Source organism: Cupriavidus sp. GW821-FHT07C08 (assembly GCF_059419025.1).
This window is the reverse complement of record NZ_JBWKQZ010000026.1, coordinates 1-57671: the sequence shown is the minus strand read 5'-3', so window position 1 is coordinate 57671 and position 57671 is coordinate 1. Positions and strand designations below refer to the sequence as shown.

45 protein-coding genes (1 of these 45 running past the window's edge) are annotated in these 57671 nt (G+C 60.2%); 15 read left to right on the top strand and 30 right to left on the bottom strand.

Annotation, left to right across the window (positions count from 1 at the left end):
* The 3 genes from AC07UK_RS27445 to AC07UK_RS27435 all read left to right on the top strand — a co-directional run.
* A protein-coding gene (locus AC07UK_RS27445; RefSeq protein ID WP_436224331.1) for a hydrolase crosses the window boundary here: on the top strand, positions 1 to 412 show its 3' portion. 287 nt of this gene lie to the left of the window's left edge; 412 of the gene's 699 nt are visible here — the last part of the coding sequence; its start codon lies off the left edge, out of view; it ends in the stop codon at positions 410 to 412.
* An 85-nt stretch (positions 413 to 497) separates the two neighbouring features.
* On the top strand, positions 498 to 692 hold the full coding sequence (locus AC07UK_RS27440; RefSeq protein ID WP_436224332.1) for a hypothetical protein: 195 nt from the start codon (positions 498 to 500) through the stop codon (positions 690 to 692).
* Between the two features lie 66 nt (positions 693 to 758).
* Complete coding sequence (locus tag AC07UK_RS27435; protein WP_436224333.1) at positions 759 to 998, top strand: DUF2789 domain-containing protein; 240 nt, start codon at positions 759 to 761, stop codon at positions 996 to 998.
* Between the two features lie 169 nt (positions 999 to 1167).
* Here the strand turns inward: AC07UK_RS27435 and AC07UK_RS27430 are convergent, their stop codons facing one another.
* Positions 1168 to 1380: a hypothetical protein gene (locus AC07UK_RS27430; protein WP_436224334.1), complete on the bottom strand. Its 213-nt coding sequence runs from the start codon at positions 1378 to 1380 to the stop codon at positions 1168 to 1170.
* A 717-nt stretch (positions 1381 to 2097) separates the two neighbouring features.
* Between AC07UK_RS27430 and AC07UK_RS27425 the strand changes: the two genes are divergently transcribed.
* A complete protein-coding gene (locus AC07UK_RS27425) occupies positions 2098 to 2400 on the top strand; it encodes a hypothetical protein (protein WP_436224335.1) in 303 nt (100 codons plus the stop codon).
* 1148 nt (positions 2401 to 3548) lie between these two features.
* On the opposite strand, the gene AC07UK_RS27420 is transcribed toward AC07UK_RS27425, so the two are convergent.
* The 12 genes from AC07UK_RS27420 to AC07UK_RS27365 form a co-directional block, all read right to left on the bottom strand.
* Positions 3549 to 3992, bottom strand: coding sequence for a GNAT family N-acetyltransferase (locus AC07UK_RS27420; RefSeq protein WP_436224336.1), 444 nt, complete (start codon positions 3990 to 3992; stop codon positions 3549 to 3551).
* Between the two features lie 1354 nt (positions 3993 to 5346).
* The gene (locus AC07UK_RS27415) at positions 5347 to 7785 is read right to left on the bottom strand and encodes a TnsB C-terminal domain-containing protein (RefSeq protein WP_494686921.1); all 2439 of its coding nucleotides are present in this window, start codon (positions 7783 to 7785) and stop codon (positions 5347 to 5349) included.
* A complete protein-coding gene (locus AC07UK_RS27410; RefSeq protein ID WP_494686920.1) occupies positions 7782 to 8570 on the bottom strand; it encodes a PDDEXK family nuclease in 789 nt (262 codons plus the stop codon). Before AC07UK_RS27410 ends, AC07UK_RS27415 begins: the two co-directional genes overlap by 4 nt.
* The gene (locus AC07UK_RS27405; protein WP_494686919.1) at positions 8567 to 10087 is read right to left on the bottom strand and encodes a TnsD family Tn7-like transposition protein; all 1521 of its coding nucleotides are present in this window, start codon (positions 10085 to 10087) and stop codon (positions 8567 to 8569) included. The genes AC07UK_RS27410 and AC07UK_RS27405 overlap by 4 nt, the downstream gene beginning before the upstream one ends.
* A gap of 80 nt (positions 10088 to 10167) precedes the next feature.
* Entirely contained in the window at positions 10168 to 11676 is a 1509-nt protein-coding gene (locus AC07UK_RS27400; protein ID WP_494686918.1) for a hypothetical protein, read from the bottom strand.
* The gene (locus AC07UK_RS27395; protein ID WP_494686917.1) at positions 11673 to 12980 is read right to left on the bottom strand and encodes a hypothetical protein; all 1308 of its coding nucleotides are present in this window, start codon (positions 12978 to 12980) and stop codon (positions 11673 to 11675) included. The genes AC07UK_RS27400 and AC07UK_RS27395 overlap by 4 nt, the downstream gene beginning before the upstream one ends.
* A 1157-nt stretch (positions 12981 to 14137) precedes the next feature.
* The gene (locus AC07UK_RS27390) at positions 14138 to 16027 is read right to left on the bottom strand and encodes a site-specific integrase (protein ID WP_494693899.1); all 1890 of its coding nucleotides are present in this window, start codon (positions 16025 to 16027) and stop codon (positions 14138 to 14140) included.
* A 956-nt stretch (positions 16028 to 16983) separates the two neighbouring features.
* On the bottom strand, positions 16984 to 17610 hold the full coding sequence (locus AC07UK_RS27385) for a LysR substrate-binding domain-containing protein (RefSeq protein ID WP_494686915.1): 627 nt from the start codon (positions 17608 to 17610) through the stop codon (positions 16984 to 16986).
* A gap of 6 nt (positions 17611 to 17616) precedes the next feature.
* Positions 17617 to 18015, bottom strand: coding sequence for a LysR family transcriptional regulator (locus AC07UK_RS27380; protein WP_494686914.1), 399 nt, complete (start codon positions 18013 to 18015; stop codon positions 17617 to 17619).
* A 94-nt stretch (positions 18016 to 18109) separates the two neighbouring features.
* Entirely contained in the window at positions 18110 to 19204 is a 1095-nt protein-coding gene (locus tag AC07UK_RS27375) for a porin (protein WP_494686913.1), read from the bottom strand.
* Positions 19205 to 19398: 194 nt separating this feature from the next.
* Positions 19399 to 21234: a tannase/feruloyl esterase family alpha/beta hydrolase gene (locus tag AC07UK_RS27370; RefSeq protein ID WP_494686912.1), complete on the bottom strand. Its 1836-nt coding sequence runs from the start codon at positions 21232 to 21234 to the stop codon at positions 19399 to 19401.
* A gap of 151 nt (positions 21235 to 21385) precedes the next feature.
* On the bottom strand, positions 21386 to 22573 hold the full coding sequence (locus tag AC07UK_RS27365; RefSeq protein WP_494686911.1) for a 4-hydroxybenzoate 3-monooxygenase: 1188 nt from the start codon (positions 22571 to 22573) through the stop codon (positions 21386 to 21388).
* 532 nt (positions 22574 to 23105) lie between these two features.
* Between AC07UK_RS27365 and AC07UK_RS27360 the strand changes: the two genes are divergently transcribed.
* Positions 23106 to 23993, top strand: a complete 888-nt coding sequence (locus tag AC07UK_RS27360; protein ID WP_494686910.1) for a helix-turn-helix domain-containing protein — start codon at positions 23106 to 23108, stop codon at positions 23991 to 23993.
* A 185-nt stretch (positions 23994 to 24178) separates the two neighbouring features.
* Here AC07UK_RS27360 and AC07UK_RS27355 read toward each other — a convergent pair whose 3' ends face one another.
* From AC07UK_RS27355 to AC07UK_RS27325, 7 genes are all read right to left on the bottom strand, one after another.
* Complete coding sequence (locus AC07UK_RS27355; protein WP_494686909.1) at positions 24179 to 25537, bottom strand: MFS transporter; 1359 nt, start codon at positions 25535 to 25537, stop codon at positions 24179 to 24181.
* A gap of 855 nt (positions 25538 to 26392) precedes the next feature.
* The gene (locus tag AC07UK_RS27350; protein ID WP_494686908.1) at positions 26393 to 28165 is read right to left on the bottom strand and encodes a class I adenylate-forming enzyme family protein; all 1773 of its coding nucleotides are present in this window, start codon (positions 28163 to 28165) and stop codon (positions 26393 to 26395) included.
* A gap of 218 nt (positions 28166 to 28383) precedes the next feature.
* The gene (locus AC07UK_RS27345; RefSeq protein ID WP_494686907.1) at positions 28384 to 30210 is read right to left on the bottom strand and encodes an acyclic terpene utilization AtuA family protein; all 1827 of its coding nucleotides are present in this window, start codon (positions 30208 to 30210) and stop codon (positions 28384 to 28386) included.
* Positions 30207 to 30989, bottom strand: a complete 783-nt coding sequence (locus tag AC07UK_RS27340) for an enoyl-CoA hydratase-related protein (RefSeq protein ID WP_494686906.1) — start codon at positions 30987 to 30989, stop codon at positions 30207 to 30209. The genes AC07UK_RS27345 and AC07UK_RS27340 overlap by 4 nt, the downstream gene beginning before the upstream one ends.
* 37 nt (positions 30990 to 31026) lie before the next feature.
* Complete coding sequence (locus AC07UK_RS27335; protein ID WP_494686905.1) at positions 31027 to 32640, bottom strand: acyl-CoA carboxylase subunit beta; 1614 nt, start codon at positions 32638 to 32640, stop codon at positions 31027 to 31029.
* Entirely contained in the window at positions 32637 to 33134 is a 498-nt protein-coding gene (locus AC07UK_RS27330; RefSeq protein WP_494686904.1) for a biotin/lipoyl-containing protein, read from the bottom strand. Before AC07UK_RS27330 ends, AC07UK_RS27335 begins: the two co-directional genes overlap by 4 nt.
* A 12-nt stretch (positions 33135 to 33146) precedes the next feature.
* Complete coding sequence (locus AC07UK_RS27325) at positions 33147 to 34601, bottom strand: acetyl-CoA carboxylase biotin carboxylase subunit (RefSeq protein WP_494686903.1); 1455 nt, start codon at positions 34599 to 34601, stop codon at positions 33147 to 33149.
* A 333-nt stretch (positions 34602 to 34934) separates the two neighbouring features.
* Here AC07UK_RS27325 and AC07UK_RS27320 point away from each other — a divergent pair, with 333 nt between their 5' ends.
* The 6 genes from AC07UK_RS27320 (at position 34935) to AC07UK_RS27295 (ending at position 42571) form a co-directional block, all read left to right on the top strand.
* Positions 34935 to 36122: an acyl-CoA dehydrogenase family protein gene (locus AC07UK_RS27320; RefSeq protein ID WP_494686902.1), complete on the top strand. Its 1188-nt coding sequence runs from the start codon at positions 34935 to 34937 to the stop codon at positions 36120 to 36122.
* Positions 36123 to 36157: 35 nt separating this feature from the next.
* Complete coding sequence (locus AC07UK_RS27315) at positions 36158 to 37033, top strand: SDR family oxidoreductase (protein WP_494686901.1); 876 nt, start codon at positions 36158 to 36160, stop codon at positions 37031 to 37033.
* 110 nt (positions 37034 to 37143) lie between these two features.
* Positions 37144 to 38724: a class I adenylate-forming enzyme family protein gene (locus AC07UK_RS27310; protein WP_494686900.1), complete on the top strand. Its 1581-nt coding sequence runs from the start codon at positions 37144 to 37146 to the stop codon at positions 38722 to 38724.
* An 88-nt stretch (positions 38725 to 38812) separates the two neighbouring features.
* Positions 38813 to 40417 carry an AMP-binding protein gene (locus tag AC07UK_RS27305; protein WP_494686899.1) on the top strand — a complete coding sequence of 535 codons (1605 nt, stop codon included), beginning with the start codon at positions 38813 to 38815 and terminating at the stop codon, positions 40415 to 40417.
* A 55-nt stretch (positions 40418 to 40472) separates the two neighbouring features.
* The gene (locus AC07UK_RS27300; RefSeq protein ID WP_494686932.1) at positions 40473 to 41657 is read left to right on the top strand and encodes an acetyl-CoA C-acyltransferase family protein; all 1185 of its coding nucleotides are present in this window, start codon (positions 40473 to 40475) and stop codon (positions 41655 to 41657) included.
* Positions 41658 to 41788: 131 nt separating this feature from the next.
* The gene (locus tag AC07UK_RS27295; protein WP_494686898.1) at positions 41789 to 42571 is read left to right on the top strand and encodes an enoyl-CoA hydratase/isomerase family protein; all 783 of its coding nucleotides are present in this window, start codon (positions 41789 to 41791) and stop codon (positions 42569 to 42571) included.
* Between the two features lie 40 nt (positions 42572 to 42611).
* Here the strand turns inward: AC07UK_RS27295 and AC07UK_RS27290 are convergent, their stop codons facing one another.
* The 7 genes from AC07UK_RS27290 to AC07UK_RS27260 all read right to left on the bottom strand — a co-directional run bounded on the left by AC07UK_RS27290 (position 42612) and on the right by AC07UK_RS27260 (position 50312).
* The gene (locus tag AC07UK_RS27290) at positions 42612 to 42764 is read right to left on the bottom strand and encodes an alpha/beta fold hydrolase (protein ID WP_494686897.1); all 153 of its coding nucleotides are present in this window, start codon (positions 42762 to 42764) and stop codon (positions 42612 to 42614) included.
* Positions 42755 to 43411 (bottom strand): alpha/beta fold hydrolase, encoded by a 657-nt coding sequence (locus tag AC07UK_RS27285; RefSeq protein WP_494686896.1) that lies wholly within the window; start codon positions 43409 to 43411, stop codon positions 42755 to 42757. The genes AC07UK_RS27290 and AC07UK_RS27285 overlap by 10 nt, the downstream gene beginning before the upstream one ends.
* A gap of 285 nt (positions 43412 to 43696) precedes the next feature.
* On the bottom strand, positions 43697 to 44719 hold the full coding sequence (locus AC07UK_RS27280) for a lipase family protein (protein ID WP_494686895.1): 1023 nt from the start codon (positions 44717 to 44719) through the stop codon (positions 43697 to 43699).
* Between the two features lie 493 nt (positions 44720 to 45212).
* A complete protein-coding gene (locus tag AC07UK_RS27275) occupies positions 45213 to 46343 on the bottom strand; it encodes a porin (RefSeq protein ID WP_494686894.1) in 1131 nt (376 codons plus the stop codon).
* Between the two features lie 256 nt (positions 46344 to 46599).
* Positions 46600 to 48294 (bottom strand): tannase/feruloyl esterase family alpha/beta hydrolase, encoded by a 1695-nt coding sequence (locus AC07UK_RS27270; RefSeq protein ID WP_494686893.1) that lies wholly within the window; start codon positions 48292 to 48294, stop codon positions 46600 to 46602.
* Entirely contained in the window at positions 48291 to 49313 is a 1023-nt protein-coding gene (locus tag AC07UK_RS27265) for an alpha/beta fold hydrolase (RefSeq protein WP_494686892.1), read from the bottom strand. Before AC07UK_RS27265 ends, AC07UK_RS27270 begins: the two co-directional genes overlap by 4 nt.
* A 3-nt stretch (positions 49314 to 49316) precedes the next feature.
* Positions 49317 to 50312: a Bug family tripartite tricarboxylate transporter substrate binding protein gene (locus AC07UK_RS27260; RefSeq protein ID WP_494686891.1), complete on the bottom strand. Its 996-nt coding sequence runs from the start codon at positions 50310 to 50312 to the stop codon at positions 49317 to 49319.
* A gap of 95 nt (positions 50313 to 50407) precedes the next feature.
* Here AC07UK_RS27260 and AC07UK_RS27255 point away from each other — a divergent pair, with 95 nt between their 5' ends.
* Positions 50408 to 51394, top strand: a complete 987-nt coding sequence (locus tag AC07UK_RS27255) for a LysR family transcriptional regulator (RefSeq protein ID WP_494686890.1) — start codon at positions 50408 to 50410, stop codon at positions 51392 to 51394.
* A gap of 213 nt (positions 51395 to 51607) precedes the next feature.
* On the opposite strand, the gene AC07UK_RS27250 is transcribed toward AC07UK_RS27255, so the two are convergent.
* Positions 51608 to 52069: a MaoC/PaaZ C-terminal domain-containing protein gene (locus tag AC07UK_RS27250; RefSeq protein WP_494686889.1), complete on the bottom strand. Its 462-nt coding sequence runs from the start codon at positions 52067 to 52069 to the stop codon at positions 51608 to 51610.
* Positions 52070 to 52125: 56 nt separating this feature from the next.
* Entirely contained in the window at positions 52126 to 53745 is a 1620-nt protein-coding gene (locus AC07UK_RS27245) for an AMP-binding protein (protein WP_494686888.1), read from the bottom strand.
* Between the two features lie 232 nt (positions 53746 to 53977).
* Between AC07UK_RS27245 and AC07UK_RS27240 the strand changes: the two genes are divergently transcribed.
* Both AC07UK_RS27240 and AC07UK_RS27235 read left to right on the top strand, forming a co-directional pair.
* Positions 53978 to 55177, top strand: a complete 1200-nt coding sequence (locus AC07UK_RS27240) for an ABC transporter substrate-binding protein (protein WP_494686887.1) — start codon at positions 53978 to 53980, stop codon at positions 55175 to 55177.
* A 255-nt stretch (positions 55178 to 55432) separates the two neighbouring features.
* Positions 55433 to 56074 carry a TetR/AcrR family transcriptional regulator gene (locus AC07UK_RS27235; protein WP_494686886.1) on the top strand — a complete coding sequence of 214 codons (642 nt, stop codon included), beginning with the start codon at positions 55433 to 55435 and terminating at the stop codon, positions 56072 to 56074.
* A gap of 246 nt (positions 56075 to 56320) precedes the next feature.
* On the opposite strand, the gene AC07UK_RS27230 is transcribed toward AC07UK_RS27235, so the two are convergent.
* A complete protein-coding gene (locus tag AC07UK_RS27230; protein ID WP_494686885.1) occupies positions 56321 to 56875 on the bottom strand; it encodes a hypothetical protein in 555 nt (184 codons plus the stop codon).
* A 300-nt stretch (positions 56876 to 57175) separates the two neighbouring features.
* On the opposite strand from AC07UK_RS27230, the gene AC07UK_RS27225 reads away from it, so the two are divergent.
* A complete protein-coding gene (locus AC07UK_RS27225; RefSeq protein WP_494686884.1) occupies positions 57176 to 57598 on the top strand; it encodes an NUDIX domain-containing protein in 423 nt (140 codons plus the stop codon).
* Positions 57599 to 57671: the final 73 nt, after the last annotated feature.

The window sequence follows — 57671 nt, the reverse complement described above, 5'->3', positions numbered from 1 at the left end:
GCGCGACGCGTTGGCCGCTAATGGCCGCAAGAAGATCGTCGTGGCAGGCCTGTGGACCGAAGTCTGCAATACCACCTTCGCCCTGAGTGCGATGCTCGAAGGCGACTATGAAATCTACATGGTGGCCGATGCCTCGGGCGGCACGACCAAAGAAGCCCACGACTACGCGATGCAGCGCATGATCCAGGCCGGCGTGGTACCGGTGACTTGGCAGCAGGTGCTGCTCGAATGGCAGCGTGACTGGGCACACCGCGATACCTATGACGCCGTGATGAAGCTCGTCAAGGAACACTCTGGCGCCTACGGCATGGGCGTGGACTACGCCTACACGATGGTCCACAAGGCCGCGCAACGTACTGCAACCACGCACGAGTCGATCGCGCCCGTGCATGCGCCGGTGATCGAGAACTAAACAACTCCAGTCTGCGCCGAAGGCTCCGTGTAGTTTTCGGCGCCATACGACCTTCGACTGCAACGCCGCCACGGCTCACTGAAAAATGACACACGACAAGAAGATCGCCACAAAGTGGGAAATGGCGGCGTTTGCATTCCTTACCGGCTTTAATGCACACGCCCACACGTCTTCGTCACTGGGCGTTGTCTCAGGCACGCTCGCCGTTTGCGCGCTGATCGCGCGGGCCATGTATAGCTGGGCAGAACAGCCCATTAACGCGAGCGCCGCTCCCTTGTAAAAAGGCGCAGTCCTACGGCCACACTTTCATTTCATCCGCCAAAACCCTGCTTCCCAGACGTTTCCCATGGACACCCCATTTCACCAGTTTTCTGACCTGTTCGCCCAGCTCGGCTTGCCATCGAGCAATGCGGACATCCTTGCGTTCGTTGCGGAGCATTCGCCGCTGCCGCAAGACATCAATCTTTGGGAAGCACCATTCTGGACGCCGGCCCAGGCAGCCTTGCTGCGCGACGAATTTGACGAGGATGCAGACTGGGCACAGGCCGTGGACCAATTGAATCTTGCATTGCGCACAACTGCTTGACGGAACGCTGCTGGAGACCTGCTCCAATTCCTGACTGAGGCCAATGCTGTTGCTGCACGGAACCGGTGTATTGACATCGAATGCCGCTCCGGTCGCCGCAGGACCCAGCGGCGGTCGAACAGTCGGCGCGCTGTTTGTTTCAGTCTTGTAGCGTTACTTTCTTGTAGCGTTACTCAATGGGCGAAGCGCTGGCTGGGTTGGTTCCGAGACCTGCTTCCTTGAAACATACCCGCGCATCGCCGTCGCTTTCCAGCGTCGCCGTGGCCGTGATCTCGAAGAGGAAACCGGCGATGTGGCCTCGCGAAAACTGTGCCCCGCGTGATAGGTGCTTGATTCCGTTGAAATTTGTTTGGGCATCGAAGTGGCCGGTTTGCTCCGCCAAATAACTTGCGTTTCACCGCTGGAACTTCAGCAGTTCAGAACCAACCGAAGCGAGCGCGCGTTTTCGCGCCAGTTCACTGAAACCGGAACGCTGTTCACCCGGCAAAGTCGAGGCGAAGTCCAGTGAATCGTTGTTTGCGAGGCACCTTGTGATGAGGACCCTCGTTATGCCTGGAGTCCGGACACGCGAGCAACGGCCGAGCCAATTTCTTCCCCTTTCGGCTTGCGTTCGCCCCATTGACTTCCAATTGGCAAATTGAAATATCCTTAAGACTGATATGCGAAACTCTTGTCACATGTATGCAACTGATTGCTCGGCAAAGCAAATTACGCTGCGCATTTCGCGTTTGATGAATTCTCTTTTCCTTCCTTCTTTCGCCTTGACAGGAATCAGAGATGAAACAGAACGCGTGGCCGGTCTCAGCTAAGCCAGTCACCCTTTCCGCGTTCGCTCCGGACGTCAAAATTCGAACCAGAGGCTGTAGTTAGACGCCGATGAATATCTTTAAATCCGGGGCGCTACTGTTAGCAAGCGCTACTGGTTCGGGATATAACTTTAGTGATGCCTTTATTATTTCAGGCATGAAACCTTATAGGCCTTCAGCCAATTTAATCGATTCCTCCAGACCTACTTGACGCCCGTAGTCGTTGTCCTCCATGGGCGTGGCATGACTCTCGCTAGGCTATGTCGTTACCCGGGATGGATATGGAGGCGTTAATGAATCACGAACTCTTCGTGCCCCTAACATGGCAACACGTCGTTGCCATTGGGACTATCGCGCTTTGTGCCGGCAATACAGTGTGGGCGGAACCCGGTGTAACACCCGAACAGAAGTTTCCGACTGGTTACCTGGAATCTGTTGCGACCGGTTACGAGAACGGTCAAGCAACCCAGGCCCAGGCCACCGACAAGACACGCGCAACAGCAACGCCTGGTACGGTGGCCCCGACTTCCTTCGTTTCCGAACCCGAAGCCCCATCTGTTTTGCCAAAGGAGAAAGTCAAGAAGACCAGCAAGTAGTAAAGCGCGTCCTTTACCGCAAATGCCATGGCCGGGGGGAAAAATCAGTCGTATCTGTACCCAGGGACTTCTCAGACTGCGGCAACGCTCCGTATCAGTACCTTGCCCTGATTCAGCACGTTGCCGACTGCCACGCCTACTTCCCACCACCCGCTCGAGTACTACGGCACACGTGCATTGAGCCATGCAGCTTCCGTCATTAAACGCTGGCCTAGTGCCCGGATTCGTCCACGCGCTCGCCGCGCGCACTGCGGTGCGCTGTGAAGCGTCGGCATCCGTTGGATGCCTCGACGAACTCGCCGAAAAATGAAGTCAATCTCATTCTCAGTGAAGTCGCCATAGTTGCGGTAGGCGGTGCGCATTTCTCTTAGATACGCCTCCAGCTCGACCTCCGCCGCCAATGCCAGCGAGTTAGCTAGCAGCGACCGCGAATGCAAGCGCAACCAGCGACGCCGCCAAGGCTTGTAGCCCTCGTCGTCCATTTGACCCCCGATACCCGAGCGCCACCTTCGTATGCGACCAAGGCGACAGTAGCCATGACCAGATACCTGTGTGGCGCAATATTTGCAATCCATCATAGGCCGCTGCGGCGTGAGCAGCAATCGACAATGCCCGAAAATGGGTCCCACTAACGAGGGGGGGAATCTAAAATGTCCACTGAGATGTCGCATGAACCCGACAACCTCGGTCGCTCCATTCAAATCAACTCATTGTTAGGGCGTGCAAGCAATGAGGCCAATCAGGTCCTGATTTCGCAGAACCAGCGGCGCACGTTCGGTAATTGTTCCCGGCAACTCTCAACTATCTCGTTCGACGGCCTGTTCACTCGGCGGTTGTATAAGACGACAGCAGAAATGTAAGTCGACTTTCAGTCGTGGCTGCATCTAAACGTTCCTCAGAACCATATTGCTGCGAGCGTCATGGCGAAGTTCGGGCTGCGTTTCAAGATTGAACGGTCCGCATGCCTAGCAATTTGCTTCGGCTTGCCCTACTCTTAAACAGCTTGGTTGGGTATCTCCGCAACAGCTGCAATCTCCTTCTCTGCGTGGTCGAAAGACCGATTGATAGTGCCCGCTGAGGCTCGCGCCTCACGGGCCTTCTTTTTGCCAGGCTGATTGAGCTCGATGCAAGCTCTACCAATGAATTCGTCAATCGAGTCGCCGGCACATGCAATGCGTTCTCGCGCCGAAGCGTCGAACGAACTCCTTCGATAGCTGCATTTCTTGCGGCATCTCGCCGACGGCGGTGAGTGTGAACCCAAAGCGGGCAAAGAATGCGGGATATTCAGACGTGAGCACCGCAGCCTTGGTGCAGCCATGGGCGCGGGCACGCATCAAGACAGCCCCGACAAGATGAGTGGCAACCTGGTGGCCCCGACACTCTGCTAGAACCGCAACGGATTGGATGATGACCGTCTCGCCACATATTTCACCGCAGGCGCAACCGATTACCTTTCCCCCCAGGACCGCCAGACTGAAGAGGCGGGACAAGTGGTCCATATCGCTGATGGGCAAACCGCAGGAGTGGAGCACCTGCGAGACGGCCTGCATATCTGCAGGCTCGGCTGCCCGGATTCGCATGTCTTTTATCATTCTTTTTATCCTGGCCTCCCGACGTGCGTACGACCGATTGAGAGCGTATCACCTCACAAAGGTGCGCCGTTCATCCGCGCGTCGTCCCGATTTGCTATATCGGCCAGTGTCATACGTCAACGACTGAGGAATAAACTGTCACATTTTCTGCCTCTTCATCAAAAGGCGGTCCTGCTAACCACAATAAAAATCCCCCGAAAGCGCGGCGTGCTAAAAGCACGCTCTTCTAGACAGTATGTCCTAGTGGAGATAAATTCTTTCACCCGACTGAGTCATCAATGTTCTTCAACGCACATTGCAACCCTTAACTCTGATATAAGTCAAATTAATTTCACGTCATAATATCGACGAAGGGCCACATAACAGTTTGCAAGCACTCACTGCGATAAAGAAATAGGAATCTACATTGAGCGCTGCGGAGCCGCGGGTGATGCTCCGGAACGTCTAGTGCGCATCATCGCAAAAATATAGCTGCCAGCCTTACTGGACAAGGGATGCAGCCTGATTGAGATGTGCTGAGCAGCTATTTATTTGTGGTTTTCGCAGTTATGTATTTTTCATTGCCACTTCTGTCACAACCTAATAAAGTCTGAAATCGTACCAAGATCTTTCCGCTATCAGTAAAATTTTCCTTATATATCATATAGTTAGGTCAAAAAACGGCAAACCATGATGGTTCGACCAGAAGGCAAAGATGGAAGATCGGGAAAATTGTTACGACTTTCCTATCTAGAAATAAAGTCGCAAAAATGTTGTATTGCTTGCCGAAAAGGTGTGTGACCAGTTGATGTCTGCCGGCCAGCAGCCAATCGCAAGTTGGAAAACTGCCAATGAATGGCTCTCAGCCTTCAGTCTGGAGAAGGTATCGAACCGCAGCGATCTCCGCGCGCAATGGAAACTGCAGGTGACCGTCGCACTTGCTCGCACCCAAGACATAGTCTCAACTCGTAAATCTTTCAGCGGAGCAATATCGCCGTGCCGCACACCAGAAGTTGTCGAGTGTAGGACGGTGGCCGGCGGTCATAATCGGCTGACGTCGCGTTCCTCTGTGCAAGCGCTGACATGCTGCGAGTGTGAAGATGGTGGCGGCGTATCGCGCCGGGCGTGGAGCGAATATTGGTTCGACGCGACGACCAGGCTGAGGGCTAGACCGATCGCGCGCCGCCCTCATCATAGGTACTTACATCACGATGCCCTGTGATCGGACTAAGCGAGTAGACAAATCGGGGAGTTCCATCTCGTGCAAGACCGTCGAAACTTAGCCGAGTAGGTCTCGAGCGATAGCTCTGCAAGGGCCGAGTTACCAAGGGGAGATTTCTCCTTCTGGAAGATGGCTTGCTGTATCAGGGCCTTGTTACGAAGCCGTAGAACTCGCGCCCACTCCGTCGACCGAATCGCCGCGTGTTTCTGTGTTGGCAAACAGTTCGGCAAGGGAAGTCGGATCTGCCCATGGGTCTTCCCCCGCTGGGCTTGGCGTCGCCTTGGTCGGTGGCGCTTTTGTAGACGGTCGCAGCCCTACTTCTGCAGCGGATTCGTTATAACGCTCTGCTTGCTGAGTCTTCTGTGCCTCTTTGCGAGCTGCCTTATTGACATTCCCCTTAGCTTTGTCAATCCCCTCGCGGTGGGCTTCAATGTCGCCAATCGCTTTGCTCTGGGCAGCGGTGACCGCCTTCAGCTTCTTCGCCACAACGTTTGCCCCTACTTTGGCATTTTCAATGGCCAGGTGCGCCTCCAATCCCGCCCGCTCGATAAAATCCCGATGGACTCCCCACGTTTTTTCAGATTCGATGTCAGGTGCCAGCAATACCCAATCGCCCGGCCCTCGGAGCCACCAAGCATAGTTGCCATATGGTTCAACCGCTACCGTGATCTTGATTGTGCCGCCCGTCGGATTCTCAGGGACCAGTAGACGTACGTGCGCCAGCAACGCTTGGGCGCCTTGCTCACCTTCAGGAGTACTTGAAGGACTACCATAGCGGAATTGACCCACCCTTATCTTTCCTCCAGCAACCGTGCATAGCCGCTTCGGCAGCAACGATGCTCGCAAATCCGCATCCGATCGAGGATATGCTGCGTTGCCTCTCCGGAGGCCTTGAAAATAGCGGTGCATGCTTAGCGGAGTCGGCGCAACGCCAGCTAGCAACATTTCCTCCGTCATGCCAGCGATACTCGTTCTGCGCTTCAGGTTCAATTCGTTGATCGTTTCGACGATCAACCTTTCGAACGCCTTTGGCGTGGCGATCAATTTGATGTTAGCTTTGCGAATCCGTCGCGCTTTTCGCGCCTCGTTAAGCCGCCTGAGCGTGAGCACGCCGACCGGAAGAGCCCGAAAGCGTTGAAGGACCGTACGACGAACCAGCCTGGACAGTATTCCGTTGCGGCGGAGGTGCGTCTTGAAACGCCCGATGCCCCCTTCGACCGAGCCCTTATCCTCCGGGACGCCCGCACGGGCCATCCGCAGATCCAATCTGATCCCTTCCACGGTCCATTCCATCACCTTTGCGGATGCACCGGCCCCACGGTCCACGACCACCTGATCAAAGGCACCTGAGCAAATTCCTGGATAATCCTCCGGATTCAGTCCCAATGCCATGAGACGTGGCGCCTTGTCCATCAAGGTGTTGTAAATACAGTGCTGATAGCTTTCGCCGCGCTCTCCGAGCGTCAAGTACCATCCAACGTATGCAGAGGATTTACGGGCAATGGCGAACATGACGACAGGCTCGCCGATTTGCACATACTCTTTCAAAGGGACATTGGGGGCGTCGTCATCGGCCAGCACCAAACTGACTTCAGGAAACCTCGCGCCGTCGAGGTCTGCAATATCGAGCACATCATAGGTAAGATCTCGTGCCGAGCCGCCCGCGACACGACGCCCGGCGTCCCCGACTATGCTTAAGTCCGGCCGATCACGAAGAATCCGATCGCGGTGGTACAGCAATGAACCGGCCGACGGAACACGACGCGGATCAATCGTGCGCCGCATGCCCTCTTCTGGATAGCTGGGATCCCAGCAATGATTGGCATAGAAGTACTCCAGAAAATCCTGGTTCTTCTTGATGACAAGGATCGCCCACGGTCCATCCCTATCTATCAGCGCATCGAACGCTTCATTCATGCGTTGATTCCAGAAGGCCGTGAATCGGTTTCTGGCCTTCGGGACGTTGTCTCGGCCTTTCTTCGCGCGTTGGCGGCGTTGCTGAGTGGTCAGTCGACCTGACTTGTTGGCATGTGCCTTCATGCATTTCGGCTTTCCCCTTGCTCCGCAAAGGTCCGTGAGAGGAATCAGCGCCTGCATGGTTCCACCATGCCGAATGAACGTTGCCAACTTGTCCCTGATGTACCACTTGGAGCAGCCCATCCGCTTTGCCTGCTTTTCGATGACCCGGTCGCGCCAGCCCTCATCTGTGTAGATGTCGGCAATGCCATGGCCCTCCAGCAAATCCTCGTCCGCAAACTGCGTATCAACCAGGCTTCTGAGTCGCCTCCATCTGGTCATCCATTGGTCTCGTACCCCTGCACTCATGACGGGTTGGCACGAACGCATTCGGTCCGAGATATATCGATCTTCGACGACACGGATATCCTGCTCTGTCATCTCAACGATTTCGCTGATCCTCTTCGTCACGAACATCTCGCCCATGGACGCGCCCGAGTACGAGAGATCAAAGAAGATAAGGTGTCCTTTCCTGGCATCGAAGTGCACGAATCGATAGTCACGTGCTTTTCCGCCCTTGAAGGCGCATTGGACAACGGTGACAAACGGAACAAACGGGCATGGCTCCACCATCATGATGCACTCCCTTCGCGTAGTTTGAGCGGCCGCGGCATCCAGAGAATATCCGTATGGTCCAGTTCGACGAATCCATAGACAATGGCGGTACCCAGCAGGCGGTAGCCGTGGTCTCGGTCGCAACGCATGACTGACGCCAGTTTGCCGATAAATGCATCCAGCGAAATGGCACGCGCTCTCTTCCGGTTGTATAGTGCCTGCAATTCCGTCGCGAAATGCTGGGCCTCTTCTTTCAGTTCCCGGATGTCGAGTCCAAGGAGCCATTGATAACATTGAGCAGCGTTCCTGACTTCAACGCGACAAAGATCCGAAATGGAGATGAGCTCGAAGGAGACGGCGCCGAAGCCGCTGAGGAATTCCTCCGCGAGTCTCAGTTTCTTCTCTTGCACAAACAGCGCGTGCAGATGCCACCGATCAGGTCGAGACTTGAGCACCACGGTCAGCATGCGGTCGATCAGCACCATCTTTGGCCGTGAGGATCGCCCTCCTCGTCTTGTCGGCGGACGCGGGAGGACGAGTGGGTAGTTGCATCGCACTTCCCGCACGCACGGGTGGACCTTCAGCAGTAGGTCCAGAGCGGAAATCTCGTTGCCGATGAAAGTGTATGCGAGACCTCCACGCAGATCATTCGTCTTGCCGGCGCTGCCCGCTCTTCGCTTGTGTAATCGCACGAAAACATCCGGAAAGTTGGCGCCATGAGGAACGTCCAGAGCATCATGGGATGGCAACGGTAGCATTGGGTCTGGCACGCATAGCGTACGGAACGATGCGAGGCGCAGCGTCATGTGTCTCTCCAAAAAAAGCGTGCTTGGATTGGCTGGTCCATCTCATCCGCCAGAAGCGCGGCGACCTCCGCAGACGCCTGCGCCCATGTCAAGAGCATATATCGGGTGATGGACAACGCTCGACAAAGCGCGGAAATGCTGCAGCGTCCTGCCGGATGTTGGCTGCGAACGAGTTCGATGGCGTTACAAAGCCTCGAGACGAGCAAGACGGAGGCCTCCGCCGTCGGGATTGCGCTTCGGCTCCAGCCGGCAGGAGGAAGATATTCACTCGGTTGCGTCTCCATCCATTCTCGATCATGCTTCTGCAGCCATTTGTATGCGCGAGACTCCTGCTTGCGCAGGTGGTTTCGCGACGCAGCAGGGAAGCGCTTACGTGCCCTGGTCCAGGCATCTCTGGCCTCCTTTCGACAACGCTCCAATTGCAGCGCACGAATGCATTGGCGCAGATTCCGCTCCTTCACCACGCGCCACACCGTACTCGTGCTCACTTTGCAAAACTCCGCCACCTGCGCGCATGGCACACCGCGGCGAAGCAGCCGCTCGATATCGTCTTTGTCGAAAGTCCTCTGATCGTTGATCACCAACCTCGGGTTGCGGTATCGCCCTTGCCATCCCTCCCGATCTCGACGATGCGGATGCGTACTCTGGCTCGCAAGCCCAACAGGTAAGGCGTCTGATTGAAGAAAACCGAGCACCACGACCATCATGGCCGGATGCACGGTGGCGTTGCCTTCCGCCCGGATCCAGCGCAGTATTGCGCGCGTGGACGACAACGCTGCCATTGCCTTGCAGATCGGATGGCCACCAAATTGCGCTTGCGCATACCGCTGCAGGCTTTGCGAGAAACGGCCGACACGATACTCACCGTTCGCATGGCAATACCCTGCCTCGTTCAAGTGCTGGGCAAAGTGGTGCGCCGCGTCACGCATGTCCCGTGCCAACTCGCGCAATAGAAGCACATTTTGCGCGTAATGGACTTGCGCGTCACTCGCAATGTTCGGCCGACTCTCCCGGACTTCGCCTTGAACTAGCCGTCTGTCAACGAGTGCGACACCATGTCGCCAGCATGCGCTGACAAGCGGAGCCATATGCGGCCAATAGTCGGCCACCAGCCCGCGGAGGATCCAGGCCTCCATGTCGCAAAGGGGGCATGCCGACGGCTTTCGCAGTTCCGCCACCAACCACGGCATCATTGGTGAGGGTCGATAGAAGCCGGTTCCGTCGAGTGCGTAGGCATCTAGCCATGGCCTGTGCTCCGGCGCGATTTGGAACTTACAATAGTCCACCAGCGTTCGTTCACGCAGCATCGCCTCAGCCGTTCCATAGAAACCGCCGGCATAAGCCACAATGACATTCAGTGGCCAATTCGCTGTGCCATAGGCCAATTCTCGCGCGCACGATCGGCCGCCACGTCGAATCAACGGTGGGGGTCCCAACAGACTGCGTCCCAGGCTGGCCGCGTGCTCGAAGGAATCCCGGGGAACGCAGGGTTGTGCAGACGCGTTGCGAGTCATCATTGAACCCTCCATCTGTCGCGAACAGCCAGGAATGGCTCACTGGCTTTGGTGAGTTTGCCCAGTAGCCGGGCGCGTTTGGCCTATTTGCTCTGACCGGCGGCGCGAGCCCGGCCCCCTCGCCGGGGAAAGGGCTCCGCAGTGGCCCGAACGATCGCGTCGTAAAGCTCCTGGATTCGCTCCTCGCTGGCGAGCCATTGTCGGAGGTGCCACACTGGTATCCCTGATTCGTTGGCCATGGCACGAATCGACAAAACTTTTCGATGCCCGCGAGCCACGAGCGCATCCGCTGCGATACGTAGCGATTCCGTCAAGCGCGCCAGGCCTTGTTCAGTCTCCGGGACCTTGACCAGGAATTTCAGCTTTTTCGTCTGGCGCTGCAAGTATGTCGTGCGCCAAGCCTTATCATGCTTATTCAACCAATTGTCCAATCGCTTGCGATCCGCTCTCAGCGCAGGTCTTATGTCGGTTCGCATCGCTTCGCGGATGGCAATCCAGCGCTCCCTCGCAAGGGGTATCAAAAATCGCTCTCTAGCATCGATGACCTTCTCGCGCAGCCCTCGTTTTCGCATCGTCTGCTGCAGGCTCTCAAGCGGCCATCCGGTTAGCGATGCCACGGTCTGATAGGAGCAGCCCAGCAACAGAAGGCCCATGGCATCGCCGCGCTCGTAGGGACCTGGCGGAATTTCCGGCTCAACCGATGACTTCCATGAAGATCGGTTGGGCGGCTTGGTCCGATTGGCCGCGATCACTGCAGCGCCGGCGCTTGTGAATTCGTCAATGAAACCAAGCAGCAAAGTCAGATGCAGGGGATGGATACGCTTTTCCCCCCGGGAACGCAAGAACGTCGACACATGCTTGCTGGCGTGGTAAGAACTCACGATCATTTTGTGAAGCGAATTGCTCACGTTACGGTCGACGTAAGCTACGAATTTCTCCGTGAACGCACTGCGGCTGAGATCGCCGTCCGCGGAGGCAAATCCGAGTCCCTGTAGACAGTCCGCAAGGAAGGCGCATGTCCCCATGACGTCGTTGCCCATGTCGCACAGCCGCACCATATTGCGTGCGTAGCGCACCTGGGCGGCCGATGCGCGACAGGCGGATGACCCATGAATCCAAGTCATAGTATCGAGCGTCCATGGACCGAGAAGACAGCCATGGCGCCAGCACGCCTCGACCATCGGCCCCAAATGCGGCCACAGAACACCTATTGCACCGAACTCTTTCCAGCCCTCGCGCGCGCAATGTGGGCACAACATTTTCGCCACGTGAATTTGGAAATTCTGCCTCGATGCTCTGCGCGTGGCACAGGCCGACACGATCTTGCCCATCTGAAGGAGGCGTTCTAAGGATGGCCGTTTATCTTGGTCATACATGAAGCGACACACACCCACCAGAGTGCGTGTACGGCTCAAGGATTCGACATTGCCGTAGTACCCCTTCCCAATTTGCGCAATCATTGTAAGTGGCCAGGTAATGCTGCGGAAAGCCAACTCGTAGCCTTTGGGCATGTTGGGATACGGTCCGAGCAATGACTCGCCCAAACTACTGGCGGCTTCGAAGGGATCGCGAGGGCCAGCGAACAGATTCATGATGCGTCTCCGGTCTTCTCGGGCGCGCACAGCGGCAGGAGCTTGCCGTCCTTGCTCTTCCGATTTTTCGACCACTCCAGCGGTATCCAGTCTCGCAGGCGGGCTGCCGTCGCTGAGTCGATCTCGAGCCCGTTCCATAGCCCGCGCTGTTTGGCCACTCCCGCGCACGCGCGGTCAACAAGCCTAGTGAAAAGTTCGTCGGGAAGCTTTCGCCGCCCGGTCAGCCTGCGGTTCAACTCGCGCAAAACAAGTTTGATCCATTGTCGTTGGCCGTAGGTGCTTCGGATGGCGGCGACCATAGCATCGGGCATTGGTTCTGGACGTCCGAGAAGCGCCCAGCAATGCCGGGCTAGCGCGTCACAGTCTGACGCCGCATACCCATTGATCTGAATCGGTGGTGTCGGGCAGAGCAAATCCAGTTCAGTCTCTGCAATACCGTGGTACAACGCCGGCGACATGGAGAGCGCGAGACCACCTGTCGTATCGACGATTTCGTTCAGTCCCGCCAAAAACTCAGGAAAGCCGTTTGCTTTCGCATGCGTAGAGTTCATGCCCACGATCGCGACCGTACCGATGTTTAAGCCGGAGAGCCAGCGTCGCAGGTTGATGACCCATGCCGCCGTACTGCGCTGGCGCCGGACCTCTTCGTAAAACACGTTGGACCCCGTGGCTTCGTCAATGGCATCAAGGACAGAGAAACATAGCGCGCGCAGCCCGGGCCGGACCGGCATCCGTACGATCAGTAGCGGAATCTGCGTGATGTTGACGGGTGTACTAATAAGGTCGCCGCGCTCATTGAATTCGATCACTTCCTCATGTGGTATGGCCTTCCGGTAGAGGCTGCGCGTGGCATAGAACAGCCGATAGCCCTCCATGGACCAAGGGGCGCACACTGTCATGACGCGCCGATGGGCCGCATCTGGGTTCGCCGGCCTCACGTCATATGTGCCAAACAACGAATTGCGCGTGACAAGGGCATGGGTCTGACTGACCTCGATGAGTGACTTGCCTTTGGCGCGCGTCACATGCTCGATGTTAGTCACCAGCTCCCGCGCGGCTAGGATTTCGTGCGCAGTGGGGAAGAACGCCTCTTCAATGGCGATGTCCACCTTAATCTTTTCCGACTGAACGCATTGCTCCTTTCCCACGTCGGGAACGCTCCTTCCGCGGCTGAGCGTCTCGGCAAAAGCCTGTGGAGCAGCAGGTAACGCAGGCAGCTTCTGCATCAGGAAGCTTCCTTTGCTGGGATCAGCGCGAATGTATCCGACATCGGGAGCGCTTTTGCGCTGTCTGATTGCGGTCATGCTTTTCTCCTGTCCCAAATTGCATATCGGGCGAACCACACAGTCATTTGCCGCGTGGTTGGGAAGTCGTAGTCGCACGCCGGTCGATGCCAGCCGCATCGGGCCATGCAGTGAACCGTGCTGGCCAGTGGTTGCCAGTTGCGCTTGTCTTGCCGACACACGGCGAGCCCACGGCGTGCGTGGTCAGCTAGTGCTAACAACGTACCTGCATGCCCAGAGGCACATCCAACGCCGCGCAGTCTATGCGCGTCCCGACTAATGCGCTCCCGGGGCTGCTGGCGACCGCGGTCATGGCGCACCTCCGTGCTGCAGGTTCGTCAACTGCTTGCGTGGGTGCTCCTACCGGCAAGCTCAGCGCGCGATCGTCCCTGCTTCCCGTCTCATACACGCGCAGACCGATGACGATGTGCCGCAGCCGATAATGAATGGGTATGCCCGCAAGGCCGCTCCTCCTGCCGGAGGCATGACGGGCGCGCAAATTCGAGGAGGGGTCGCATGCAGGTGTATCCTGCGTTTCAGCCCAGGTCTGCGCGAAGCGACGGGGAACACGGGCAATGCGTGAGAGGCGAAGTAGTCGGGTATTCGGCATGGCGGAAATGCCCACTCGTCAGCATTCCGCAAAATCCCGGAGCAGAGGGCTCCCCCCGCCTTGACGATTTCCGAACCATCTTCCATACTGTCAGCGCCAACCAGCAGTATTGAAAGATTCCCGGAAACAGCGTCGGCATGCGGAACATGCGGAATTGTTAAGGGATAATGCGCCGAAAGGCGCATTTAGGTACCAGGCATCGTCGGTTCTCCGGCAGACAGAGATACCCGATTCTAGGAATAAACCCGCCCCTTCCCCAAGAACGGGCGGGTTTCTTTTTTGGAAAATTCGTTCCTTTTCAGGGCATTTTCTTGCCTATACTTAGGCTATGCTTAAGCCGTTCGCTATAGCAGCAGGCGTGTAATTAATTTTCAATTTCTCACCATTAGAAAATAATATTTATTTTTCGCTCGTTCGCAGAGACATTCATCTTTCAACATCGAATCGATGCTGCATTGAGCAACGCCCCCAAACATCGGCCCACCCCACGCCATTGGGCGATAAGTACAGGCCACCTAGAATGGTAGGCCTAAGATCCCTACTCTGCCGCTCTCGCGGCTACTGTTTTTTACCGACTCCACAATTTCTGCATCATCACCTGGCGTCGCGCCTGCTCGGTGCGCACGTAGCGCGTGGTGGTATCGAGCGAAGCGTGGCCGACGTTCTGCTGCACGACTTCGACTGGCACGCCCGCGTCGAGCGCATGGGAGATGTGGGTATGCCGCAACCAGTGCGTGCTGGCGCGTCGCAGCCGCTGCGCTGCCACCGGCTCGGTCGCTTCAAGATCGCTAGCGCAGGCGGCCAGAAAGCGCTTTAACTGTCGGTGAAAGACGCTGGCAGACACACCGGGTTCGGCGTTGCTCGCCCGCGCCCGACCCAGTAGCCGCACGCCCGCCAGTTGCGCGAGGCCGCCGACGTAGCCGCGCGCCGCCAGATAGTCCGTGAGCCCGTCGATCCACGCGGCCGGGACCGGCACCTCGCGCAGCTTGCCGCCCTTGCCGTGCACCGTGAGCCACCAGCCCTCGACCCGCTCTGCCGCCTCACCGGTCCAGGATGCCCAGCGCAGATCATCGGTGCTCGCGGCAAGCAGTTCGGCCAGACGCAGCCCGGTATCGTGCAGCAGCGGCAAGGCGACCTGCAGCCGCTGCGACGCCAGCCCGGCGGGCAAGCGACCGAGCGCTTCGCGCACGCAGGCCCATTGGGCGGCGGTGAACCCCCGGCCGATGTCGGGGCCGCGTGGTAGCCGCCTGGGTACCGTCACCGCGCGCCAGGGGTTACCGACCAGGTAGCCCTGGCCAACCAGGAAACCAAATAGATTGCTCAGGACGGATAGCGCGTAGCCGCAGGAGCGCGCCGACAGCGGCCCTTCCAACGGGCGCCACCCCGCCTGCCAGCGCGGGATTGCGCGCGGACCGCACCAGTGCGCGGGCGGGTCGAGCAGAAAATCCCGGTACGCCACGCAGTCTTCGACCGTCGCCGACGACAAGGCGCAACGGCGCTCCAGCGTGATCCACAACAGAAACCGTTCCGCCTCCTTGCGATACGCCAGCTGGGTGTGTGTCAGGCGCTCCTGCGCGCCCGGCGCCGGACCCTTGGCCGCGAGCCAGGCCAGGATCGCCGCGCGATCATCGTCGGCCGCCAGGTGGCACCGCGCGCGGTCGGCGCGGAAGCGGCCGTCTCGGCCGCTGAGCGTGTGCGGCAGCACCAGGCGCTCCAGCGGCATCAGCGGCGACACCGTCACGACAGCCGGGAGCGTTTCGGGCGCAGGGTTGCCGTCGCGATGCTCTGCTTCCGGCGCCGGCAGCGGACCAAGGGTCTTCGCGTGGGCCTCGACAAAGCGCCGCAGCGCCCGCGCCTTGCCCGCGCCGATGCCCGGCACGTCCCGCCACCAGACCGGACTGGCGCCCATGCGGGCATGCAGGTCCGCCAGCGTCGCTACCCCGTGGCTGGCCAAGCGCGTCGCCAGGGAGTCCACCAGCCAGGCCTCGCAGCCATCCTGCAAGCCAACCGGCAGCGCCGCCTGCGCCTCCAAAGTATGGATCGCAAACAACTGGCGGCGCAACAACTGCACCCGCCGCTGGTCCTGGGCGAGTGCCGTGCCATAGCGCGCCGCGTAAGCCGCCTGCTGCTCCGCCTCGCTAAAGCCATCGAGCCCCGCGGCAGCCACAAAGGTGTCCAGCGCGGGCAATTCCGCCGACGCGCGCGGCGACAGATCCAGACGCAGCAGGTGCGCGCGGCCAAAGTTGCCGCCGCGCGCCGCGGTGGCCGCCAGTTCGCCGCGGATCCAGCCGGTCATCCGATGCACGACCGGGCCGTCGAACTCGCCCTGATCGCTCAGATAGCGATCCCAAAGCCCTTTGGGCGACAAGCCCTGAATGACCCCACGCAGGAAGGCGAAATGGCCCCGGTGCAGGCGGGGACGCGTAATGCGGGGCAACGGAGCATCGGCAGACGGCATCGCGAAGGCTTGGCCGGACAGTGGCCGGCCTCAGCGCTTTTCTCACTGTAGTCACCGCGCCGGTCCGCTGCGCAGGCAATCGCCGGATAGCCGCCATGCAACAGCATGGGGCATGGCATCTGACCGTCGCTAGGCGGCGCGCGCGTCGCGCCGCGCCGCCGCTGCGTCAGGTAGAGGCCTCACGGCCCGCCACCAGTTCGGATGCGTCGCCACTTTTGTTGCGCAACATAAGCCGGGTTATCTTGCGCAGCGAAATTACGAAAATTTGCGACGCGAATCGAGGCGATATGCTGTGCGTTGCCTTATGCCAGCCGCCATCGCTCCTACGACGACGCTTAGCAGCGCGCGGCATGTCGTGCCGACTGCAAACGGCAGGTTTCTGCCGGTTGGAACCGAAGGCTTTGCAACACCCTGGCTGCACAAGCCAGCCCACAGACAGAGTCGTCGCTTCTTTTCCGCCGGAGCTTTCCAAGCGAGTGGCGGGCACTACCAAGGACTTCAAGCCGTCCAGTAGGCACCCGACGCCAGTGGAGCTGGAATTCGCGCTTGGGGACCCCACAAGAGGTATCGCATACATCGCAACCTGGGACGAGGCTACGCTTTCAGAACATGCAAGCGTTAGCGTTCGCGCCCTGCAGAATCTTGAGTCTGGCAATGCGTCGACATTGCGGACACTGATTCAGGTGCTTCGAGCGCTGAGCCGGGAGAAGTGGCTGGCCACCATCGCTCCATACCGACCATCAACAGCTGATGCTGACGAGAGGGGCCAAGCCTCGACAGCGCGTCAGCAAACCTCGAAGCAGGAAACCAGCCTGAGAGGTGAACCGATTTTGGCGCGATGGCTAATTCATGGAAAGGCTGTTGCGCTCCTCCGAACCGCACCTTCACGTTGTCCTGTCGTAGAAGAGGATCCAACTCCGTCGAACGCGCCTACGTCAGAAGGGGTCGACTTCTTGTCAGGCAAGAGATAGGCCCGGGTTCGAGTGGTGTGTGCCGACCTTCCGCGCTTTGGTCAACTCGGCAGGAATCAGCAGGCTGCCGTTGGACTCAGCGTCGTCGATTCGGAACCATTTCTGAGCGGCCGCTCGTATTTGGCTAGTCAACGCGTCAACGACGGGGGCCAATGCACGGTCCCTGTGCCGCAGGATACCAAGAGGCTCCTCAACGCCCACGGTACTAATTGGCAGCAGGCTCAACATGTCTGCTCCAGCTGCTCGCCGGATGGCGGACATTGGGGCAATCCACACGGCATCACTTTCCCTCGTCAGCAAGCGACCCAAGTAAGCGTCCGAGGTTTCGATGCAATTGGAGGGGATGCAGTGCCCGTTTCTCGACAGTAAGCTTTCCAAGTTGTGTCGCGGTATCGACGCAGTGGCAGGAACGATCATTGGCCAACGTAGGCACTCTCTGAGGACCGACTTCCTCACGCCGACAAGTGGATGACCTTGACGCACAGCAAAGGCGAGAGTGTCAGTACCAAGCGACTCAAACCAAAGCCCTTCCATCACCGGCGGGTCATCCATCCGCCCGACAACAAGGTCAACGACATTTGACTTAAGCTGGTCAATCAATTGCCGGTTCATACCAGTTTAAACTGCCAAGCCAACATTCTGATGCTCGACTCGAAACGAGGTGAGAGCGTCAGCGAGGAAAGCAGGAACGACACTGGGAAGCGCACCGAGCCGCACGCTTTGGACAGCACTACACTCTGTTCCGCAAATATTCCCAGCTACCGCCTCGACCTCCTCGACGATCCGAAGCGCGTGACGCAAGAGTCTTGCACCGCTTGCAGTGAGCTCGATGCCGGTACGATGGCGCACCAATAGTTGGCACCCTACTAACTCTTCCAATTCCCGCAACGTCTTGGATACCGCGGGTTGCGTCAAGCCCATACGCTCACCGGCACTGCCGAGATGCTTTGCCTGCGCCACGGCAACAAGGCAATGGAGATGCCTCAGCCGAATTCTATTCTTAAAGCTACTCAACATCGGAAGCTTCCATAGCCGCTCCTTTCATGAAATAGGCGCCACAACTGGGGTCGCGGTGGTTCTTAAGACTCCTATACCGCGCCCAAAAGACGACTTAGAAAATGTGCTTCACTCCGAGCATCCCGCCAAGCTGGTTGCCACCAGGCGTAGTATTTGTACCCACCGATCCGCTATTGACTGACAAGGTCAAGTTCCCACCGTTCGAAATGAAACCAGCTGTCCCGTAGACGGAAGTTCGTTTCGAAAATGCATACGTTGTACGCGCTGCGGCCATCCAAGCCTTGTTCGGGCTGTTATGGAAGCGCTGGTGGAAGCCTTCGAAGTCCCCGCTCCAGGCAGGCGTAAATGCATAGGACACGCCTGCATAGTACAAGTCGCTGACCGGCGTAGCGCTGCCTTCGTTGTCGCGCCGGAGCCATCCGGCACCGAGTTTCGCCTTACCGAAAACGAAATAGCCGTTCAGCGATAATCTGTCGTCTTTCAGCGAACTGCTTGTCAGGCCCGCAAACGCACCGGGGCCTCCGCGTTGTGAGTCATATGCGGCGGCGACACCCCACGCAGACGCATCGTACTTGAGCATTACCGACCATTCGCGGCACTGCTTCTTGTCTGTCGGGTTCTCACCTGCGCAGTTGGTGCCCGATGGGCTCGGTCCAGCATTCACTGCATCGCGACCGAAGCTATATGTCGCGCCCACAGTGAAACCGCCGAATGTGCCCTTATAGGCGATGGAGTTGTCGGCGCGCGCGTTGGGAAGATAAGTGTCAAATGATCCCGAGCCAAACACGTTCGGGCCGAGCATGTCAGGGTCGAGCATGGCCCAAAACAACATCGTGTACTGGCGCCCCACGGAGAGTTGACCCCAGGTGCCGGTAACGCCAACCAGCGCTTGGCGACCAAACATTCGACCACCTTGGCCCGCCGTACCCGAGTCCGATGCAAACCCGGATTCCAAGGTAAAGATGGCCTTGTTGCCGCCACCAAGCTCTTCGCTACCACGCAGACCCCATCGCGATGGCACGGTGCCAGACAGGTTTGGCATGTAGGTCAACGAATCTCGGTTTGCCCCAACGCCGTTGACGTAGGCGATGCCTGTGTCCACAACGCCGTAGACAAGGACGCTACTTTGGGCAAAAGCCAACGCCGGACCGGCGAGCGCGAGCGCACCCGCAAGGTTGCGAATCTTCACTCTTCTCCTCTGCTTCGCTATTCTTGAGGGTTCCGTCGCCTCGACTCGACGGAACACCATGTCGAAAATGCTCTTCATGCGCCTGCCCAATGAGACGGGGAAATCATTGCTAGGCTGACGCTTTCCTTCCCATCTACGCAACTTGCGCCCACTTATGTTCGTTGCTCGAGCACGCGTGGGACAAATGGCCGCGCTTAAGAGCAGGTGTAGCTGGCAGCCACGTTTGGATCGCCGCTGGTGTACGTAGCCTTTTGCGGGTACATACATAGCGGACGGCTCTTCTGTACGGGGAATGATGCAGAAACGGTCGTCTGAGCCGGAATCACCCCCGGAGCCTTACCGTTTTCAACCCAATCGGTAAGCAGCTTGTAGAGCTGATCGTTCGTGGGCAGCGGAGGATTTGCGCTGGCGTTCGGTGTGCCGTTCGAGAATCCATGATTCATCCCAGGAATCAGATAGAGGCGGTAGAAGTTCTGTACTGCGGCTGTACCCCCCATCTGCGCGAGAACTCGCTCGTAGTAGTTGACAGTACCCATCGCGAAGATGAGCGGATCAGCGAGGCCGTGGTACGACAGGAGCTTTCCGCCGCGGTCGCGGAATTTCGAAAGATCCGGATTATCGGTATTGATATGACCGAACAACGGGTCAAGGCTCACCCCACGATCGAACGCGTTCGACAGTTGCGCGTAGCTAAGCGTTTTCCATCCATCAGAACCATTCCCGCTGGCGTTGATGAAGGTCGGCTGAGCCAGGGTCGGATTCTGGAGCGCAATCGCAACTTGGTCCGTGGAGTTCGCGAACGGCGGCGTTCCACCAAGTCTGGTCATAATGGTCCCTCGCGTCAGCCCGTACCATTTCTGGTTGGCCGCCAACGTGGGCGAAAAACCGATATCAACAGCTGGTGCCGGAACGCTTCCGTCAGACGTCTGACCGTACCACATCTTGTTTGCGGAGTTGGCCTGTGCAACGGAAACGCAGTTGGCAGTTGAATTGTTTCCGCCGTCACTCGGGCACAGAACGCTCACATCAGTGGTCGGGTCATACCGGCACTGTGTCGGATCGGGGATATACCCCAAATGTTGGCCGCCAACGACATCACAGGCACTGATTGCGGCATTGGAGAGCAAATCCAGCTGACCAGTCGTCAGGTTGGAGCCCAGGTCTCGCAGCTGTGCCAGCTGCATGAAGAGCTGAGAAGTCTGAAACTTCGACCAGTTTATGGCGGGTGCGCCTGCCAATATGCCGTCGAAATCCTCGGGGTGTGCCTGGGCTTCTTTCATACCTTGTCGGCCACCGGTCGAGAAGCCGTTCCAGTACGAATACTTCGCGTCCTTTCCGTAGTACGCCTTCGTCAGCGCTTTGGTTTTGACAGCCATCTCGTGGAGGCTGCGATCTGCGAAGTCTTTCCACAGTGCTTCATTGATGGTTCCATCTGGATTCATCGTGAACGAAGCATTCGCCGCTGCAACGTGTCCCGTGTCTGTAGACGCAGACACAGCACCCTCTACCATGGCGGTAGTCGCCGCGCTGCCGGCGCTCCCAGAGGAAATTCCCGCCAGCGCGGTAAGAGAGGACTGCGTGCCGCCGGCCCAACCTCCGCCACCCTTTACGTGGATTCGATTGTTCCAGTTCGCCGGCGAGGGCAGCCAAATCTCAATGCCGATCCCCGCCGACGTGGAAGGAGCATCAGCCGGCCCCGGATTGCCTGGGCCCACGTTCAGCTTCACCACGCACACATCGTTAGCTGCGGTCAGCGTAGTCGAAGTCGAAGCTCCCGAAAGAAGTAGCACATCGCCCTTCTTAAAGGATTTCACCATCAGCACTGTTGTGTCGGCGTCAGGCTTGAACGCTGACTTCAGCGTATCGTCGCACGAGAGGGTGGTCGGCGTGATAGGAGTGGTGGGTGTGGTCGGTTGGAGCTGCCATGCGCTATCGCCGCCACCGTCACCACCACAACCATAGAGGGCCGCAATCGAAAGCACGACGGCACCGATTGCGGTGTACTTTGTACTGATGGGCGTGTACTTCATTCGTTGTCTCCTCGTTTCACATTGGAAGCCATTTCCACAATAAAAACTGATCTTCGTGGATTGTTTTAATTATTTAACACTAAGATTTTTTAATAATGCTTTACGTCATTTTTATTTCTTAAATCTACTTCCACGAGATTCAGAAATTTCGCTACGACGTGTACTGCATTGGAAGGCCAACATAGTTCTCGGCGAGGGAGGCCGCACCCAAAGGAGAACTCGTGACATAGTCAAGTTCTGCCGTTTGCATCCGGTAGCGGAAGTCGTCATCGCCCGGGAAGCGATGCATCATCGAAGTCATCCACCACGAAAAACGTTGAGCCTTCCATATGCGCTTGAGCGCCGTTTCGGAGTAGCGCGCCAGCGGCGCGGGATTGCCTTGACGGTAAAAGGCTTCAATGCCGGCAGCCAAGACTTGGACATCTGCAGCTGCGAGATTAAGACCTTTCGCGCCAGTTGGCGGGACCACGTGTGCAGCATCCCCAGCCAGGAACAGGCGACCATACTGCATCGGGTCGGTAACCACGCTGCGCATGCCGACAACTACTTTGCTGAAAATCGGACCTTCCTTCGGCGCCCATCCGTCATTGACTTCGAGCCGCGCACGGAATTCCGACCAAATGCGATCATCAGACCAATCATCAACGTTCTCCGTTGGATCAACCTGAAAGTACATACGCTGCACCTCAGCGGAGCGCGTGGACACCAGAGCGAAGCCGCGCTGGTGCTGTGCATAAATCAATTCAGCTGAGGAGGGCGGAGCCTTGCAAAGAATACCGAACCAGCCAAAGGGATAAACTTTCTCGAAGGTCTTTAGCATTGCCGATGGGATGCTGGCTTTTGAGACACCGTTGGTTCCATCGCAGCCCACGATGTAGTCGCAGCGAATCTCTTCAGCAACGCCCTCGCTGCTCAGAAACGTCAATCGAGGCGTGTCTTTATCGAGATCGTGCAGCGTTACGTTAGACACTTCGAAGCGAATATCTCCGCCCGACTCCAGCCGAAGTGCGACGAGGTCTTTGATGACTTCATGCTGTGGATAGAGAGCAACCGATTTTCCACCGGTGAGTTCCGGAAAGGCGATCCTGCGTGTTTGGCCATTGAAGCGCAGATGGATGCCATCATGTCGAACGCCCTCTCGCTTCAGACGCTCGCCCGCTCCTATGCGGTCCATGAGCTCGACGGTGCCATGTTCGAGAATTCCGGCTCGAATAGTAGCCTCGATCGCTTCCCGACTTCTCGTTTCGAGAACGATAGATTCAATACCGGCAAGATGTAGAAGTTGGGAAAGCAACAGGCCTGCTGGGCCTGCGCCAATGATGCCTACCTGGGTGCGCACAGATGTCTCCCGCTGTATTAATAGTCGTGGCTTGCTGAGCGTTCGCAATTCAAGTCCGGATAGGCCTGATTTTTGGCGCGAAGCTGGGGGGGCAGCCTTCTAATGTGTGCTCGAATTCTTGCACCCGCGACCATCAAGGGGAATGTACGAATGCGCCGAAATCTTGCACTTTTCGGTAGTTGGCCGAACCCGGAAAGTCGACCTGCTTTGCGTAGCTACTCCGAGACGTTCCGACGTGCTGACAGTGCTCTCATGAAGCGCATCCATCTCTTATGCACGGAGATGCCCTCGGAATCCGCGGGAAACCACGGGCAAACCTCGATGGGTTGAGCGTGTGACGCCGAGTTGCGGACACGGCATCTGCACTTGAACTCGTGGGCGCGTCGGCACGGAAAATGTGCCTCTCGTCGGGGCACGCTCTTGCACATTCCATGCAATCACTTGTACTTTTGGTACAGCCGCTCGCCGCCTGTTTCAATAGGAGCTATCCTCAGCTGGAGTACCGCCAGCAAGAGCGGAGACGGAGGAGATAATGAAGAGCACGGGCGTCCCCATCTACATGCTTTACGGTGAACAAGATGTCTGGCCCATGCCGGACATGATGCATTGCGAATCGATTGCGTCTCGATGCCGTCTCCACGATTGGCACATCGAGCCTCATCAACACGCCGGGCTACTTCAGCTGCTGTACCTTCAGCAGGGCAACGCGCAATTGCACCTGGATGGGGAAGAGACCCACATGGGAAGCGGACAGATGCTTCTCGTTCCACAGAACTTTGTCCATGGATTCAAATTTAGTACTGACGCCGTTGGTTATGTGATCACCGTCGCATACCCGTTCGTAGTCAAACTGGCTCAGACGATGGGAGGTGGAACGGGTTGGTTCTCAAACCCGTTTCTTCATGAAGTTAAGGGCGGAGACGACGATGTTTGCCTAACCTCGGCCTTCGCCGCGTTTGTACGCGAGTATCGAGGCGGGGCTCCTCACCGACATCTGATCGTCGAATCCCTCCTCTCGACCATTGTCGTAATGTTGGCAAGGAAGATCCAGGAGGGGCGGCCGCAAGGCGCGCGGGGAGTGAAGGACAATCCGCTGTATTGCCGCTTCACCGACCTACTAAACCAATGGTGGGATAAGCATTACTCGCTAGACCGGTATGCAAGGGAGCTTGGCATCACAACCGCACATCTCAATTCGCTTTGCCGCCGCATTGCGCAGCGCTCGGCGCTAGATTTAGTGCATGAACGCCTCATTCTTGAAGCGAAACGGAGCCTCGCCTACACCTCGATGTCTATCAGTCAACTCTCTTACGCTATCGGATTCTCCGACCCAGCCTATTTCACCAGGTTCTATAAACGCGAAACTGGAGAGTCTCCCCGCGACTTCCGCCGACGCCTCGAACTGCTGAGCGGCCAATAGAACCCAATGCACTAAGAAAGGCGGCCTACCCCGCTTTCTCGACTTCCGTTCCTCGGAAAGGGCTCAATAGAAGCGGCGTTCCGCCAAAAAAGATAAGCAGAGTCTCAGTGGCACGGTTATGCGCTTGCTACTGAACCCTGCCAGGACAGACATGCAGTGGAGCACTAACGCTGCTGTGACTATTGCTAGTGTCCGAGCATCTCATTCCGGAATGCTGCTGTCTCCGCCCTCTGAGGACGCACGAATTGCTTAATAGTGAGAGCGAGGCATGCCGCCAGGCCAGCCATAGCGATGATCGCGAAGATTCCGCTAAAGCCAACTTGACGACGAGTAAGCTCTGCAACCAGATACGACCCAGCGATACCGCCGAACCGCCCGATACCCAGCATCCACGCAACTCCGGTGCCTCGCCCCTGAGTCGGATAGAAGGCCGCAGCCAGGGCGGGCATCGACGACTGTGCGGTGTTCATCAATACGCCTGCCGCGAACACGACTGCTACGAGCAGGCCCACATTGCCCACAGCCTGTCCGATTCCATATACGGTCAGTGCAGTGAGCGCGTAGCACAAAGCGATGACGCGATTGGCGTTGAATTTGTCCATCAATACACCGCACACAACCGCCCCAATACCACCCAACGGAAACAGCGCGGAGACCAGCGTTGCCGACTTTGGCGTGAGGCCAGCTTCCTTCAACAGGATGGGCATCCAGTTGATAGATGCGTAGAAAATGACGAGCCCCATGAAGTATGCGAGCCAAAGCATGACGGAGCCGGCAAGGTAGGGGCGCGACAGGACCAAAGCAATGCCGCCCTGGTCCGCTGGCGCTTGAGTCGGCTCGGTCATGATGAACGAGGATGCGTCAAGAGCATCGGAGTTAATTCTCGCGAGTATGCGGCGAATCTTTTCCACCGGTTGGTTCTTTGCGATCATGTACCGCACGGACTCGGGGAGTAGCAGTACGAGGAACACGAGCAGAACGAGCGGCGCAATGCCGCCCAACTGTAGGACACTGCGCCAGCCGAGGTGAGGAATCATCCAGGCTGCCAGAAAACCACCAAATGCCGCCCCAAGGGGAAATCCGCAGAACATCAAGTTCACAATCATGGCACGCCGCTTGTCGGGGCAGAACTCGCTCATCAGGGTAACTGCGTTTGGCATGGCTGCACCGAGGCCGATACCGGTTACGAATCGCAGAGCTGTCAGCTCAGTGATGTCGCCGGCATAAGCCGACGCTAGGCAAGCCACGCCGAAAACGAGTACTGAGAAGATAAGCATCAGACGGCGACCCAGTCGGTCCGAGAGTGGCCCCGCCACGATCGCGCCAGCTGCCAGACCGAAGAGCGCAGCGCTTAGGACTGGAGCTAAGGCCGGCCGAGAGATGCCCCATTCCGACACCAACGAGGGGGCAATGAAGCCGATTGCGGCCGTGTCAAAGCCGTCTAGCAACACGATTACGAAACACATCCCAAAGATGAGCCACTGAAATGGAGCAAAGTGGCTTCCATTGATGACACTCTGGGCATCGACGTTTGATTTGCTCATAGTTTCCCTGGATTGGAAGAGGAATTATTGCCGATATATTTCTTGCCCAATGAATGCCCACTTATCAGTGCCCAGCCTGGCAAAAAAGCGCTCTATGCACAGCGTCTGCGATTCTGGCACCGAAGCGTTTTACGAAACGCCAAAGCAATGATTCATGTCCAGCGTTTCGTTGATCGTGGGTGACTGAGAATCTGTGCCCATCTACTCACAATCGGCTCCGAGGCTGTATCGGGGCCAAGTTCTAATCGCGAACCACAGCTCTCTGTATGCTTGATAGTAGGATTCTTGGAACAGACCAAAGAATTCGGGATAACCCGTGCGCCCAAGCTTCACGCGGCGCGCACTATAGGTGCGCAATTTCCGGAATCGGTTGGAAGAACTGGGAATGTTCGGGACTTCGCCATAGGGGATGGTCGTCTCCCGCCGGCATCGCCATTGCCAGCACCGGATCGTCGGCTCGAGTGTTGGGGAAACTGCGTCCCCTCAAAACACTGAGCATCTCCGGCAAGATGACATAGTGGCTTCGCTGCCCTTGGAGCGGTGAGAACGATACGCCCACCCAACGCTCGAAGCGGCCCTTGCCTGCCGGCATGTATTGCCGATCGGCGTTGTAGCGGCCGAGAACGAAGATTGAGATTTTGCCATTGCCTCCTGTAGGTGCTCTCCTTAACCCCTTCGGCCAGCTTTACCACGAACTGGTCGATGGCGTCATCCAGCTTGTCCCTGTTGTCCACCTGGAAGGCCTGGAGCACAAGGTCCCATGGCGGCGTGAAAGATCGCAATGTCTGTTCCAGTTTGAGGATCTGCCCCCATCCGTCCGAGACCGGTTGAATCCGCCGCAACCAAAGTCAGGACTTACGACGCACCTCCCTCGCGATAGAGGCCCACCCAGACCGCGCGAAGTCGATGCTTCATAACTTTTCCGCCTACCGTCTCCGGCAATGCATCGACGAAGACGACCTTCTTCGGGGCTTCGAATCCCGACAGCCCGCCACGTGCCCAAGAAAGGAGCTCCTCTGACGAAACATCCGTGCTAGTCCGGATAACGAAGGCAGTCACGGCTTCGTCCCAGCGCTCATGCGGCAACCCTACGACGGCGGCCTTGACCACGCCGGGGTGGGAGTGCAGTCGCGCCTCGACGCGCAAGCTCGAGACATTCTCGCCACCGGACTTGATGATGTCCTTGTAGCGATCCACCATCACCCGGGTGCCATCTTCCGTCACAACACAGCAATCGCCGGAGTGGAACCACCCGCCGTCAAATGCCTGCGCCGTTCCCTCCGGGTCAAGATAGTATCCAGCCATGACGACGGGGGATCTGTAAACCACTTCCCCCGGGGTGTTCCTCATTCCACTCAATAGGGTATCCTTGCCCTCCTCTTCCAGTACGGTTGAAGCCAGCAGCGGGCTCGGCAAGCCAACGTAGTTCGCGGCCACGCCGGCGGATTCAAATAACTCTCTCTGGGCTGCCGGCCAGAAGCGATGACAAGCGATCGCTTCGGTCTGGCCGAAGATTCCCAGCAGCTGGAACCCGGGTTTCGCCAGCTTCTCAAGACGATGGAGTACGGCGGGCTCGACCGCCCCCCAGCCGTACAGCATGACTGTCAACGCCTTCTGATTTGGCGCGAGCGCTTCCAACTCCATACTAATCTGCTTGATTGACTGCGGAGCCCCCCCCCAAATCGCCGTGGCACCGTACTTGACCGCCGCTTCCGCGGTGGCCCGCGCATTGGCCCGCCTTCCGATGACCAGCCGCCCTCCCGCCACGAGCGAAGGCATCCCGAGGATTTGTCCGCCAACGTGATAAATGATCGGCAGGAAGGAGACCATACAGACTTGCGACTCGATATCGAGGCCACGTGTGATTGACAGGGCAAAGCCATGTGCAGCCAGGTAGGTGTAGACATGGGATAGCATCACCGCCTTGGGCAAGGCCGTCGTCCCGGACGTAAAGAGAAGCTCCCAGATGTCGTCGCCATGCACGGTGGCTTCCGGCTCGCACGTCTTGTGACGCTGCACTTCCTCGGCGAAGTCGACGGTTCCGGGAATCAGCTCACCGTCGATCCGAATCGTGACGTCCACGCTGACGCCGCCGTTCGCCATCGCGCGCAAGATCTCCGGCCTCGTACCAGCGTCCGCGATCACAAAGGCCGGCTTGAGTTTGCGTACCAGATGCTCGACGACATCCGCGGCAAACGCCGGATTGAGCGAGGCCGACACTACGCCGATCTTGGCGGCACCGAGCTTCGTCACGTAGGCCTCCACCGAATTCTCGCAAGCCAGCATCAGGCGATCGCCACGCCCGAGCCCGCGAGCCGAAAGCATGTTGGCAACTTGGTTCGCCAACTGGTCCGCCTGCCGCCATGTGAGCGTAGCAAACTGTGGCGCGGAAAATGCGCCCTCCCAGCCGATGATTGCCACCTCATCCGGCCGGCTCCATGTCATGCGCTCCGTGATATCGCCAACGCACACTCGATTCCAGCGTTGATCCGCCCGCCTCTCGTAGAGGCTTTCGGTATCGTGGACCGCAGTGCTGCATTTCAAGCCATCTTTCTGCATGTTTTTGTCTCCTCGCGTCAAGCCCTGGCCATCAATCGGATCCACCCAATCGCTGTGGATCGATGGCATCTTTGCTGCGTCCCCATACGGCCTCCATGCCGGCAAGGGGAGAACACCGTCCATCGGAACGCGGAGGGAGCGTGGCGTGGAACGGCCATGTCCCAGCGTTCGGAGAGGTGCTGCAGGAACGGCATGCCCCCTCCAATCCTACGAAGACGTGACGCTGAAATTCGTCCGCTTCAATCGAAGCACCGACTGGCTTGCGAGCGGCACGACGTGACATGAACCTAGCCACGTTCCGCATGGACGAGCGTTGCGTCGATCCATCCTCGCGCCAACCACTCACGTGGAATCCGCATCGGCAGACTCATCAGGATCTGCGCAAGCATCTTTCCTTGCGGGTCGTGCCGCAGCGAGGCCACGCCGCCGCCGCCCAGGGCATCGCGCAACAGAAAATTGAAGCCCATGAGTCCTGGCAATTCGTACCGCTCGACGCTGCCTTTGATGAAATGCTGGAAATAGCTTGCCACCGCCTCGCGCGTCAGCATGCCACGCAGCAGCGGCAGGAATTCCGGGCGCCGGCTCAATATGCCGATGTTCGCGTGATCGCCTTTGTCCCCGCTGCGCCCGTAGGCCAGCGCCAGCAGCGGCACGGTCACGCCGTCGCCCGGAGATGCGGTGGCCGGCAGCGTGCCCTCCGCGGCGTCAGGCGCCACCTGCCGCCCGGCCGGCGGCGGTGCCTCGCGCAGGGGCACCGACCGACCAGACACCTCCACCAGGACGGGAACGGCGTGCTTGGGAACCAGGCAGGAGAACAGACGAACCAGCGGCGTAATCGGCGGACGGCCGCCGGCGAATCCCGTGATGCCCTGCGCCATGGAGGTCGCAGAAGCGAACACTTCGCGCGAAAAGATCTCCAACGCGCGCTTGTCGTCGTGATGCAAGCCGATCTTCAGGACCACCTCGCGGGTCCGTGCGAGCGCGTTGCGCCCCCAGTTCGCTTCGGCACCGAGCACCTCGACATCCGTGCGCCGGTAGTCGGCGAATCCGGCCTCGGCCATGAGCCTTCGCGTCCGGGCCAGAAGCGCCTCCGCGATCCGACGGGCCTTGGACTCGGCCTCGATGCCCCCGAGCAGCATGGTGCCAGTCGTGCGGAAGCCGTCCTGATAGGTCACTGACACCTTGTAGTCGGCCGGAGCCGGATAACCGCGAGCGCCAAGGATCTCGACGCGATTCTCGCCCACCTGCACGGCCGTCACTAGGCGGAAGTCGCACACGACGTCCGGCAGCACATAGGCCGCGGGATCGCCGATCTCGTAGACAATCTGCTCCGACACCGTCGCCGGCGTCACTCGTCCCCCTGTACCTGGCGGCTTGGTCAGCACGAAACTGCCATCCGGCCTGCACTCGGCAATCGGGAAACCCATCCTGTCCCAGTCGTCCGCGACCAGCCGCCAGTCCGTGCTGACCCCTCCGGTCGCCTGCGTGCCGCACTCGATCACATGGCCGGCCAAGCTGCCGCCGGCCAACTTGTCGTAGTCCTCCGCGCCCCACTGGAACTCGTGAATCAGCGGGCCAAGGGCCAGCGCACTATCGACGCAGCGGCCCGTGATGACGATGTCGGCACCTGCATCCAGGGCCGCGGCGATTGGGAAGGCCCCGAGGTAGGCGTTGACGCTCCATGGCTTCGCTGGAAAGGCCTCACCGGAGTACATCTCCACTACGCCGTCCGCACGCAACACTTCCGCGTGCGCCGAGAGGTCGTCGCCCGTCACCAGGCCCACCTTCAGATCAATCCCTTGCGCATGGAGCCGTGCTTCGAGTTCCGCCTTGCACGCCCTGGGATTGATGCCACCGGCGTTCGTGATCACCCGGATCCCCTTCGCCTTAATTGTCGGCGCCAGGCTCGCCACCAGCTCCGGGAAGTCTGTCGCGAATCCCAGGCCGGGATCCTTTCGATTGAGACGTGACAGGATCGACATCGTGATCTCTGCCAGATAGTCGAGCATCAGGTAGTCGATGTCGCCCTGCTCCACCAACTGCCGGGGGCCTTCCGCACTGTCGCCCCAGAAACCGGCACCGCCGCCGATCCGTACAACTCTATTGCCGTTCATTTTCCGGTCCAGGTCGGCGCGCGCTTGCCCGCGAATGCCAGCTTGCCTTCTTTCGCATCCTGCGTGCTCGCCATCATTGAAATCATCAACTGCGCATACTCGAGCGCTTCGTGCAAGCTCATGTCCTGCATCGCGTGGAAGCCCTGCTTGAAGAGCCGGATCGCCGTGGGAGACTTACCGATGATCCGGTCCAGCAGCCACGCCGTCTTGGCGTCCAAGTCACCGCGAGGCACGAGGTAGTTGATGACCCCCATCTGCAAGGCCTCGTCGGCGCCTATCAACTCACCCGTCACGCAGAGTTCCAACAATTTGCGGCGCGGCAGCACCCTGAGCATGTGGCCGAGAATCATCATCGGCGCGACTCCGATCTTGGTCTCCGGTGTGCCGAAACGAACGTCGTCCGCCGCCACGGCCATGTCACAGGCGCAAAGAATGCCAAAGCCCCCGGCCAGGGCATGGCCGTTGACGCGGGCCACGATTGGCAGATTGCACGCCTCCATCGCCTGGAAGAGCTGGACCACATAGTGCCGCGGATTGCTGTAGTCGATGTCGAACGCCCCGCCTTCCGCTGCCTTACCGAGGTCGGCGCCGGCACAGAACGCTTGGTCGCCGGCACCAGTAATGACGATGGCGCGCAAGTGCGGATCATTCGAGGAGGTAACGACCGCCTCGCGCAGCAGACGCACCACTTCCTCGTTGATGGCGTTGCGCTTCTCTGGCCGATTCAGCGTGATCCAGCACACCTGGTCACGGGTCTCGACCAATACAGGATGTTCCATTGCTGTGTCCCCCAGTTGTTGTTTATCGCTTGTCCTGTTACATGCGGAACACACCGAAGCGCGCGTCTTCCGACGGCGCGTTTTGCGCGGCGGCAATGCCGATGCCCAGCGCATTCCGTGTCGCCACCGGATCGATGATGCCGTCGTCCCAGATTTCGGACGTCGACCAGAGGGCGGATTGCTTCAAGCGAAACTCATCAAGCACCGGTTGACGGATCCCTGCGATCTCCGCTTCCGTGGGCGCCTTGCCTTGTCGGGCCAATTGACGCACCTTCACGTCCGCGAGCGTGTTGGCCGCCTGCTCGGCGCCCATCACCGAAATCTGGGAGTTCGGCCAGCTGAAGAGCAGCCGCGAATCGAAGGCCCGCCCGCTCATGCCATAGTTCCCGGCACCGAACGAGCCGTTGCACATCACCGTGAACTTGGGAACGTCCGAGCACGCGACCGCCATGATCATCTTGGCGCCGTCCTTGGTAATCCCACGACGCTCGTATTCCTGCCCCACCATGAAGCCGGTGATGTTCTGCAGGAAGACCAGAGGCGTCTTGTTCTGGTTGCACAGCTCGATGAAGTGAGCGCCTTTCAGCGCGCTGTCGTTGAACAGCACACCATTGTTCGCCAGGATCCCCACCTTGTGGCCCCAGATATTCGCGTAGCCGCAGACGAGCGACTTGCCGTAGCCCGGCTGGTACTGGTGGAAGCGGGATCCATCGACGATCCGGGCGATGACTTCGAGCATGTCGAACTGCTGCTTGATATCGCGTGGGAGGATGCCGTAGAGCTCGGTGGGATCGTAGTAAGGCGCCTCCGCCTCGGGCATCTGCCATGCGGTGCCTGCCTTGTCGGGCTGGCGGAACTGGCTGACGATGTCCCGTGCGATGGCGATCGCCTCCGCTTCGCTGGACGCAGGGTAGTCCGCGGTGCCCGACGTCGAGGTATGCATATCGCATCCCCCCAGGTCCTCGACCGAGACGTCTTCGCCTGTGGCCGCCTTGACGAGCGGTGGCCCAGCCAGGAAGATGGCGCCCGTGCCGCGCACGATGACGTTGTACTCCGAGAGCGCCGGCACATAGGCGCCGCCTGCCGTGCAATGCCCGAGCACGACCGCGACTTGCGGAACGCCGAGCTTCGACAGCTGGCATTGGTTGCGGAAGATCCGGCCGGCGTAGTACTTGTCCGCGAACAGATCCGCCTGTTGCGGCAGGAAGCCCCCCGCGGAATCGCAGAGATGCACAACAGGTAGCCGGTTTTCGATGGCGATGTCCAGCGCTCGCACCGTCTTCTTGACCGTCAGCGGATACCATGCGCCGCCCTTCACCGAAGCGTCGCCCGCATTGACGACCACCTCGCGCCCGCCGATGATCCCTACCCCCGTCACGCAGCCCGCGCCAGGCACTTCGCCGTCGTAGGCCTGGTTGGCCGCCAGCGTGGAGAGTTCGAGGAATGGCGTGCCAGGATCCAGCAACTGCCGTAGCCGGTCACGGACGAACATCTTCCCGTGCGCAGCAAGCCGCTCCAGGTCACGCGCGGGCCGCTCGTGGCGTGCGCGCTCCTGCCTGGCATGGAACTCCGCGAGCAGTTGCTGATGGTACGCCTGGTTGGCCAGGAACTCCGGCGAAGAGGGATTGATTCTAGATTCGATACGCTTCATGTCTGCGGTTCCAGGCTGATCAGCACGGAGTCTCGGTCAAAGGTCTGCGCGGCGTCGTGGTGCACGGCTTTGACGACGCCATCGCGCGGCGCCGTGATGGTGGTCTCCATCTTCATGCTCTCCATGACGAGCAAGGCCTGCCCCCTGCTGACGGCCTCCTGCGCCTGGACCAGCACCGAGATGACAGCGCCCGGCATCGGCGCGCGGACGTGATCCCCGGCCTCGGCATCGGACGAGGCCGCCAGCCGGTCGAGGGGATGCCGGTACCGCAAGTGATAGGCTTCGCCGTCCACGTGGACATAGACGTCATCTCCCTTTTGCGCCACGACGACGGGCATCTCGATGCCCTCGACAACGACATGGGCCGCTCCCCCCTGCGACCGGCGGAGATCGACGTCGATCACGCGCCCTTCCCGATGCAGCCGGTATCCCGTCCCGGCCTTTGACAACTGGACGTCGAAGGTCACGCCTTCCACTTCAAATCCGTGGTACATCTTGAAGTTCTCCTAGTTCCGCCAAGCGCCCATGGCCGCATGCAGCGCGGGCACGGCATCCGCCGCGTCGCGCATGGGAGGGATGGCAATGCTGGCCGCGGCCAGGACCTTGTCCAGCGTCTCGCCGGCCATGACGGGCTCCTGCGCGATCTGCGGGTTCGCGTCCAGGAACCCGGTGTGCACATCGCCCGCCTGGAAAGCAGGGTGCCCGACCAGCCGCGACAGGAAGCCGACATTCGTCTTGCAGCCAAGCAGCACGAAGGTCCGCAGGGCTTCCGCGGCACGTGCCAGGGCTTCGGCGCGATCGGCGCCGTACACGATGAGCTTCGCCAGCATCGGATCGAACGCCGCGGTGACTTCCTGCCCTTCGGCGATGCCGCTGTCGAGGCGCACGCTGTCACCTGCGGGGGGCTGCATCCGCAGAACCGGCCCCGTCGTCGGCGTGAAGCCGCGCCCGGCATCTTCCGCGTAGATCCGGCATTCGATGGCGTGCCCACTGGCCTTCAAGTCGGCCTGGCCGTAACCGAGCGCCTCACCCGCTGCAATGCGTAGCTGTTCGCGGACGAGATCGATGCCTGTGATCTCCTCCGTCACGGGATGCTCGACCTGCAGGCGGGTATTCATCTCCAGAAAATAGAACTCGCCCGCGCCGTAGATGAACTCGACGGTACCGGCATTGCGGTACTCCACCTGGCGGGCGATGCCTGCGGCCACCTCGCAGATCCGGCTGCGCGTGGTCGGATCCAGCGCCGGGGACGGGGATTCCTCCACAATCTTCTGGAAGCGCCGCTGCACCGAGCATTCCCGCTCAAAGAGGTGAACCACGCTGCCATAAGAGTCGCCCAGCACCTGGACCTCGATATGGCGCGGGTTCTCCACATACCGCTCGACATATAGTCGGTCGTCGCCGAAATAGCGCTTGGCCTCCCGCCGCGCCTGGGCGATCTCGGACTCCAGGGAGTCGAGTTGCCGCACGATACGCATCCCTTTGCCGCCGCCCCCAGCGGCCGGCTTGATCAGCAACGGCGCACCCACCGCCCTGGCTCGCGCCACAAAGCTTGCGGGATCCTCGTCCTCGATAGCGCTGGGCGCCACAGGGAATCCGGCGGCCTCGACAAAGGCACGAGCCCTTACCTTGTCCCCCATCAGGTCGATCTGGTCCGGCGTGGGCCCCACGAAGATCAGGCCCGCGTCCTGCACGGCCTGCGCAAACCCGGCGTTCTCAGACAGGAAGCCGTAGCCGGGGTGGATGGCGCCGGCGCCACAGCCCTGCGCGGCCTCCAGGATCTGAGCACCGTCCAGGTAGGCAGCCACCGGTGTCTTCCCCGTGATCTCGACTGCCGCATCCGCCATCGCCACCGCGGGTGAGTGGCGGTCGGCACGGTGGAAGACCACGATCCCCTTGAGCCCGAGTGCCTGGACGCTGCGGAGGATCCGCACCGCGATCTCGCCACGGTTGGCGACCAAGACCGACTGAAACGGCCAGTCGGCAACGGCAGGCGGCGCGGTCGTCCTCACGCGCCGACCCAGGTGACCGGTCGTTGATTTCTGAGCATCTGTGTTTCCCATATTGCGCGCCTGCAGTTGGTGAGTTTGACTCACTATAGCCCATGAACAATCACTTAGTGAGTCTAACTCGCCTAGGGAATACCCGAAATACATCTTTTATTGCAAAGACAATGTGCGACATATATGCTTCGTAGTGAGTTGCACTCATTACCATCGATCACGAGGGTCTTCACGGGATATCCGGCACCCCGGCGCATCGACACTTCGACGACAACAGGAGACAGGAAGCTGATGAGCACACCATCCGTCGCACGGGCCTTTTCAGGGCTTTCGGACCTGGAGCAGGAGGTTCTGGACCAAGCCGACCGCTTCGCCCGCGCCGAGCTGTATCCGCTCGCCGCACGCATGGACGATGAAGAGTGGTGGCCTCAGGACGCGTTCAAGTCGATGGGCGCCAAGGGCTACTTCGGCATCACCGTACCCGCCGAACTCGGCGGCTCCGGGCTCGACCTGTTCACCAGCGGGCTGGTGGCACAGGCATTCTCCCGCTGGAACCACGCGCTCGCGTTGAGCTGGGTCGCGCATGAGAACCTCTGCCTGCACAACATCCTGCGCAATGCGAACGATGAGCAGAAGCAAAGGTTTCTGCCCGGGCTCTCCGATGGCTCGCTGATCGGCGCCCTTGGCCTGACTGAACCCGGGGCTGGCTCCGATGCGCTCGGCTCCATGCGCACGACCGCGCGCCGCGAGGGGAATCACTACATCCTCAATGGGACCAAGATCTACATCACGAACGGGCCAGTCGCCGATGTGCTGCTCGTCTATGCCAAGACCGATCGCGAGAAGGGCGCACATGGCATTTCCGCCTTCATCGCCGAGAAAGGCATGCCCGGCTTCCGCGTGGCGCAGAAGCTCAAGAAGATGGGCTTCCGCGGCAGCCAGACCGGTGAGCTAGTGTTCGACGAATGCAAGGTCCCCTCCGCCAACCTCGTGGGCGAAGAGAACCAGGGCGTCAAGGTCGTGATGAGCGGACTGGACTTGGAACGCTCGATGATTTCCCCCCTGTGCCTCGGCATCGCGGAGCGCGCCCTGGAACTGTCGGTGGAGTATGCGAAGACCCGGCAGCAGTTCGGCAAGCCGATCGGCAGCTTCCAGATGATCCAAGACAAGCTGGCGCAGATGTACGTCAGCGTGGAATCGATGCGCGTCTTCACCTACCAAACTCTGCGGGCCGCCAACCTGCTCGAGGCCGACGGCGGGGGACGCGGCGAGATCCACAAGCTGACGGCCGCCTCCGTCATGCATGCGGCCAACTCCATGAACAGCGTGCTCGATGCGGCGGTCCAGGTGCATGGCGGCACCGGCTACATCTGGGAATCGGAAATCAATCGGCTGTACCGCGCCACCAAGCTGTTGGAGATTGGGGCCGGAACGACGGAAGTGCGCAAGCTCATCATCAGCGGCGAGTTGCTGCGCTGATCGCAGACCACAGCACGACACGGCAGACACAAACCATGCAGATGGAAGCATCCGCTGACGAATTCAGCAACTTTGCGCAACAGATCTGGGACGCCCCCACGGCCTTCCGGGACGACCTATTCCGGGGGCAGACAGTACTGGTCACGGGGGGTGGTAGCGGTATCGGACTGGCAATTGCCCTCCTTTTCGCCAAGCTGTCGGCAAACGTAGCGATCTGTGGCCGTAACGCGGAGAAGCTCGCGCTGGCAGAGCGCTTCGCCACACGGCACCAGGCTCGCTTCTTTACACAGCAGACCGACATTCGCGAGCCCGATGAGATTGCGCGACTGTTTGACGGTATCGAGTCCGCATTCGGCCCCGTGGATGTGCTGGTCAACAATGCCGGCGGCCAGTTTCCCAAACCAGCCATCGACTTCTCGGTCAAAGGCTGGAACGCGGTCATCAACAACAACTTGAACGGCACTTGGTACATGATGCAGGAGGCGGCCCGGCGCTGGCGCGAGGCCAAGCGGGCCGGGACAATCATCAATATTGTTGCCCCCACCGAGCGAGGCATGCCGGGCGTCGCGCACACCGTCGCTGCGCGCGCGGGCGTCATCGGCCTAATGAACACGGTTGCGGTCGAGTGGGCACCGCTGAATATCCGTATCAACTGCCTCTCGCCCGGCCTTACGGCGACCAGCGGCCTGGAGGTCTACCCTCCTGAAGCCCGCAAGGAATTCCCGAAGGCTAACCCGATGAAGCGCCCGGGTACGGCAACCGAAATCTCGGAGGCCTGCATCTTCCTGGCGAGCCCTTCCGCCTCGTTCATCACCGGCGAAGTACTGCATGCCGATGGCGGATACCGGCAGTGGGGCGAGCTCTGGACCGCGGGGCGACCGGACTACTTCCGGGATCACGCCTCAGAATGAGAGCGGCTGAGCGCCAGCGCCCGCCAGCCCGACACAAGTTGTATCGTGTCGGGCTGAGCGCGGCACGTTTCCCCGGAGCTGAACTACCTCGCGTCAAGGAGGACCGAAACATGATGGCGGACGTAACCGCTGTACCTTGCTCCCCTGCGTTCGTGGCGTCCGGCGTCACGATCGACGGCATGTTCCGGCGCGCATTTCGGATCTTCCGGGAGCGTGTCGCGTTGACGTGGGAGGACGGCCAGCTGACCTACGGCGAGTTGGGCGCGCGCGCCTGGCGCCTGGCAAATGGCCTGCAGTCCCTCGGCCACATCCGGGGAGACAGAATCGCGGTACTCTCGGAGCCTCGCCCGGAATATATCGAGGCCTACGTCGCCCTGTCGGCACTCGGGATCACCGTGGTGGCGCTGAACGCCCGGCTCCATCCCGTCGAGCTATCGGCATGCATCGACAAATGTCGACCATCCGCCTTGCTAGTCTCTGGATCTTGCACCGAATTGGCCGACCGGGTCCGCGCACAGACACAAAGCGTCCGCAACTGGCTGTCATTCGACCCGATGGCCGGCTACGACGATTACGACGCGCTGCTGCGCGGGAGCCCCGAGACGGAACCTCCGCTGGTCGCCGAAGCTGCAGATATCCACAATGTCCTCTTCACCAGCGGCACAACCGGACGGCCAAAAGCCGCGATGATAAGCCAGCAGGCTGCTGCCGTGCGCGGCCTGCGCCTGGCACAATGGTTCGGCCTGGGCGAGCGCGACGGCTTCGTGGGATGGCTGCCGCTGTTCCATTGCGCAGGCAACGAGTCGCTCTACGCCACGCTCATGACCGGCGGCACTTACGCGACGCTGCGGCGTGCAGACATACCGACCATGTTTCGGTTGATTGAGCGCGATAGGCTGAGCTGGACATTGCTGCTGCCCGGTGTGATCAGCCATTTCATGGACGACCCGAGCCGCACCGGACACGATCTAGCGAGCCTGAGATTTGCCATCGGCTACGCGAACATGATGCCCCAACTGGTGTCCCGTTTGACGGAGACCTTTGACATTGACTTCTATGACGCCTTCGGCCAAAGCGAGACCAGTTATCTGGTCGCACATGGCCGCTCGGCTCCGGGCGAACTGCCGAGCTTGCGGAAGACCCCCGCACCGTTGATAGAAATCCGGATCGTCGATGACGACATGAACGAACAGCCCGTCGGCACGCCAGGCGAATGCGTCGTCCGCGGGCCGAGCCTTATGTCTGGCTACTTCGAGGATGAACGCGCCAACGCCGAGGTGTTCCACGGCGGCTGGCTGCACACAGGCGATGTCCTGGTGCGAGATGCGGACGGCATGCTGAGCTTTGTCGATCGCAAGCGCTACTTAATCAAGACCGGGGGCGAGAATGTGTACCCGGCCGAAGTCGAATCCGTCATTGCCCAGCATCCCGAGGTGGAGGAAGTCTGTGTGTTCGGGGTGCCAGACGCGCAATGGGGCGAGGCCATCAAGGCGACGATAGTGCCGCGGTCAGAGTGCACCATCACTCCCATAGAGATCGACGAGTGGTGCCGGCCGCGCCTTTCCGCCTACAAGTGCCCCCGCTACATCCAGTTCCTCCTCCAGGATGACGTTCCCAGAAGCCTCACGGGCAAGATCATCCGCAAAGCATTGAGCGATCTGCCGCTGACGGCGGACCAGCGGATACGCTGAGTGTCGGCCTCACCAGGGCAATGTACCGGCATCCCTTCCAGAACCAAGCAAAGCCAAGCGAACGCATTGAACGATCCGCGAGAACATAATGAGAACTATCGAGACCAATCTGATCCAACGCGTCAATGTCGGCGATCTGCTGACGCGCAGCGCGGCGCGCTTCCCGGACAAAGCCGCGATCATTGACGGCACGCGCCGCTTCAGCTATCGCGAATTCAACGCGTGGTCGAATCGCGTGGCAAACGGCCTCGCCTCCAGCGGCTATGGCCAGGGCGATACGATCGCGCTGATGGCGGAAAACTGCGCCGAGTTCCTGGTCGCCTACTTTGCTTGCGCAAAGCTCGGTGCCGTCTGCGTTCCAATCAATCTGTTCTGGCGCGACAAGGAGATCGCCTATGTTCTGGAGCACGCATCCGTGCGTGGCGCGATTGTCGCGCGTGACCGGCTCGACCAGTTTCTGGGAGGCACGCACGGCGGCACAACGCGATGCGACGTGTTCGTGCTCGGCGATACCACCGGGCTGCCCTCCTCTGCTACCGGCCAGCAAACCCGCGCGTTCGCGTCCCTTCACGAGAACCATTCCGAGCGGGAACCCGCCTGCTTCATCGACGATCGCGCTCCCCTGTCCTATCTGTATACGAGCGGCACGACGTCGGCACCGAAGGGGGTCGTAGGGAACCACCTGGCAATTTATCTTGAGTCGCTGGGCACGGCCATCGACACCCGGATGACGGACCGCGACCGGGTGGCCGCTTGCATGCCGATGTTCCATACAGCGCAACTGAACGCGATTTGCACACCGGCGATTGCAGTCGGCGCAACTGTCTATGTCATGAAAGGCTTCGAGGCTACCGCATTGCTCGACGCCATCGAACAGGAGTCGCTCAGCGTCCTTTTCGCCTTGCCCATGATGTATCGCTCGCTGGTCGACGCGCAGCGGGCCAAGCCACGCCGCATCGAAAGCCTGCGGCTTGCGGTCTATGCGATGGCGGTCATGCCCGAGCATGAGCTACGCGCGGCGCTCGACACGTTGGGGTGCGAGTTCTCGCTGATGTTCGGGCAGACCGAAATGAGCCCGGTCGCCACGTTCTTTCGCCCGGAACACCAACTCTCCCACCCGGGCGCCGTGGGGACGCCAGCCATCAATGTCCAGGTGGCGATCATAGATGACGAGGGCAATCATCTGCCACCAGGGAGCACGGGCGAGATCGTCTATCGTAGCCCTCAGGCCCTCACTGGCTATCTGGATAACGAGAAGGCCACGCAGGAAGCGTTCCGGTTCGGCTGGTTTCACTCCGGCGACATCGGCCATTTTGATGACGATGGCGTCCTATGGTTCCACGATCGCCACAAGGATGTCATCAAGAGCGGCGGCGAGAACATCTCCTCGCTAGAGGTTGAGAAAGCGCTCTATGAAGTCGGACCCGACCTCACCGAGGTGGCTGTCATCGGGCTCCCGCACCAGCGCTGGACCGAAGCCGTTACCGCGGTGGTCGTCGCCCGGCCGGGTGTCAACGTCGACGCGGCCGACCTCCTTGCCCGCCTGCGCAAGGTCATCAGCCCGTTCAAGTGCCCGAAGGCCATCATCCCCGTCGCGCAGTTGCCCAAAACCGCGACGGGGAAGATCCAAAAGACTGAACTGCGCAAAAACTTCGACAGCTATTTCTCAAGCGCCACCGACAACATCGATTGATTGGCGCCACCTACACATTCCATGAAACGGCAAACCAATGCCGTGGAGGTCGATGATGACGAATCATGAAATCTATATTATCGGTGCCGCCCGCACGGCGATTGGCACCTATGGCGGGTCGCTCAAGGACGTCCCGTTGACGAAGCTCGGCGCGACCGTGGTCCAGGCCGCGCTCGAGCGCTCCGGGCTGCTGGCGCCGGAGATAGGGCACGTCGTGATGGGCAATGTCATTCCCACCGTCCCCAAGGATGCTTATCTTGCCCGGGTTGCCGCGATCGATGCAGGGATCCCGCAGGAAAGCCCGGCTTTCAACGTCAACCGGCTATGTGGATCAGGCTTGCAGGCGATTATTTCCGCTGCGCAGGCTATCGCGCTGCTCGACACCGGCATTGCGATTGCGGGCGGTGCCGAATCCATGAGTCGGGGCCCTTATATCGTACCCGCGATGCGATGGGGAGCGCGCATGGGCGACGTGTCAGCGATCGACTACATGCACGGCATCCTGCATGACCCGTGGCAGAAGATCCATATGGGCATCACCGCGGAGAACGTCGCCGCGCGCTACGGCATCACCCGTGAGATGCAAGATGCGCTCGCCTTCGAAAGCCAACGGCGGGCGGCCAAGGCTATAGCCGAAGGACGTTTTCGCGATCAGATTGTCCCAGTCGCACGTCAGACGCGCCAAGGTACGAGCCTGTTCGCGGTCGATGAACACGTCCGCGCGGATGTCACACCGGAGGCGCTCGCCGGCATGCGGCCAGCCTTCAAAAAGGACGGCACAGTGACCGCGGGCAATGCATCTGGCATCAATGACGGCGCGGCCGCCCTGGTAATGGCCGGCGCAGAGCAGGTGAGAGCCCACGCACTCCGGCCGCTCGCACGCCTGGTTGCCTACGCACACGCGGGCGTCGAGCCCGCATACATGGGAATCGGGCCGATCCCGGCCACCCGCCTGGTGTTGCAGCGCGCCGGCCTGCGTGCCTCAGAGTTGGATGTCGTCGAATCCAATGAGGCGTTCGCAGCCCAAGCCTGTGCTGTGTCCCGAGAACTGGATCTCGATCCAGCCAAGGTCAACCCCAACGGCTCCGGCATATCCCTCGGGCATCCGGTCGGCGCAACCGGAGCGATCAACAGCGTCAAGGCTATCTACGAACTGCATCGCACCGGCGGCAAGTACGCTCTGGTGACGATGTGCATCGGCGGCGGACAAGGGATCGCAGCGGTGTTCGAGCGAGTCTAGGTTCTGCACACGCTTCCAGCGCGACCGGCCTTCCACCCGCCCGCTCGGTGAACAGCATACCCGTATCTTATCGCCTGAATGCCATGCGGGCATGACTTTCCTCCCTTGGTTGACTCACAACGAGGCATACGATGAACCTTCCACCTCCGATACGACTGGAGTACAAGGATGGAATCGCGACGCTCACACTTTGCCGCCCCGAACAGCAGAATGTGATCGACGATGAGTGGCTCGCCACCCTACGTCGGCATGTGCAGTTCCTGCACGGCGAGACCGACCTAAGCTGTGTGGTACTGCGCGCCGAGGGCCCGATCTTCTGCGCCGGTGCCAACGTCAAGGAAATGGCCGAGCAGGTCGATCGTCTCCCCGAGCACGTCGACGCACTGATCCAGCCCGCCCATCGGGAAATCTTGCAGCTCGCTGCCCTGCCGGTGCCGGTCATCGGGCTATTGCGCGGCGTCGCGGCGGGAGGTGGCATGTCGCTGGCGCTTGCCTGCGACATCGTGGTAGCGGTCCGGTCGGCACGCTTAGTGTTCGCCTATCCGAAGCTGGCAACTACATCTGACATGGGCCTCAGCTACGTATTGCGCGAGCGGTTGGGCCCGCAACGCGCGTTGCAGCTCTTCTTGCTTGCAGACAGCATCGAAATGGACGAGGCAGAACGCTTGGGGCTCGTCTTTCAGGTCGTAGATGATGCCGAGGCGGAGTCCGCTGTGCACCAATTGTCGAAGCGGCTATCGAGCCTGCCATCGAGAGCGGCGAAGGCGCTGTTTCTTCATGATCGCCAGACCAACCTCGCAGCGCAATTGGAACGAGAGCGACAGTCCTTTCTTTCTTGCTCTCGCACGGAGGCGTTCCGTGAGAGCGTACGCGCCTTTTGCTCTCCCTCTCCCGACGGCAAGCGGCGCGAATGACCATGCCGCTGATTGCACACCGCGGCAGCTCAGTCTATGGTCAGTAACATGCCTTCCTCCCGATGAACTCGAGCACTAAGCGATTGAACTCGACCGGCTTCTCGAAGTACGTCGAATGCCCCGCATCCTGCACCACGGCGAGTTCAGCGGCCGGCATCAATTCCGCCATCTCCCGGGCCACTGTCATCGGCACGATGGGATCCTCCCCACCAGCACCAGCGTCGGACATGCCAGCAGGCGCAACGCCCCCATTGGCATCAACCGGTCGGACGCCATCAACGCGCTGAGCGTCGCGCCCCATGGCTCTGGCGATATCGCGTAAGCACTGGGATTGAAATGGTTGATCTGGGCATAGAGTGCGACCTTGTCCGGGTGCGACGCCAGGAACCATCGGCCCAGGCCACGCTGTTCGATCGCGGTGGCCTGTTGACTGAGCTGCCGCTCGGCCAGAATGTCGAGCACCACCGGGTGGCGAATCCCGAGCGGAGAATCGCAGGCGACGAATGCTGCCACGCGCTGCGGATGATTGAGCGCCATCTTCAGCCCTATCATGCCTCCCAGCGACTGCCCGACCAGCGTGACCCGGTCGATGTCTTCCTGGTCGAGCAGGCTGACCAGGTCATGCACGAAGTTCTCGAGCGAGAACTCCTCCAGCGGCGCCCAGGATCGACCGAAACACCGGATGTCCATGGTCAGGCGGGTGTAGTGCGCACTGAAGACGGGCAATTGCTGCCACCAAGTCGCGGCATTTGACCCGGCACCATGGCAGAACAGGATGGCCGGCCCCCGGCGGCAGCGTCCGTAGTAGATGCCACGCCCCAGGGAGTTGGCGAAAGGCATAGGGTCCTCTATCCGTTGGCCTTGAGTTGGAAGTGATGCACCAGGTCCGCCCGGCGTCCGGTATCGGACCGCCCCCATTGGCCATATGGCTGCGGCATCGTCGTTCTCAGAGCCATGCTTCGAGTTCAGGCGATACACGTTCTGCGAGGTGCTTCTGCTTCTTATTTGGATTCTGGTGCCAGTCGCTACGCGCTCCTGGACTTGCTCCCACGTATATTTCATGGACGAGAAATGCCTGCCGCTAGGGGAGAAGTCCAGAGCCGCCTGCGTAGGTGACGGCTCTGGCTAGGGCTTGCATACCGCCTCGACGTGCGAGTCCGTCATAGCCGAACGTACGAATGTTGCGGCCTCGTCGAAGGAGCGCGTCAATGTCTCGCCATGTCGTGCATTCGAGAAAGCCTTCCACGCGACCGTGTTTCCTGCCTCGCAGAGTGCCTTGACGGCCGTTAGCTGCCGTGGGACCGGGATAAGCTCGTCCGCCAAACCACTCCCGATCATGATGGGAAAGCCTACCTTGAACGGTTCACCATATCCCGCCGAGCCCAGCATCAGGTTGATCTGCTCCGGCGGGACCGTGAACGCGTTCTGCAAGGTAACGCCTTCGCGCTCGGCAGCGTCACGGGGTGAGCACTCGGTCTGAATCGACTTCAGCAGTAGCTTGCCCTTTGCGCTCAGGAGCTCATCCAGGGATCTTCCCGGCGGCAAGCCACCGCCCAGCATCCGATATATGACGTAGTGCGGCGCTCCGGCTCCCGGCATCACCGTTTCAGAAGCCGTGCCAGGATCTGGCATGTAGTTCACGGATGCCGTCGCGACAGCCGCCGTGATCTTCAGTTCCGGAGCATAGGTATCGGCCAACCTCGCCGCACCCAACGACGCCCCCGATCCCTGCGATTGACCGGTAATGGCCATCCTGTTGGCAATGCGGCGGTTTGCCTGCAGCGCGGCACGTGCGGAATCGAGTACAGAGCGCGCTTCGGCCTGCCAGTTGAGATACGGCTCCGGGCCAGGTCCACCCAGCCCCTGATAGTCGGTTGCCACAACGGCGTAACCAGCGGCTAGCCAGCGATCGATGTAGTTTTTGTTGCTCGCGTTGGGACCTGCCCACGATGGAGCGCAGGAGTCGGCCATGCCCACCGTGCCATGAGCCATGACGATCAGCGGCCACCCTCCTTTGTCCACGTCGCCGCGGGGGACGTATAGCGCTCCGCTGACGGGAACAATTCCACTCTTCCATCGAAAATCCTCCGACGTGTAGAGGATCCGAACAGCGGAGCCGGCATGCAATGGCGTGAGTGCTGCAGGCAAGGCCTCCTTTCGCAATAGCTCACCAGGGGAATGTGGCAAGGCATTGGACCAGCGATAGAACGGAGAGATACCCTGGTCGCCAACGTCGGCGCCAGTGGGCAGTGAAGATGTGCCAGAGGCCAACGCGCCAGTTGCAAGGCTAGTGGCGCTCAGAATGCAGCAAAGAGTGTTCGCGTACTTTGGAAAGGATAAGGGCATTGAGGCTCCTCCTTGAGTCGGGAATCTTGCGCTACCAATACGTTCATGCGGAGCCAAGTCGCAACACGATCACGGATGTCCTTGCAGCCCGCTCGCCTTTCGGCTCTCCAAGCGCGCCTATGTCCTGGGGCGTCAGCACCGTGCATTTCCTGATACATGCACGATTGCAGGCCATTTCATGGAAATTGCGTGCGAACGTACATCCGGCTCAGCTTCTGAAGAAAGCCCCGGCAAAGCGGCCGGGGTATAAATCCTGGCGACGCGGTGGCAGCCAGGAGGAGAACGCCTTCAAGAATTAGAACTTGTGGCGAATGCCTGCGGCCACACCAACCATGTTGTCTTTGCCCGGGGCGAGCTGATGCCCGGCCGCAAATGCAGTAACCGCAGTGTCCAGGCCTAGTCCGGCATTCTTCGCGTATGCCGCCGTCAGGTACACATCCGTGCGCTTAGACAGACTGTAGTCCGCCAGCAATTGGATCTGCCACGGATTGGCCGGGTTGGTGACCGTCGTCGAACTGGTGGCCATGCTCTTCACGTTGTCATAGGTGTAGCCCAGCGTAAGCTCCAGTGCACTCGTGGCCTGGTAGTTCACGCCGAACCAGTAATAGTCGTCACGGTTCTGGGTGACGGCGGACGCCAAGCCGGCCCGCGCCTGCGCTTGCCCCCAGCGGTAGCCTGCCATCAGCTTCAACTTCTCGTCGATCGCGTAACTGGCGGCGACCGCGGCCTTACGAACAGTGCCGGTGGCGCCGCCGTCACCATTCAACGACGGACTGAACTGGTCGTAGCCAACACCGATGCCGAACCGCCCGGCAAAGTAGGCCACACCAGCGCCGAACCCGGTGTCACGACGAAACTGCCCTGGGACCTCGCCATTGCCAAGCGCGCTATTGCCGAACGACCAATGTGCCATCGCCTTGACGCCTCCGACCTCGAGTGCGTACTTGGCGGTATTATCGGAACGGCCATTCAACCCGATCTGCAGGTTGCCCGGCTCCCACAGGGTGGCGTATCGGATCGGAGCGAAATTGCTCAGCGCGTCGTACAGTGTGGTGTACTGTCGCCCCAACGTCAGCCTGCCGTAGCTGGCATTGCTCAAGCCAACATACGCCGTACGCCCGAACAGACGCCCCCCGTTCTGCAGACCTCCCGTGTCAGCGCCGAATCCGTTTTCCAGCACAAACAGCGCTTTGCTACCGCCTCCGAGGTCTTCCACTCCGCGCAGCCCCCAGCGTGACCCGGACAACCCGCCACCGCTGGCCATTCGTACCACTGCAGCAGAGCCCCCGCTTGATGTGGGTGCATTGCTGACGTACTCGATCGGGACATCAATCACGCCGTAGAGCGTCACGCTCGACTGAGCTTGTGCCGCTCCCGCACAAGCACACATTGCCGCGGCGACGATCGTAGTGGGTGTTGCCTTCATCTTTAGAGTCTCCTGTCTTTTCCTGTCTGGCGGCTCAAGCCGCCCTCGTTTTCAGCTGTGGTCGGATATGGCTGGATCAATGCAAAAGGGGGCCTCCCTCCGCGGACCGCGTGCCCGCAAGGTATTGATTGAAAAGGGAAAGAAGGGGAAACCTGCCGCGGCAGGCGGCGCTCGGGTGCGCACCCGCGGCACCCATCCCGCACCGCCCGCTGCGCAGCTGTGCTAGCCGCTGGTCATAGCCGCCGCGCGCCTCTCGTCAGCGTGAGCAGGTGAAGCTGGAAGCCTGGTCGGCGTCGCCCCCGGCATAGCGCACATAGCTCGGGTACTCGCATAGCGGACGCGTGCGGCCCGGTCGGGCGTACGTGTCGGCCACCACAGGGGAATGGGGCGGCTGGCCCTTCGTGGCCCAGTCGTCGAGAGCGCCCAATGCATCCCAGGCCGGCGTGAAGGCGGTGCCGATGCCACTGTGGGAAACACCGGCAATCTCATAGAAGCGGAGGAATCGTCGGACCGTTTCCTCACCCATGACGCCCACGACGCGGTCGTAGTACTGCTCAGAGGACTGCGGCGGCACGGCCTGGTCGGAAAGGCCATGTATCAGCAGAATCTTGCCACCGTGCCGATAGAAGGCGCTCAGATCGGCCTGGTTCATGTCCAGCATGGCAGTCAGCCGAGACAGCCTGTCCCCCCAGGCACCGGGCGACGCAGGATCGACGTGGACCCACGTCGCATCCGCATCACGCGTGACAAAGTACTTGAGATACTGGTCCGCTATGACGTGGATGAACGGCATGCCTGGCTTTGTCGGCAGCGCGGCCGGTAGGGTTCCGAAGCCGTTCTGCGTCGCGGTGCGCGAGACGCTATCGCCAATGCCGATGCCCAGGTCGCTGCCCCAGACATTGAAGCCTGGAAACTGCGTTTCCCCGCTGGCCAAGGGACGCGGCGAGACAAATGGAGTCGCCATGGTTTTCAGCGTGTGTATCTGCGCGTCGGAAAGGCAGGCCTCCCCTTCGTCCCCGCCGCTGGCGCAACGCAGGGGACGGTCTCTGTATCGGGCCGTGGCGGGGTCGAACACCTCCTGACAGCGTCGGGAATTGCTGATCAGACCATCCGCGACACCGTCAAGCCGGTCGCAGGCCTGTACTGCCGCGGCCAGCACGAGCCGCCGCTTTGCCATGTCGATGTCGCCGCCAGGCGCCTCAAGCGCGCGGGCAATGCGTGCGAACTGTAATTGCAGCGTGCCCAGGTTGATCGCAGGCCAGAAGATCATTGCACCGTCCAGGTCCGCCGGGTACTTCTGGACCATGGCCAGCGCCTCCTTCCCGCCGTTTGAGCTGCCGTGGAAGTAGACCTTATCCGGTGCCCGGCCGTAGCGTAAGTGAATCAGGACCCCGGCCACGTCGCGCGTCTTCTTCAAGGCCTCCCACGCATAGTTGCGCAATGCCTCATCATTGGCCGCGAAGCTGCCGTCCGCGGAGTTGCTGCTGTGCCCCGAATCGCTGCCGAAGGTAGCATAGCCACGCGCCAGCGGTATCGGCATGTCAGGCGGCTGCAGGCGAATCTTCCCTGCAGTGCTCAAAATGCTGCCATTGAGGCCGCCGCCGCCGTACATCAGCGCCTTGCCATTCCACGCTTCCGGCAGATTCACCTCCATGCGGACGGGCGGCGCAGCTGGATCGACCGGTGCGATACTGGCGGTCACCCGGCAGAATGCGCCCACCGCATCCGCGCCGCTACCGGACGCGCCTACGGCGGTTGCGCCCGTCACTGTTGCGCCACCAGTAGGCAGCCCAATTGAAGAAGGCGCAATCGTTTTGCCGGCCAGGTCTGCACAGCTCAGCGGGTTCACGGCAACAGACTGGGCTGTAGTCGTCCCCGCACAGCCGGTCAGTGTTGCCACCGCCACAAGGCAACCCGCACCCAGTCTCGAAATCGTCAGTAAGCGAGTCATGTCCGGGCCTCCATACCCGTGCCAGAGATCAGCCATTGCAGCGCCGGCTCGAGGCGGCGCCATTCCACCCCGGAAGCCATATGGCCATAGGGGCTTTCCAGTTCGAGGTAACGGGTCGGGCCGCGTGCGTTCTCGAGCAAGCGGGATGTCTCCGCGTCAGGAGGAAAGATCGAATCCGTGGTGCATATGGCGAAAAGCAACCGCGCGCGAATCTCGCCCACGCGCTCTCTCACGTCGAAGTTTTCCGCCGCCCCCGCCAGCGCGACCATACTGTTTGCGTCAAAACGCGCGGCCCACTCGCGGCTCTGCCGCTCGAGCGCCTCCAGGCGCTGCTCGGGATCCGGCATGCGGTCGCCGTACAAGCGCTCCATGCCATATGAGCGCAAGGTCTCCATCCGTATTTCGAACAGGGTCTGAGGCATGCCACCGTGCATGTAGTACCGACCGTCGCGCCACTCCGGGCTATCAGCAAATCGAGCCCGGGTCGATGCTGCGCTCAGACCCGCGGGATGCATCAAACCGGACATCACCACGCCGATGCTCTCCACCATATCGGGGTAGTCCAGCGCCCACTGCAGCGCCTGCCAGCCGCCATACGAGGGACCGACCACCGCACGGAGTCCTTGCACGCCGAGCTGCTGCAGCAACCGGTACTGCACGCCGACGATGTCCCGCACGGTGATGGCAGGAAAGTCCGGCCCCCACTGCAGACCAGTAGCCGAGTTGATACTGCGGGGGCCCGTGGTACCGAACGCCGAGCCGAGCATGTTGGAGCAAACGATGAAAAAGCGATCCGTATCCAGAGGTCGCCCCGGCCCCAGCAACGGCGCCCACGATCCCTCTGCCGTATGGTGTCCCGCGGACAGCATGGACGGACCGCTGGTAAAGCCATGCGTCACGAGGATAGCGTTGCGCCCATCCGGCGCGAGCGTCCCGTGAGTAACGTAGGCAATCTCAACGTCGGGCAATACTTGCCCTGACTCCAGCGCGAACGCGCCAATCGAACTTGTCTGATTCATATCTCAATCGATGTGGATGCCGGCGGTCTGGATGACTTTGGCCCATTTCTCGGTTTCACTGCGCACGAATGTGGTGTACTGCGCCGGTGTCGAGCCGACGACCTGCGCACCGAGCGCCTCCTGCTTGGCGCGTAAGGGTCCGCGCAAGGCCTTCATTGCCGCGTCATAAAGCCGCATGACGACGACATCTGGGGTGCCGCGCGGCGCCGATAGTCCGGCCCATGCCGTGGCCTCGAATCCGGGAAACCCAGATTCCGCTACCGTCGGCAGATCAGGAAAGGCTGGAATGCGTGCGGCGCTGGTGATTGCCAGAGGTATCAGGTGCCCTGTCCGCGCATACGGGATAGCAGCATCCTGGTTGATGAACATGGCGTCCACTTGCCCGGCCAGCAGGTCATTGAGCGCGGGCGAGCCACCGCGATACGGCACATGCAGCACCGAGATTCCAGCGCGCTGCCTCAAGAATTCCAACGCCAAGTGCCCCGAGGATCCGTTGCCGGCACTCGCGATGCTCAGGCTGCCCGGCTTGGCGCGCGCCTTGGAGAGGAGATCCTTCAGGTCTCGAACGCCTAGGCCCGTTCGTGCTACCAACACATTGAAGCCGGCCAGCAATTCGGTGATGTGAACAAAATCGCGATTGATGTCAAAGCCCTGCTTGGGCACGAGCGTCTGGTTTGTCGCGTTGCCGATCCAGGACAGCATCAAGGTATAACCATCGCCTGCGGCACGTGCTACTGCCTGTGCCGCAATCGCTCCCCCCGCGCCCGCGCGATTGTCGATGATCATCGGCTGGCCCAGTAGTTGCCGCATCTCGTCGGCAAACATACGCGCGAATCCGTCTGAAGGACCACCGGGCGGCGCCGCTACCAGGAACTGGATCGGACGCACCGGATACACAGCGGATTGCGCAAACAGCGAGGGCTGTACAGCCCACAGGCCGGTCGCGGCAATAAGTAGCCTGCGCCGACGCTCGCAGACCGCGTCGAGTTGCGGGACCATTGTCTTGTCTCCTTGTTTGTTTGCAGGCATGATGCCGCGAAACGGGCGCTGAGCCCAATTAATTCCTCACGGTACATATAAGACTTCCCGATACCATGCACTCGGCCTCTGCCCTATTAGCTCGCCTGCTCGCACGCGGCAAGTTTCGCCACCTCCAGGTACTGGTCAAGCTGGCCGAACTTGGAAGCGTGCAACGCACCGCGGACAGCATCGGTATGACGCAGTCCTCCGTGACGCAGACGCTGGCCTATTTGGAAAAAATGCTGGAGATTGAGCTGTTTGAACGCCACGCGCGCGGCGTACGTCCTACGGCGGTCTGCGCTGACCTCCTGCCTGTCGCGCACAATATGTTGTTGCGGCTGACGCAGGGTGCGGAACTGGTGGCCGCGCGCAGCCAGCACAGCCAAGGCAGTGTGCGTCTGATGGCCTCTTCCGCTGCCATCAATGGGATGCTGCTGCGTGCACTACCGATCTTTGCTGACCACCATCCCAACGTCCAAACTCAGTTGGTGGAGGCCGAGGGTGATGACCAGCTTCTTGCAATGTCTCGAGGTGAGGTCGATCTGGTCGCCTGCCGTAAGCGTGCGGTTGTGCCAGAAGCCTGGCAGTTCCATGCACTGATGCCAGACCGCTTTGCTGTCTTGTGTGCGTCGACGCATCCAATGGCGGCCATGCGACGAGTGACTGTTAGCACGCTCTCCAGGCAGACCTGGCTGCTCCCCCCTGCTGGATCGCTGGCACGCGTATGCTTCGACGAACTGGCCAACCGGTTTCCCAAGGCGCCGGCCACCCATCCGCTGCTGAGCCGCTCCGCCAACTTGATGCGCTCCCTGCTATTGCAGCGCGAGCTGTTGACCGTCCTGCCGGTCAGCCATGTAATTGATCTGCTCGGAGAGGGAACGCTTTGTGAAGTCGAGGTGGGCCCGGCAATGCCGCTTGAACCGCTCGGCGTTATGGTGCGTGCAGTCGGGACCGAGGCCGCGATGACGCTATCAGCTTTCCTGATAGGAATGTTCCAGCCAGAGGCGCTTGCCGCTCCCGACGGCATCAGCAGGCGCCACCCACAACGGCACGGTAAGTGAAGCTTGAATGCAGCGAGATGACGAGCGCATTGGCCGGCCCGGGGGCAATGCCCGATGCCTTCGGCTAGTCCATCAAGCGGACGGCTTGTTGGCGGAGGCAAGCATGGTGCGCCAGCGGCTCGCTCCCCCCGGACGGCCTGCCGGAGCAGCAGCTCTCGCTGGCTTGCTCGGAGGTCCGGCAAGAGTCGACGGCGCAGATGCGATGCCGTTCGATCATGCCTGCGTCGGTTGCGTCGCAGGCTTGCGCTTGAACAGGATCTTGGTGTAACCGCGCTGCACCAGTACCTGGTGTTGGTTGTGGATCTCAAAACGAAGCCCGACGATGCCGCGATCTGGCTTACGGCTCTCGCGGGCATCCATCACGGCAATCGTAGCCCCCAGCGTATCGCCCGGCCTGACGGCCGCGAGAAAGGTCCACTCGACGCCCAGCATCCCCAGCACAGTCCCATCGAACAGGCCCGCCCGCGCGCCCAGGCCCAGGGCCATGCCCAGCACCATCGGACCGTGCGCGATGCGCCCACCAAAACCGGCCTCCGTGGCGAAGATCTCATCGGTGTGAAGCGGATTGAAGTCTCCACTCAGGCCCGAGAATGTAGCGACGTCGGATTCGGTAAGCGTTCGCCGCACTGTGACAACTTCGCGCCCTAGCGCAAACTCTTCAAAGTACCAACCCATCTTCTCGCTCTCTCGTTCTGCCACCGTCACACCCGCGATGGCAAGTTCTAGGAAACTTAACGTCGCTTCAAACCGCGAAGATCGATGATTCCAGGCATCGTTCGTGGATCCACTCCTTCCGGGAAAATCTGATGCTTCTGAACTTTCTGCGTTGCCGTCTTCGGAATCGCGTCGGCAAACCCGATCCAACCTGGAGCCTTGTAGTAGGCCAAGCTGCCATGGCAAAAGTCGAACAGCTCACGTGCGACGGCAGCGCCCGCGACACCCTGGCGCAGCACCACGCAGGCCAGCACTTCTTCCTCGCGCATTTCGTCCGGTACGGACACCACGGCCACTTCTTCGACAAGGGGATGACTTTGCAGCAGTGCCTCGACTTCCGCCGCGGCAATGTTCTCCCCTGAACGACGGATAATGTTCTTGCGGCGCTCGACGAAGTGAAGGAGCCCGTCCGCGTCCCGCGTCACGATGTCGCCGGTGTGGAACCAATCGCCGCGCCACGCCTGCGCGGTCGCCGCGTCATCGTCCAGGTAGCCGCTAAAGAAGCCGCAGCGCGGCTGTGCGGCCGAATGCCGGACCAGCAACTCCCCGGGGACACCATCGGGTACGTCCGACTCTGCGCCATCGACCACCCTTGCCTCGATGCCCGGCCGCACCCGGCCGAATGCGCGCGTGCCAACCTGGCGCGGCGCTTCGTTGTCGATGATTGCCCGGACCATCTCGGTCATGCCCCAAATCTCGATCAGCGGGAAGCCGAAGCGCTGCTCGAACATCGCATGGCGCTGAGGATCGACGCCGGCGCCGATGGCAAAGCGCACCTGATGATCCCGCTCTCCCGGATGCATTGGCGCACTCATCAGCATCGGCACCATTACGCCAAGGTAGTGGATGACCGTTGCGCGTGACTCGCGAACCTCGGTCCACCAGCGCGCGGTCTGGAATCGATCGGTTTGGACTTGGCAGTTCCCCGTCAACATGGCGCAGAAGAAGGACAGCACGGAGGCGTTCACGTGGAACAGCGGCAACGGATTGAAGAATCGCTCCGCACTTTCTGCTAGCGCCGTCAAGCCGCCGCTCGACGCGTACCAGGCGCCAACGGCAAGCTCGTACCCGTGCGACAGCACGCAACCCTTGGGTCGGCCAGTTGTCCCCGACGTATAGAGCACGCTGGCGGGCGTATGGGCATCCGGCCGTATCGAATCAGCCCGGCGGAGCGGCGCTTCCAGCTCCTCGACAAAGCGCTCAAGCCTCAGAGCCGCGGGCCGATGGCTGGCCAGCGCAAGGCCACCTCGCACGAGGGCCTCCACCCGATCGACGAAGAGCACGAGATCCACCTTGGCATGATCGACAACATATGCGAGCTCGCGCGGCCGATGGTCCGGGTTCAAGGGAACGCAGCAGATTCCCAAGGCGTTCATGGCCAGCTTGTGCAGCAAGTGTTCCAGGCGATTCTCGAGCATCAAGGCGACACGATGCCCCAAACCATAGCCGGCGCGCTGGTAGCACGCCGTGAGACGCCGCACCGCCCGCTCCGCCTCGGCATAGCACATCTCGCTACCCTGTGCTGCATAGTGCCGCGCCGGGTTGGCCGGCACCGCGAGAAATGCATGGTCGGCATACGCCTCCGCAGCACGCAGGAAGGTCTCGCCAATAGTCGAGGTCTCGTCGATTGAGATCACGCAATCTCCTTGCGGCACTCAAATGAGTTTTACTCACGATCACACCAAATCTGTCACCACGCACAACTAAGGGTAATACCTATGAGGACAAAATACAAGCTTAGATCTAATACTATGCCGAATGAAATCACTAGTGAGTTCACCTCACTAGATAGCACCACACGTCGCCCCTGCGGTCCGGCGCCTCCCATCGATGCGGTCCGGCGTACCTTTGTTGTCGAGGAAGAACTTCATGCGATCACTGGTCCACAAGCTCGTACTACTGAGCAGCCTCACCGCTGCGTTTTCGCACAGCGCCTACGCGCAGACCGACAAGGTCAAGATCGGATTCCTGACCGACATGTCCAGCGTCTTCGCGGACATCGACGGCAAGAACGGGGCCACGGCTATCCAGATGGCCATCGACGACTTTGGCGGCAAGGTACTCGGACGGCCTATCGAGCTGATTGCCGCGGATCACCAGAACAAGGCTGACATCGCCTCGTCCAAGGCTCGCGAGTGGATGGATACTGGCGGCTTGGCCGTCTTGCTGGGCGGATCGAACTCAGGGGCGGGGCTCGCGATGGCACGGATTGCGCAAGAAAAGCGGCGGGTATACATCAACATCGGAGCAGGAACGCCATTGCTAACGAATGAGCAGTGCAGCCCATACACCGTGCACTATGCTTTCGACACGGTGGCACTTGCGCGGGGCACCGGTAGCGCAATCGTGGAAGGCGGTGGGAATCGCTGGTTCTTTCTCACGGTGGACTATGTCTTCGGGCATTCACTCGAGGCCGACACGGCCAAGGTGGTGAAGGAGCGGGGAGGATCCGTGGTCGGCTCCGCCAGGCATCCACTCAACGCTCCGGACTTTTCCTCCTACCTCGTGCAAGCGCGGAGTTCCCAGGCACAGATCCTCGGACTCGCCACAGCCGGCGGGGATGCGCACAACGCCATCAAGTCCGCCAAGGAGTTCGGCATTACCAAATCGATGAAGCTGGCTGCCCTGCTCATCTTCCTCAGCGACATCCATAGCCTGGGGCTGAAGACGACCGAAGGCCTCTTGTTCACCACCAGTTGGGATTGGAATCTGAACGAGCGCTCGCGCGCGTTCGGCAGGCGCTTCTTCGCCAAGACCCGGCGCATGCCAACGGACTTGCAGGCAGCGGACTATTCGGCAACCATGGCCTACCTCAAGGCAGTAGAAGCGGCGGGAACAACCAATGCGGACAAGGTCATGTTCCAACTCAAGAATACCGTCATCGATGACTTCTATGCCCGGGGGCAGATCCGCCCCGATGGTCGATTCGTCCACGACATGTATCTCATGCAGGTCAAATCCCCCACCGAATCCAAGGAGCCATGGGACTATGCCAAGCTAGTTAAATCATTGACTGGAGAGTCCCTCTATACGACCAAGATGGAGAGTCGCTGCCCTTTGTGGAAATAGCCGCTGCTCGATTCGGACGAACGAAAATACAACTGATGGCCGCCTGCGCCGGCGCAGGTGGCCGTGCTGCCACACCTCGGCCCTCAGGGTAGAATGGCGCCATGAGTACCGACGAATTTGCCTCTGCGGCAGCTGGAGCGGTTTGCGGGCCACGGGCTCGATCGCGCCTCAACCCATGAGGCGTACACTGAAAGGAATGCAGCATTGAGCTCGACAGCAAGACGAACGGGAGTCCGGCTCGGGCGCGAAGAGCGCGTGGATAATATCCTGGCTGTGGCGCGCCAGGTCTTCGCCGAACGCGGCTACGAGAACACGGCCGTCTCCGAGATCGCTGCCCGCATTGGCATCGTCGAAGGCACAATCTACAAGTACTTTGAGACCAAGCGCGAGCTGCTGCTCAAGGTCATCGAATCCTGGTACCAGGAGCTGGTTACTGATTACGAGCGAAACCTAGCTGGGGTGGTCGGTGTGCACGGCCGCCTGCGCTTCCTCATCTGGCGCCACTTGCAAGCGATAGTCGACAACCCTGCCCTCACTCGTCTGATGTTCCGCGAGATCCGCTCGGAGGCAGACTACCCAGGGTCGAACCTGTATGACCTGAACAAGCACTACACCGGCCTGATCGTCGACGTTGTGCAGCAGGGCATCGATGACGGCACGTTCCGCGCCGACCTTCCGCTAGGCTTTGTGCGCGATATGATCTTCGGCGGGATCGAGCACCATACTTGGAGCTTTGTTGCCGGGCGTTCGCCGCTGGATGCGGAACAGGTCGCAGACCAGGTGATGTCCTTCGTGAGTTCCGGAATTCGCCGCGAGGACGTCGGGAACGCGCTGGACCGACAGATCCAGCGCTTGGAAGGGGTGGCCGACCGACTCGACAAAGTTCTCAAGAAATAGCAGGACGTTTCCTGACCGCCCGCGTCCCTGACACCGGGAGAAGAATCCTGGCTCGCTACGGAATGGTTCGCACGGTCGAAAGAATGCCGGTGATACCCCGGCCCCGAGACCATCGGTGCCACAGATGCCGCGCCGCTCCGCACAGACGGCCAGCAACAGCAGGCGGAACGCCTCTGTAGACCGCGTACAGCGCAGGCAAGGATTGCCGCAAGCCGGGGTCAACAGCGAGCCCTTCGACCGATGAACTCAAGCACCTGACGATTGAATTCGTCCGGCCTCTCGACAGACTTGCCAGCGATCGGCGCTGCTAAACGCCACGCTTCCCAACGGTACGACGCCGGAACTGTCCTGTGGCGCGCAAGACGCCGATCCGGTGAAGGCAATATTCAAGACGCCTGAAGCCAGCACTGGTGTTCCGCTTCGACGCAGGGTTGGTACGCTACCGTGCTGACGTAATTGGCCGGTATTGTCGCGTCTGGTATGCTGGCGCTTCTTCCCTGCCGGCTCCGGCTCCAGTACGGAGCGAAGCGTCGCGCGGCGCACGCCATTGGCCGATGCACGAATATCGCCCAGCACCCGGACCCTCGCCAACCAGCTATCAGCAATTTCTTCAGTCCTCGCGTAAATTCGCGACGATCGGTACACACCCGTGGCACCGACGCAGCAGAGCAAGCAGAGCAGCAGAGCAGCAGAGCAGCAGAGCAGCAGAGCAGCAGAGCAGCAGAGCAGCAGAGCAGCAGAGCAGCAGCAATAGAAATGCAAAGCCCGCTCCAAGGCGAGCGCCAATTCTGAAATCCCCAATCATTTTTATCATTCTTAATTTATAACTTGAGATAATTTCCCAGAAAACAAGTCAAGCATTCAATGCGAATGAGTATCTTCCGTTGACCAATGGTAGGCCTCCCGTAAGGATGAAATGAAAATTTCGTAGAAATATCCCTATCATGCAGGGATGTGTTTAACGATGTATGGAGACACCCTCCTTGAGAAAAGGCCAAGATGGCGCCGCCCAACTGTGACACTACCCAGGCCGATTCGTTGTCCGGCCGAGTGGATAGGCTCATTTGTCCCAAGCGATGTATGTATGAGGAGGAGGATTTGATGACGCCCCATATGCGTTCGGCTGGTTTGGTGGTCGTACGTCGCGTCACCACCGAGTGGCACTGCTTAGTCCTGCGCGCGTATCGGAACTGGGGTCTTCCCAAAGGCTTGCCGGAGCTCGAGGAAGGCCCACTACAGACGGCACTGCGTGAGACCAGAGAGGAGACGGGGTTATCTGGTCTCGAGCTTCATTGGGGTGAAGGCTATCGGGAAACTGAACCCTATGGTCGCGGCAAGATCGCGCGCTTCTATCTTGCCTTGTCGTCAAGCGGCGACGTGAGTTTGCCGATTAGCGCGGAACTCGGTCGGCCTGAGCACCATGAATTTCGATGGGTAACCTTTGCCGAGGCCAAGAAACTCCTGCCTGCCAGGTTCGAATCGATTCTTGAGTGGGCGGAGAGGACTGTCGGTATCTTAAGCTAGTCCAATGCGTCATTGAAAAAGCACCCCATTCATGGTTAGATCAGGTGCATGGGAAAAATGAATCTGACCGAGC

Excerpts from the sequence above, each read along its gene's own strand:
- AC07UK_RS27440 (WP_436224332.1), top strand. The coding sequence starts at position 498 with ATGACACACGACAAGAAGATCGCCACAAAGTGGGAAATGGCGGCGTTT.
- AC07UK_RS27435 (WP_436224333.1), top strand. The coding sequence starts at position 759 with ATGGACACCCCATTTCACCAGTTTTCTGACCTGTTCGCCCAGCTCGGC.
- AC07UK_RS27425 (WP_436224335.1), top strand. The coding sequence starts at position 2,098 with ATGAATCACGAACTCTTCGTGCCCCTAACATGGCAACACGTCGTTGCC.
- AC07UK_RS27420 (WP_436224336.1), bottom strand. The coding sequence starts at position 3,992 with ATGATAAAAGACATGCGAATCCGGGCAGCCGAGCCTGCAGATATGCAG.
- AC07UK_RS27415 (WP_494686921.1), bottom strand. The coding sequence starts at position 7,785 with ATGATGGTGGAGCCATGCCCGTTTGTTCCGTTTGTCACCGTTGTCCAA.
- AC07UK_RS27410 (WP_494686920.1), bottom strand. The coding sequence starts at position 8,570 with ATGACGCTGCGCCTCGCATCGTTCCGTACGCTATGCGTGCCAGACCCA.
- AC07UK_RS27405 (WP_494686919.1), bottom strand. The coding sequence starts at position 10,087 with ATGATGACTCGCAACGCGTCTGCACAACCCTGCGTTCCCCGGGATTCC.
- AC07UK_RS27400 (WP_494686918.1), bottom strand. The coding sequence starts at position 11,676 with ATGAATCTGTTCGCTGGCCCTCGCGATCCCTTCGAAGCCGCCAGTAGT.
- AC07UK_RS27395 (WP_494686917.1), bottom strand. The coding sequence starts at position 12,980 with ATGACCGCAATCAGACAGCGCAAAAGCGCTCCCGATGTCGGATACATT.
- AC07UK_RS27390 (WP_494693899.1), bottom strand. The coding sequence starts at position 16,027 with ATGCCGTCTGCCGATGCTCCGTTGCCCCGCATTACGCGTCCCCGCCTG.
- AC07UK_RS27385 (WP_494686915.1), bottom strand. The coding sequence starts at position 17,610 with ATGAACCGGCAATTGATTGACCAGCTTAAGTCAAATGTCGTTGACCTT.
- AC07UK_RS27380 (WP_494686914.1), bottom strand. The coding sequence starts at position 18,015 with ATGTTGAGTAGCTTTAAGAATAGAATTCGGCTGAGGCATCTCCATTGC.
- AC07UK_RS27370 (WP_494686912.1), bottom strand. The coding sequence starts at position 21,234 with ATGAAGTACACGCCCATCAGTACAAAGTACACCGCAATCGGTGCCGTC.
- AC07UK_RS27360 (WP_494686910.1), top strand. The coding sequence starts at position 23,106 with ATGAAGAGCACGGGCGTCCCCATCTACATGCTTTACGGTGAACAAGAT.
- AC07UK_RS27355 (WP_494686909.1), bottom strand. The coding sequence starts at position 25,537 with ATGAGCAAATCAAACGTCGATGCCCAGAGTGTCATCAATGGAAGCCAC.
- AC07UK_RS27350 (WP_494686908.1), bottom strand. The coding sequence starts at position 28,165 with ATGCCATCGATCCACAGCGATTGGGTGGATCCGATTGATGGCCAGGGC.
- AC07UK_RS27345 (WP_494686907.1), bottom strand. The coding sequence starts at position 30,210 with ATGAACGGCAATAGAGTTGTACGGATCGGCGGCGGTGCCGGTTTCTGG.
- AC07UK_RS27340 (WP_494686906.1), bottom strand. The coding sequence starts at position 30,989 with ATGGAACATCCTGTATTGGTCGAGACCCGTGACCAGGTGTGCTGGATC.
- AC07UK_RS27335 (WP_494686905.1), bottom strand. The coding sequence starts at position 32,640 with ATGAAGCGTATCGAATCTAGAATCAATCCCTCTTCGCCGGAGTTCCTG.
- AC07UK_RS27330 (WP_494686904.1), bottom strand. The coding sequence starts at position 33,134 with ATGTACCACGGATTTGAAGTGGAAGGCGTGACCTTCGACGTCCAGTTG.
- AC07UK_RS27320 (WP_494686902.1), top strand. The coding sequence starts at position 34,935 with ATGAGCACACCATCCGTCGCACGGGCCTTTTCAGGGCTTTCGGACCTG.
- AC07UK_RS27315 (WP_494686901.1), top strand. The coding sequence starts at position 36,158 with ATGCAGATGGAAGCATCCGCTGACGAATTCAGCAACTTTGCGCAACAG.
- AC07UK_RS27310 (WP_494686900.1), top strand. The coding sequence starts at position 37,144 with ATGATGGCGGACGTAACCGCTGTACCTTGCTCCCCTGCGTTCGTGGCG.
- AC07UK_RS27305 (WP_494686899.1), top strand. The coding sequence starts at position 38,813 with ATGAGAACTATCGAGACCAATCTGATCCAACGCGTCAATGTCGGCGAT.
- AC07UK_RS27300 (WP_494686932.1), top strand. The coding sequence starts at position 40,473 with ATGACGAATCATGAAATCTATATTATCGGTGCCGCCCGCACGGCGATT.
- AC07UK_RS27295 (WP_494686898.1), top strand. The coding sequence starts at position 41,789 with ATGAACCTTCCACCTCCGATACGACTGGAGTACAAGGATGGAATCGCG.
- AC07UK_RS27285 (WP_494686896.1), bottom strand. The coding sequence starts at position 43,411 with ATGCCTTTCGCCAACTCCCTGGGGCGTGGCATCTACTACGGACGCTGC.
- AC07UK_RS27275 (WP_494686894.1), bottom strand. The coding sequence starts at position 46,343 with ATGAAGGCAACACCCACTACGATCGTCGCCGCGGCAATGTGTGCTTGT.
- AC07UK_RS27270 (WP_494686893.1), bottom strand. The coding sequence starts at position 48,294 with ATGACTCGCTTACTGACGATTTCGAGACTGGGTGCGGGTTGCCTTGTG.
- AC07UK_RS27265 (WP_494686892.1), bottom strand. The coding sequence starts at position 49,313 with ATGAATCAGACAAGTTCGATTGGCGCGTTCGCGCTGGAGTCAGGGCAA.
- AC07UK_RS27260 (WP_494686891.1), bottom strand. The coding sequence starts at position 50,312 with ATGGTCCCGCAACTCGACGCGGTCTGCGAGCGTCGGCGCAGGCTACTT.
- AC07UK_RS27255 (WP_494686890.1), top strand. The coding sequence starts at position 50,408 with ATGCACTCGGCCTCTGCCCTATTAGCTCGCCTGCTCGCACGCGGCAAG.
- AC07UK_RS27250 (WP_494686889.1), bottom strand. The coding sequence starts at position 52,069 with ATGGGTTGGTACTTTGAAGAGTTTGCGCTAGGGCGCGAAGTTGTCACA.
- AC07UK_RS27240 (WP_494686887.1), top strand. The coding sequence starts at position 53,978 with ATGCGATCACTGGTCCACAAGCTCGTACTACTGAGCAGCCTCACCGCT.
- AC07UK_RS27225 (WP_494686884.1), top strand. The coding sequence starts at position 57,176 with ATGACGCCCCATATGCGTTCGGCTGGTTTGGTGGTCGTACGTCGCGTC.